This is a genomic window from Pedobacter hiemivivus (assembly GCF_005144565.1).
In the GTDB taxonomy this organism is placed as follows: domain Bacteria; phylum Bacteroidota; class Bacteroidia; order Sphingobacteriales; family Sphingobacteriaceae; genus Pedobacter; species Pedobacter hiemivivus.
In genome coordinates this window covers 115343-165517 of record NZ_SWDX01000012.1, presented here as the reverse complement: position 1 = coordinate 165517, position 50175 = coordinate 115343, and the positions used below count along the sequence as shown (strand labels likewise).

Here is a 50175-nt window from a genome sequence, read left to right as displayed (position 1 = left end):
AGCTGGAACGGTAATGGCAGCGATAAATACAAAGAGGATTACACTTATGACGGCAATGGCAATATCCTGACGCTTCAGCGGAATGGTTCTGGAGGTAGTTTGATGGACAGCCTGAGCTATACCTATAATAAGGTTAATGGAAAGTTGCAGAACAACAGATTGTCGCAGTTAAATGATCTGAGTGGCTCGGGCAATCAGAGTGGTGAATTGCCTGCAGGGTTAAGGAATTATGGCTATGATGCCATAGGTAACCTGATCGCTGAGGGTAAAGCAGGAGAGAACAGTAGTGCCATTGAGTGGAATGTATACGGCAAAATCAAGAAAGTTACGCTGCCTGATGGAAGTATTATTGATTATACTTACGATGCCGCTGGAAACAGGGTGAGTAAAAAGCTTGGTACTTTGACCACCTGGTATGTACGTGATGCACAAGGTAACTCCCTGGGTGTTTATGACAATGCAGGTAGTGTGACAAACTGGAAAGAACAGCAGCTTTATGGCAGCAGTCGTTTGGGGATGTGGAAACCAAACTTTAACTTAGCTACGGATAGTGGCAAAATCAAATGGAATGATGTCAACCTAAAGTTCTTTGAGTTAAATAACCATCTGGGCAATGTACTCGCAGTAGTTTCTGATAATGTAAGTTTTTCAGGAGGATCTCCGGTTCCTGATGTGATGAGTGCACAGGATTATTATCCTTTTGGGATGATACAACCTGGAAGATCCTTTAGTTCGGGTAATTACCGTTATGGGTTTAATGGTAAGGAGAATGACAATGAGGTAAAAGGAGATGGTAACCAGCAGGATTACGGGATGCGGATCTATGATCCGAGGGTAGGGAGGTTTTATAGTACGGATCCACTTAGTTATCGGTATCCAGATTTAAGTACGTATCAATTTGCTAGTAATAGTCCAATAGAGAATATTGATCTTGATGGATTAGAAAAGGTAAGTGCAACGATGGAAGCTGCAAAAGCAGCAACGAATAGGATTATTGTTAAAAAAGCGGAAGAAGTAGGAACCAGATTCGCTGTCGATCAGGCGGGTAGGCTTATACAGCAGGGAAGTCGCGGGGCTTTGGCCGAAGCTCTTGGAGGTGCCGGTAGGATGCTAGGTGCGACTTTGGGGACAGTTATAAATGTTTTAATACCTGTTCCCAACGATCCAAATGGAGGTACTGAAGGAGCTTGGTTAAGAAAGAAACGTGCTGCTGCGGATTTACATGCGACTATCAACCATCTTCAAATATTCACTAATGATCCCTCTACCTTATCGGATCAGTACTTAGTGCAAGTCCGTGAGCGTTTAGCAACGGGTAAGGCGTATGCTTCTGATTATAAGTATGCTCAAGAGGCAAATTCAAGATTTGGCGGACAGAATAAGTCAGACATTGAGGTAGGACAGGGAGTCGTCTATTTAAGGATTGATAAAACAGGAAGTCTGAAACCTTATATTGGTCAAGCTAAAAGTTTGAGTCGATATGAAGCTAGACAAAAAGAACACGATAGGGCAAATCCAGAATCAGATTTTACATTTACAATCATTAACTTGGGAAGTCCTGGTTTAGACTTAAACGAGAAAGAACAAGAGGCACTAAATGCTTTGGGGGGACCAACAAATAAAGGTAATCGAGATGGAGGTACCTCTAATAAAAAGAATGTTATTAAGCAGAATAAAAATGGAAGTTAAAAGAAAACCGCTAAGGTTAAAAGAAGGAGATGTATTTACCGTTCCTATAGATGAGACAACAAAAGGTTATGGGCAAATTGTTAAAATTCCAAATAAATCTAAGTTGCTCATTTGTGTTTTTGAAGGTAGATGGGATATTAATGAGGAACAGGAAATTTCTAAGATGGTGAAGCAGCCAATTCTTTTTCTTGGTTTTACTTCAGATGCATTATTGTTTCATAGGAAATGGGTGATAATCGGAAATATTACGACTAATCTACCGTCTATTACTATGCCCCTCTTTAAGTTGGCATTTCCTCCGGAAACTAAATTGGTCAACTATAAATTAGAGATATTGCGCAAGGCAACTCCATTAGAAGATAAATTGTTGCCATTTCAAAGCAGTAATTCACCAATAGGATATCAAAAAGCTTTGCAAGCCTATTATGATCTGCTGGACTATGATTTAGGGAAAGAATTCGAATATAAGCATATCGTTAGCACATTAATTAAATTGAATTTGCTTTCAGATTAATATCTGTTTTTAGTCTGTTGGGAATAGAGGAGATGTTAATTTCTATTAACCCTATTTCAGTGTTTAGTTTTAATATTTTCATTATCTTTACAGTGCGAATACAGTTGGACAAATCCAGCAATAATTTTTATTTACAATATCCCAGGCAAACCGGTGAAAGTCCGGCAACTATTCGGTTTTCCGACTGTGTTCGCGGTGACTTGGGCATTATTTTTCTATTATGCGAACACAGAAAAATCAAACCACTACTTCAATCTTCCGGCCAAAGGTCGACCAAGTTAAACAGCCCAACAAAACATGTACATGTGGTGCATGTGATCCACCAAAGCCAAAGCTTCCCGCCGGAATGCGACGCCTTAAGATTCAACAAAAATTTATCACACAAGTAAGATCATCTACGGTAGTTCCTATGATTACATTAGCAGGCGAGTGGTTACGTAAATCAGGGTTTGAATATCAGAGCCATATCATTATCATAGAAAAAGAAGGGCAGTTAATTATTAATCTTGATACAGCGTGAGCGTTTCGTCAATAAAAATCATCAGAATCATTAGGCTATTTTTATGAAGTAGCCTTTTTTCTTTTCTAATCTGCTTTGATAACCTCATTACAAATAAATAAACAGCGGTAAGGTAAACTTTGTAGCCTATCAGCCCTCAGAGGCCGGCCAAGACGATAAACATGATCAATTTTATTATGCTTACAAATATGACGATGAAAACCGGTTAACCGAAGCCTGGAGTGGGGTGGATGCGAATGTGGTGTCTTATGGTATTGGCAGCAAGCTGAACCTGGTTACCGGTAAACAGGATGCAAGTTATCGCTATTATCTTCATGGCCCATTGGCCAGGGTTGATTTAGGACGTGAGGGGCATAAAGTGCAAGGCCTGGATTATGCCTATACTTTACAGGGCTGGTTAAAAGGTGTGAATGGTAATACGCTTCAGCCTGGCAATGATCAGGGTGGAGACGGTACCAATGGCAGCCGGGAGAGCTGGAACGGTAATGGCAGCGATAAATACAAAGAGGATTACACTTATGACGGCAATGGCAATATCCTGACGCTTCAGCGGAATGGTTCTGGAGGTAGTTTGATGGACAGCCTGAGCTATACCTATAATAAGGTTAATGGAAAGTTGCAGAACAACAGATTGTCGCAGTTAAATGATCTGAGTGGCTCGGGCAATCAGAGTGGTGAATTGCCTGCAGGGTTAAGGAATTATGGCTATGATGCCATAGGTAACCTGATCGCTGAGGGTAAAGCAGGAGAGAACAGTAGTGCCATTGAGTGTGTCAGTTCCTCCATTGTTTATTTGAAAGGCATATCCTGTCGGATCAAAAATTTCACCTGTTTGTGCTTCTCTATTAAATGCTAGAGTACCAAAGTAGGGAGATCCTCCCGGACTAAAACTTATGCCTGTACCTGAACCTTTAATTGTTAAGGGGGAGCCTGGATTTGTTGTTCCTATTCCTACGTAACCATTGGGGTCGATTAAAACCCGCGCAAGGTCATTTGTGTTGAATTGTAAAGTTGTGTTTGCAGTTACCGTGCCTAGTATAGCTTGTGAGGCTGTCGCTGTAAAGAATCCCCTATCAACTCCATTATTTTGAAGGATTAATGAAGAATAGGAATTATTTGTATTAATAGTAAGATTTGTTCCTGGATCTAGAACTGAACTTGGATTTGCCGTACCAATACCAACGTTTCCACTTAGGGGGAAATTGTTCTGTGAAAAACCGACAACTGCATAAAATAACAGCCAACTAAAAAATAGAGTTCCTTTCATGTTAAGTTCAATGATGTATTGTATTTAGTATAAGGTTGATATTATTTAAGCTTAGATTTCAACTCTGCTATTTCTTTGTTTTGCTTTTCATCTCGTAATTCACTTTGTTTCTTGAGCTCAATCAAATGCAAAGTCAGCTCCTCAATCTTCTGCAACAGTTTAGCATTCATTTCGCCTAAATCAATTCCATTGGCTTTGACTTCTGCTGCAGAAGGGATTCCAGGCAAATGCCCATTTTCTTTGATATGCTTTTCTGTTTCCTGAAGAGTCGGTAACGAATAAGAATTGGTGAATACATAGTCGGGCCAAGGGGAAGCTTCCACTTTAATCTCCTGAGCCCGGATTTTGCCATTAACTGCTAAACGGTAATCCTTAGGATCATTTGTTCCAATCCCAACATTTCCACCATTGGGATTAAGTGTAATAGTCGTATATGCTCCAGAATAAGCCTGAGATTGCAATTCAGCATAATTGGATGAAGTATTATAGGCCAATGATAATCTTTTCTCAGGGTTAGTTATCCCGCTAATTATCACTTGTGAATTAGATGGTGCTCCAGATGTATTTGCATCTGACTGAATATGTAACTTTGCTTCAGGAATTGTACTTCCTATCCCTACATTGCCCCCCTGTGTTTGCAATACTAAGTTACCTGCTCCAATACCTCCTTTAACAACCTGAAATAAGCCATAGTTACCGATACTGTTGACAAGTCCCAAAAGTTGGATTTGATAAGTTGATCCGTCGGTAATTCCAAAATCATAATCAGTCGAAGAGTTACCAGTTAGGGTACCTGAAGATCTAATGGTCAGTTTTTGCAATGGGCTTGATATTCCAATCCCAACATTTCCACTTGCTGGAAACGTATTATATTGAGCGGTTGAAATTAGAGAAGAAAAAGCGAATGTGATTAAAAGGAGACAAGGTTTCATAATTATTTTAGTTTTGATTTTAATGCATTGATCTCAGCTCGAAGTACCTTATTTTGATCATCATTTTTTTTTTTTATCTCAATTAAATGCAAAGTCAATTCTTCGATCTTTTGCAATAGTTTCGCATTCATTTCTCCTAAATCAATTCCATTGGCTTTTACTTCTGCTGCGGAAGGGATTCCGGGCAAATGTCCTTTTTCCTTGATGTGCTTTTCCATTTCCTGAAGCGATGGGAGAGGATAAGATTTAGTGAAGACATAATCAGGCCAATCAGTTGCCTCTATTTTGATTTCATGTGCATGGATTTTACCATTAACTACAAGTTTTTCTGATGGACTAGTAGATCCTATTCCTATATTCCCATTTTGAAGTATCGTCATTCTGGTAGAGTATGTTGTTCCATCATAATCTCCTATTGTAAGTTTGCCCTTACTACTGGGAACTCCTGATGGAAAATAGATACTATGCTCATATTGGCCGCCCGACATGTCTGTACCTAGTCCCATCCATCCATTTGGATCAGCGTCTAGTCCATATACTTGTAATCTCGGTGAACCAGAATAGCCCCCGCTAATCATTATGGCAGGCTGGGCTGATGTTTTTTGCACCTGAAATTTAAACTGAGGTGTGGTCGTACTTATGCCGATATTTCCATTATCTGAATTGATATAGAATGATGTGCCCATCCAGGTTGCATTTGATTTACTCCAACCTCCAATAGCAAAGTCTCTCTTAGTATAAGTTAAAGCGAGAATATCAGGGTTTTGATTCCAAGCACCTGTTGTTGCAAGCCCTCGTCCGAGATAACCGATAGCGTTGGAGCCTTCTTCGATAGAGATTAATGGAAATACATTTGTTTGTGCAAATGAAATTGCATGTAATAATATTAATATAATTAAAAGAAAGCTCCGTTTCATAAGTGTTTTATATTAGATTTTAGTGCGTTGATTTCAGCTCGAAGCACTTTATTTTGATCATCATTAACTTTTTGCTGAATTGTATTTTTCTTTTCCATTTCAATTAAATGCAAAGTCAATTCTTCGATTTTCTGCAATAGCTTCGCATTCATTTCTCCTAAATCAATTCCATTGGCTTTTACTTCTTCCGCAGATGGAATACCCGGGAGGTGCCCTTTCTCTTTAATATGCTTTTCTGTTTCCTGAAGCGATGGGAGAGGATAAGATTTAGTGTAGACATAATCTGGCCAGTTATTTACTTCAATTTTTATTTCCTTTGCCCTTATGTTTCCATTTACCGCAAATTTATAACCTCTAGTATCATTAGTTCCGATAGCGACATTCCCACCGTTTATAATAAAATTTCCACCTTCAAGGGTTAATCCTAAATTATCATAACCCACGCCGTCGTTATAGCCTAGATACGCTATACGACTACTACCTGGTTTCCACCAGTTAATATATCCTTGTGTTGTTGGCCCTCCAGGATTTATGGATAAAAATCCATCTGTCGGTATACTGCTTCTTATACTTGTTATTCCGTTAATATGTAATGTTGTGGAAGGCGACATTGTCCCAATGCCAATATTTCCATTTTCAGGAAATGTATTTGTTTGTGCAGAGGATGGTTTAAAAGAAATAAATAAAAGGAGAAAAAGTAATATGTATTTCATTTTACCTTTGGTGAAAATTGAGAGCATAAAGAAGAGCGTTAATTAAACGTAATTTATATTAACTAAATATATTGGTTGTTTTTCTAATAATAAAGCATAGCTTGATAATTATCTTTGTTTTTTTTCTACTTTTAAGAGGCGTTTATTAAGCATTTCATTTTCTTTTTTCATATCAATCAAATGCAAAGTCAACTCTTCAATCTTTTGTAACAACTTTGCATTCATTTCGCCTACATCGATACCATTAGCTTTTACTTCTCCTGCAGATGGGATACCAGGTAAATGGCCTTTTTCTCTAATGTGTTTTTCTGTTTCCTGGAGAGTAGGAAGGCGATAAGATTTAGCGAAGACATAATCTGGCCAGTTGATATTTTCTACTTTGACTTCCTGAGCCCGAATTTTTCCTTTAACAGATAGTTTTTCTGTTGGCAATGTTGTTCCTATCCCTACATTACCTGAGAAAGTAGTCTGCCCACCAATAGCAATAGTTGCTCCGTTTATAGATACATTACTATCCGATCCCATGAACACTTCTCCTGCACTATTTTGCAAAAAGCCAGTATTAAAATCTTTATGGCCAAATCTAGCAAAAGTACTATTCGTCACCCACGGACTTATAACGGCGCTACCGGATGTTACTTTTCCTGCAAAATCACCTTGTAAAGCGGTTATGCTTCTTGAGAAAGTTACGTTATCATTGCTTGCTATCCTTAATGGTGCTGTTCCATTTTCAGCGTTATATATAAAGAAATCATTGGCATTGTCAGTTCCTAAACTTCTGCCTAATATATAACCACTAGCAACATCTCCTGCTAAATTTCTTAGATCAATAGAACTTTGGTTTGTACCTTGTAAGCGCATGCCTGTTGTTATCACTTTTCCTGAGAAAGTAGTCGGTCCACCAATAGCAATAGCTGCTCCGTTTATAAACACGTTATTATCGGATCCCATGAACACTTCTCCTGCACTATTTTGCAAAAAACCAGTATTAAAATCTTTATGGCCGAATCTAGCAAAAGCACTATTAGTCACCCACGGACTTATAACGGCGCTGCCGGATGTCACTTTTCCTGAAAAATCACCTTGTAAAGCGGTTATGCTGCCTGAGAAATAACCTGTACCATCAACATCTAGCTTAGCTAATGGGGTGGTTGTTCCTAGTCCTACATTGCCATTAGCTAAAACTCTTATGCTTTCGTTTCCTCCTGCAAACATTCTCAGGCTTCCATTCTCTCCTAAGATAGAGGCATTATTTCCAGAATTAGTCCAAGATATCCCGAGATTATTTCCATTAAAAGCAATACCGTTGGTAATAATATTCCCCCTATCAGTAACACTCTGTAACGTCTCTCCTCCTGCATTGATACCCATATAGCCTTGCGCTTCTGCTTGTGGTATTGGCCGCCATCCACTTCCATAATATCCCATTAATCTAGAAGGAGAATCACCCACAACATCAATGTTTGTAAATATTTGAGACGTCCATAATTGACTATTTGTAGCTGTAGTAGCGTTACCAGAAATGCTGTTGTTTATGGTTGATCCATTGTTTATGTCTAAGAAAGTTTGTGTAGTTGATTTTGTGGCAAAGCCTAGATCCATTCCCCCTTGATACGCTACCAAATAAGGCGATATAGCGCCAGAAGCACCTGTGAAATTAAGCCCCTGCCATGTTGTTGAATTAGTTGACAATGTAGACGTAGCAGCATTACCTAATATACTGTTGTTCAATAAGGCACCGTTGTTTACATCTGCAAATGTTTGAACGAAACTTTTACTAGAGTATCCCACATTTCCAGCCCCATGATAAGCTATGAGATAAGTATCTACAGCCGCATCAATGCCATCAAAATTGTTTCCAGCCCATTGAGTAGAATTACTAGACAATGAAGGAATTAACGCAAACAAACTATCAATCTTCGTTTTTGGATAGACACTTCTGTACTTGAACGGAGCTGTACCGTACCACAATAGCCCATCAGGGCTAAGGTAGGTCTCGGATCCATAAGATTTACTATTAGTCGGTAAAGACGGTGAGATTTGACTTTTACTGATTATACTACATGTAATCAGAACTAATGTTGCTATGAGCGTTTTTTTCATTTTTATTAATTTCAAAATCGGGGTTGTAAATTCTAACATCACCAGTATTACTCATCCTTGTGGGAGGGGGGATTCATGAAAATTTTTATGGTTGCTTTTTTTCTAATTTTAACAATCGTTCATTGAGCTTAATCAAATGCAAAGTCAACTCCTCAATCTTCTGTAATAACTTCGCATTCATTTCGCCTAAATCGATTCCATTGTTTTTTACCTCTTCTGCGGATGGGATACCCGGCAAATGCCCTTTTTCCTTAATATGTTTTGCTGTTTCTTCAAGTTCAGGAAGACGATAAAATTTAGTGAAGACATAATCAGGCCAGTTGATATTTTCTACTTTGACTTCCTGTGCCCGAATTTTTCCGTTAACAGATAGTTTTTCTCTTGGCGTTGGTGTTCCTATGCCTACGTTGCCTCCCCCTAATGCTATACTTATATTTCCAGATGAGTAAGCATTTAGATATAATGGATCACCTTCTAATACCAGATCAGTAGTACCGTAGATAGAACTAGTTCCAGATGCCCTAGTTATCTCTATTTGATTGGTCTTTATATTCCCTATTTTAGCTGTAGGAGCGGCTACGTTTCCATAGAAAGCAGCATTTACTGTCCCCGTGGGTACCGTTAATACATTATTACCTATTCCATTAGCTAAAAGAAAATCAGTTGATGATCCTTGTCTGGCTGCCAGAACAGTCCCTGATATTGCAGTGTTAACTATAGTTCCTGCTGTAGATGTTCCAGTACCCCACGCTAAGCTACCTGAGAAAGAAGCATTACCATTCCTATTAAGTGTAGCGGCTGCATTAAAGGAACTACCATTATAGCCATTGAAAGTTAAAATATTTCCGGAAGTGCCTATATCCCATAAATCATTATTTGATAATCGTGCTCTTAATGTAGTGCCAACAATGTAATCATTAGCTAAAACGCTATTAGCAGATACAGTGCCTGAGAACTTACCTGTACCATTAACATCCAACTTAGCTGACGGTGTTGGTGTTCCTATACCTACGTTGCCTCCCCCTAATGCAATATTTATATTTCCAGATGAGTAAGCATTTAGATATAATGGATCACCTTCTAATACCAGATCAGTAGTACCGTAGATAGAGCTAGTTCCAGATGCCCTAGTTATCTCTATTTGATTGGTCTTTATATTCCCTATCCTAGCCGTAGGAGCTGTTAAGTTTCCTACGAAATTACCTGAACCATTAATATTTAGCCCACCATTTATGAAAGCTCCCCCGTTCACAGCAAACTTATATCCTTGGTAAGTTGTGTAACCTAAACTTAGATCTCCATATAAAAAGTTTGATCCTGGTGAAGTGGATATTAACGCATTTGTAGTCGTTGTCCCTCTATCCGTAACACTCTGTAAAGTTTCTTGTGAGATTTGACTTTTACCGATTATACTACATGTAACCAGAACTAATGCTATTGTGAGCGTTTTTTTCATATTAATTTTTAAAAATCGGTATTAGAGGAACCCGAATTGATTTCTGCACCGATTTAAGTTGTTGTCTTCAATTATTTTATGAAGTTTATTTATTTTTGATTTTGTTTGTTGTTAACGACTTCTAGGTTTAGGATCCGCTCATCTTGGATAATCATCTTCTTATTATAAGTTTCTATTATTTTATTCTGCTCAATCAAGTGCAAAGTCAATTCTTCAATCTTCTGCAACAGTTTAGCATTCATTTCACCTAAATCAATTCCATTGGCTTTGACTTCTGCTGCAGAAGGGATTCCAGGCAAATGCCCTTTTTCTTTGATGTGTTTTTCTGTTTCTTGAAGGGGCGGAAGACGATAAGATTGCGTGAAGACATAATCTGGCCAGTTGGTGTTTTCCACTTTGACTTCCCGTGCCCGAATTTTTCCGTTGACAGATAGTTTTTCTTTTGGCGTTGTTGTTCCGATACCCACATCGCCACCAAAAAAAGCATTCCCATTGTTGAAAATTTCAAATTGTGATATTGAATTTTTATCAACTCTAAAAGGTACCCCAGTTGAGTTGGATCCTATATTTACATATAGACCATGTGCTCCTGTTGTTCCTAAGTTTTGAAAAGTTCCCGCCCAATTGTTGTTCGAAGTGGCGCCTATTACAATAGGCTTAGTGGTTATAGCATTCCTATCAGTAACACTCTGTAAAGTCTCTCCTCCTGATGGTGAGCCTAAAGCCGTCCGCATTTGGGAAGTGGTACTATATCCAAAACTATTATTACCATTAACTCCGGTCATGAATAAGTCAGGAGCAGCTACTGCACCTACAAAACTAAGTCCATTCCATTGAGTGGTATTTGTAGCTGTTGCAGCATTACCAGTCAAGTTGCCATTAAATGTAGGAGCTGTTACGTTTCCTGCGAAATTACCTGCACCAGTACTTGTAACTGTAAACTTTGGCGTAGTCGTTCCGCCAAAGTATCTTAATGGCCCCGCCAAACCTGTATTAAAATTAACATCAAAAGAACCCAGCCCATCGGCCGACATATAGGTATTATTAAAAGTCAAAGTGCCTGAAATATTTGCTGAACCATTAACGTCTAACTTAGCTTTTGGGGATGTTGTTCCTATACCTACGTTTCCGCCTTTTGGCTGTAAAAGTAGGTTGTACGCTGTAGGGCTCCCATCAAACCGATTTGATTGAATCCAACTGCTACCGGATGAAGAATATACTCCAGCTTCCAGACCATATATTCCACCATCTGAGTTAGTCAAACCGATCGCGCCCGTAAAACTTCCTAATGTTGGGTAGGCATCCGAAGAATTTGTTTGCCTAATTGAAACACTATTAAGAGCGTTTGCACCTCTGGCTGCGACAGTACCCAAAGTCTCTCCTCCTGATGGGATGCCTAAATATTCTTTTATTCCTGCTGCATCAAAACGGTATGCGGTGCCGCTACCTAAATCGCCATAAAATCCTTGTAGAGGGTATCCAGTACTAAGTATGGCATTACTCCTATCGAGGCCATTCCATTTTCCAGCATCTGTAGCCGTAGCCGAATTACCGGTTGTATTTGCTCCAATAGTTTGTCCTGTAGCTAAAGCGTTAGTTACAGCAGTGGTAACGAAAGATGCGGTTGCGATACGTTCATTGTTAGACCCTGCCGTTGGTGTTGGTGCTGTTGGACTGCCAGTTAAAGCAGGCGAAGCTAAAGGAGCGTAATTACTTAAACCAGTCCATGGTCTCCAATAAGTTCCATCACTAGCCATTATGCTTACGGGAGTCGTACTAAACCCGGAATTAGCAAAATCTGCGCCGTCAACCCATTTTGAAGCGTATCCTGTTACATTTCCTACTACAGGCCCATTCCATCCATTAGCATCAATGTTACCCCAATTTACAGTTGCAGCGTTATCTTGAAAATATGTTTTACCACTTGACGCTGACGGCCTGATAATGGTATTGGTAGACTGTCCTTCAAGATTAGAAGTACTGCCGCCAATCGTTGTATTTCCTATTGTTATTGTATTCGTAGTACTTGCACCCCTATCAGTAACACTCTGTAAAGTCTCTTCCTCTGGGGAGCCGAGGAATTCTTTAAGTTTAGTAGATGAAAATTTATAAGCGACACCGTTAGCGTGAAACCCAACTATACCAGTGATATCATTTTCAGTAACACCATCAGCAAATGCGTTTGTAAACCCATTCCATTGTGTGCTATTGGTAGCCGTAGCCGCGTTACCTATTATACTGGCTCCAATAGTTTGTCCTGTAGCTAAAGCGTTATTTACAGCAGTGGTAACGAAAGATGCAGTTGCGATACGTTCATTGTTAGACCCTGCCGTTGGTGTTGGTGATGTTGGACTGCCGGTTAAAGCGGGTGATTCTAAAGGGGCATAATTACCTAACCCTGTCCACGGCCTCCAATAAGTACCATCACTAGCCATTATGCTAATGGGAGTCGTACTAAACCCGGAATTAGCAAAATCTGCACCGTCAACCCATTTTGAAGCATATCCAGTTACATTACCTACTACAGACCCATTCCATCCATTAGCATCAATGTTACCCCAATTTACAGTTGCAGCGTTATCTTGAAAATATGTTTTACCACTTGAACCTGACGGCCTGATAATGGTATTAGTAGACTGTCCTTCAAGATTAGAAGTACTGCCTCCAATCGTTGTATTTCCTATTATTATTGTATTCGTAGTGCTTGCACCCCTATCAGTAACACTCTGTAAAGTCTCTTCACCTAGGGAGCCGATGAATTCTTTAAGTTTAGTAGATGAAAATTTATAAGCGACACCGTTAGCGTGAAACCCAACTATACCAGTGATATCATTTTCAGTAACACCGTCAGCAAATGCGTTTGTAAACCCATTCCATTGTGTGCTATTTGTAGCCGTAGCTGAATTCCCCGTTGTACCGGCTCCAATAGTCTGACCTGTAGCTAAAGCGTTAGTTACAGCAGTGGTAACGAAAGATGCGGTTGCGATAAGTTCATTGTTGGACCCTGCCGTTGGTGTTGGTGATGTCGGACTGCCGGTTAAAGCGGGTGATTCTAAAGGCGCTTTTAAGTCTAGTTCCGTTTTCCTTACCACATCGGTACTACCTGAAGGTGCAGTTAATACCGTTGCAGTTGTTGCGGTTAAGTTACCAAGGAATGTGGGTGCTGTAACCGTGCCGGTTACAACCAAATTACCAGTCAATTTACTGTTGCCAGTAACTTGAAACCTATTTATATAATCATCTGTGATAGACCCAATAACAGTATTACCTCTAACACTAGATTGATCGGTGACATTTAGGTATATAGTACCGTTATATAGAGGGTTATCGGTTTGTGTACCATTACCGGCTCCTGGAATTATAAACACATTCCCACCTCTAGCACTACCTGGAGTATAATTATTACCTCCTTTAACTTGAGCCGAGCCTGCATAACCATTAGAATAAGAACTACCTCCTTTCAGTATAGCAACGCCACCTGCGCCAAATAATGGCGTGGTAGGGGCTCCAATGATATTACCCCCATCCCCTGCTGTAAATTCAAGATCAGCTCCTTTTCCAGCCAAATTAAAACTTGGAGTGCTAGTGTTTAAATCTCCACCATTCCCTCCAGTTATACTTATCTTTGGAGCGTTAAGTCCAACAACCGTCCCAGTAGTAGTTGTGTTGATCCCTTGACGACCCCCAATAACAACTAGCGGGGATACTGAAGCTGTAGGAGAGGTGCCATTAGTCCCATTAGCTGAATTAAGCGTTAATCTGCCATTCTTTGTTTCATTTCCCGTGGTATGTATAAGATTTGCATCTACCGGAATTGTAGGTGTACCGGTTAATTTACCGTAGGCCAAAGACGTTATCCAAGCCGGATCAGCATATAACCCTGTAGTTACCACTCCATTGGTCACAGTAGCAGCATTACCTGATATACTGTTGTTTATTAAAGCCAGTAAGCTATCTATTTTAGTTTTAGGGTATACTCCTCTATATTGTAAAGGAGCTGTACCGTACCACAATAGCCCATCCGGGCCTAAGTAGGTCTCGGATCCGTAAGATTTACTATTGGCCGGTAAAGTCGGAGAGATTTGACTTTTACTGATTATACTGCATGTAACCAGAACTAATGCTATTATGAGCGCTTTTTTCATATTAATTTTAAATAAAATCCGTTATCTGAGTAAGGTTATTGAACCTGATTGTTTTATGATATTGTTGTGAATGTCTTTGCCATTAATTATATAATAGTAAACACCGACAGGAAGATCCTGATTGTTCCGTTTTCCATCCCAGTTGTGAAATATATCGGTACTTTCAAAAACCTTAGTGCCCCATCTGTTGATAATTGTAAACCGATAATCTTTTAAATTTGGAATGTTAATTCGAAACTCATCATTAATCCCATCACCATTTGGTGAAAAAGCACCTGGAATAAATATAATACCATCTTTTAACACAACCAGCTGTCCCTTGGATGTCGTATTGGAGCATTCATTGTCGGTCATGGCGGTAAGTGAGATGTTGAAATTGCCAGAAGTAGTATAAGTATGGGTTGGATTTGTTTCTGTGGAAGAATTGCCGTCTCCAAAATCCCAGAGGTAGGATTTGGCATTTATGGATTGATTGATAAAATTGATGGAAATGGGAATGGTATATTTAATTGAAAAATCGAGGTTTGTATTAAATATTGCAGTTGTTCTTTTAGGAATAGAGGGGATATTAAATATAGCCTGTTCGCTTAAACATTCTCCAACTTTTACGGTCAATTTATAGTCCCCAGCATTTTGAGACCCTTTAATCTTAATCTCAGGATTTTGAACCGATGAGCTGAAATTGTTGGGGCCAGTCCAATAATAAATCGCATTCTGGATGTCTGGTGTACTTAATCTCAATATATCACCAATGCATAATTCTGTTTTTGAAGCGGAGATGATAGGTTTTACAGGCGTATTTGCCACTTGTAAATTATAGTAGCTAAATACAGAGCAGCCGACAGGATTGGAAGCTTTTAAAGTAATGTTCTTTTGGCCGGTAGTATTATAGGTAATTAAATGAGGTCCAGGACCAGTTGCAGTGGCGGTATTTGCTGTTGCTCCGAAATTCCACTCCAGTGTACTGGTGTTATCATGAGCTGCAGAAAAAGAATAACTCTGATCGATTTCACATAAATTATTTTTGATGATGTCGATCTCTGTTTTTGGGCCTTCAAACGCTCCGACACCTCCAAACTCCAGTGTAAAACCATTATTCCCATTCGAAAAATTGTTAATCAACAATGCGTAAGTATGTCCTTGAATCATATCTACATATTTAAGCCATCCATCCTGACCAGGGGGACATCCGCTTTGTTCGCTCAAGTCTGTGGAGGTAAGATTTAATCCGGTAATATAATAGGATGGGGTACAGTTGATCCCATTTCCACTTGCGCAGCGAATGGCGTTTGCTGCAGTTACTTTAGAACAATCTCCGTTTGGTCCCAAATCATACAATACCCAATCAATATCATCAGTAACCGAAGTTGGGGTAATGCTAAATGTTAAAGTTCCATCATTGGAGGCGGTCCATTTATACCATGCAGTATTTGATTCTACGCCAAGGCATGTACCTTCAGATTCTCTATTGTTATTACCTGCTCCGGTAATATTCATTTCTGAAAATGTTTCTTTGCTACATAGAATGCTGGCGGTACTACAATCTTGTCCTGGCTTGGTAGGGGGCGTGTAATTATTAACACATAGTTTAAAGGTTCCTGTGTTGTCATTCTCCGCACTTATTCTGATGTAGTACTCATCTCCAACATTTAACCCACCCTTATATGCTGTTGTTAGGTTGTTTGCAGTAACCATTGAGCCGATCATTTCGGTGAGCTTGGTGCCATCGTAAGTATATATGGCTATTAATGGCGCTATTAAGGTATTAGGACTAGTACTTGTGGTTTTTCCTGTTACCGAAATACTAATGTCTGTTCTTAACGCTGTAAATTTATACCAGATGTCTTTTCCTTCTGAATTCCAGAATGAGGCTTTCGCAAATTTGCTGGCAGTAGCGTCGATATTAGTATAAGCCGCATCATCAGAACAATAACCTATAACATTATCTAGAGTCTTTGCATCTTTTATTTGATCATTATCTGGAAGTAGGTAAAAGGAGCTTAGGATAAAAAACAATAAAATAGAAAGCAGGGGGAGAGAAGAGCGCATCAAACGGTGTTAATTTTTTCCCGTTAAGGTAATCATTTTTTCATACATTTAAAAATCAGACACACGAAATGTCACTTTAATTTACATTAAGCGATAAGGTGATTGAAATTGTGGTATCGCAGTTTGCGATACCTTCTAGAATTAACCTTAAGGCAACTGCTGATGTACCATGTCCAGTGCAAAGTCAAGTTGTTCTGATTCCGTAAGGTCGGTGTTATCTAAGATAATCGCATCATCAGCTCTGGTTAGTGGACTTTCCTTGCGGGTAGTATCAGCATAATCCCTATGTGCAAGATTCTCAAAAACATCTTCCAGACTAGTCGTCGTATCACCTTTACTCTGTAATTCTTTAAAACGACGTTCTGCTCTTATTTTAGGATCAGCAGTCATGAAAAATTTAACCGGGGCATCAGGAAACACCGTTGTCCCAATGTCACGACCATCCATCACTATGTTTTTAGATTTCCCCATTCGTTGCTGCTGTTTCACCATCTCCCTGCGCACTTTCTTATTCGCCGAAACCTCACTTACCGATGTAGAAACTGGCATCTGTCTGATCTCTTCAGACACCTCTTCACCGTTAAGGGTAATGTGCGACTGATAATCTTGAGAATGAAAGTTCAATTCTATATGTCCAAGAGCATAATCTACTGCTTCTGGATCATTTACATTAACATGGTTACGGATAAAGTATAAAGTTACGGCACGGTACATGGCTCCACTATCAATATAGATAAAGCCTAGTTTTTTAGCCAATGCTTTGGCCAGAGTGCTCTTTCCACAAGATGAATAGCCATCTATAGCTACAACGAGGTTTTTTCTCATAGGCCAGCAAAGTTAATATTTTGGAGAATTGTTTAGTATGAAATTTTTATTAAATCCTAAACATATGTTTATGTTTGCAACATGTTACCCAGCAGAGAAGATATATTAAAGACAGTTACATTCAAAACTTCACGCAGTGGGGGTAAAGGCGGACAAAACGTTAACAAGGTTTCTAGTAAAGTAGAACTGATCTTCAACATAGCCGAAGCATCCTTTTTTACAGACGAAGAGCGCCTATTGCTAACAGAAAGATTGGAAGGACGTATGGATCAGGAAGGTAATATCCATGTGGTGTCGCAAGAAGATAGAAGTCAGCTTTTAAACAAAGAAAAGACGATTGCGAAATTGCTCATCTTATTTAAAGCCGGATTACACGTACAGAAAAAGAGGAAGCCAACAAAAATCCCTAAAGCTGTAATCAGGAAGAGGCTGGAAAACAAACAATCTACAGCTACTAAAAAGGAATCTAGAAAACGGCCTCAGTTAGATTAAAATTAGCATTGGCTAAACAGATTAATTAAAGCGATAAAACATGCTGATTGAGCCGTATTGATGCGCTTTAGCAGTACTCTTTACCTCTTTAGTTTTAAAGATCATCCCAAAGTCAACAGTAAACCGTTGAGAACTGTAGTTGAAGCCAACTTGTTGGGCAAATACAATAGGTTTAACACCAAAAGTAACCGGATCATTGTTGTTGAACATACTTCCCTGAATTGTGGCGTCGTAAGCAACAAAGTTTAACTGTGGCTTAGCATAAAAGAAGACCTCTCTTTTTACCAGCGCTTTGGTTTTTGGATTGTTGCCAATTACCGCATTGGTATAGGCAGAGTTGAAAAGCTGGTTAAGTCCACCTGCTCTAAACAAAATACCTGCACCAGCACCACTAAATGTAGTTCCTGCATTGGCATATCCCTCAAAAGAAAAATCTGTTGCCTTGTTTGAAGAACGATGTAGCAACCTGGTATACTGAGCAGAAAGGTTTAAGGTTACCGCATTTTTGATTTGGTATTCCCAACCGCCAAGCTCATAAAATCCAACGGTGTTATGTAGTAATTCCTGCCCGTCTTCGGCAAGAGAATTAGGACCAGTGGCACCTATTTCCGCACTAACTTTTAAAATGCGCTCATTGGTATGAAACCAGCTCAACGCTCCACCAGCATACAAGTAGCCAGCAAATGGACGGTCCTGTCTGGCCGGATCTGGCGCGGAGCCAGAGTATGGGTTGTATATTTCTTGCCCAGCAGTAATTTCGTAAGTCTTTTTTTCTAATCCTTCTTTTAAGGTTTGTTGATCCAGTGCCCTTCTGTAATGTATAAATAAACCATTGGTATAATAACGATCGGAGCCCTGAGCAAGGTAGGAATCATTGTCGCTGCGGAATCCAAATTCGTTTTTATAAGTCTGCCCATAAGAATTGATACTCAATAGGGAAATGGTGGTCAGGGCAAGGAGTAGTTTTTTCATCCGTTGTTTAGTTATTCGGTTGCTGGTTATGCTGTAAAGTTATCAGATTTGGCATTAGTTTTAAAAGAAAAAGCGTTCAGAATTTCTGAACGCTTTTTAGATATAGTTTTTCCCTGCTGATTAAGCTATTCGCTGCTCTTAGGAAGGGTAGTTTTAACCGTCAGATTTTGAGGGTTTTTTACCTTTTCTTTAGTCAAAGCAAGATCAATCACTTCTTTCATTTCAGAAACGTAATGGAAACGAAGGTCTTTGATATAGCTTTCTTTGATCTCTAAAATGTCCTTCCTGTTTGATTTACATAAAATGATGTCTTTTATGTTAGCGCGTTTAGCAGCAAGTATTTTTTCTTTGATGCCGCCCACAGGTAATACCTTGCCTCTAAGTGTAATCTCGCCAGTCATAGCCAGGTTAGATTTTACTTTACGTTGTGTAAAGGCTGATGTTAGTGCAGTAAGCATAGTTATACCTGCCGAAGGGCCGTCTTTAGGCGTAGCACCTGCAGGAACGTGAACGTGTACATCAAACTGATCAAACAAAGCGTATTCAATACCAAAAAGCTCAGCATGAGCGCGTAAGTAAGCAAGCGCAATAACGGCCGACTCCTTCATCACCTCGCCCAAGTTTCCTGTAAGGGTTAGTTTTCCTTTACCCGGACTTAAGCTAGCCTCAATAAATAGAATGTCACCACCTACCTGTGTCCAGGCTAAGCCAGTTACCACACCAGCAACTTCATTGCCTTCGTATAGGTCCTTGTCATATATTGGAGCCCCTAAAATGCGCTCTACGTTATCATTAGTCAAGTTTGGATCATAGGTTTCTTCCATAGCAATTTTAGTAGCTACACCTCTTACCAGCGATCCGATCTTTTTCTCTAATCCACGTACACCAGATTCCCTGGTATAATCCTCAATCACTTTTTCAATTAAAGCGCCTTTTAAAGCGATATCCTTGTTTTTTATGCCATGTATATCCTTTTGCTTAGGTAAAAGGTATTTTTTAGCGATCTCTATCTTTTCTTCAATCGTATATCCATTTACTTCAATAATCTCCATTCGGTCTAATAATGCCGGTTGAATAGAGCTTAGTGAGTTGGCAGTGGCAATAAACAACACGTGAGACAGGTCATAATCTGCTTCCACATAATGATCATTAAACGCACTGTTTTGCTCAGGATCCAATACCTCAAGCAAGGCAGAAGAAGGATCTCCCCTAAAGTCTGATCCTACTTTATCAATCTCATCCAGTACAAAAACTGGATTGGCAGCACCTGCTTTTTTAATAGACTGAATGATACGACCCGGCATGGCACCTATATAAGTTTTTCTATGACCACGGATTTCAGCCTCATCTCTTATGCCGCCTAAAGCCATACGTACGTATTTACGGTTTAGCGCTTTGGCAATTGATTTTCCAAGAGAGGTTTTACCAACCCCCGGAGGACCTACCAAACAAAGGATAGGGGCTTTCATATCGCGCTTAAGTTTTAGCACAGCTAAATACTCAATAATACGCTGCTTTACTTTTTCTAGTCCAAAATGATCTTTATCAAGTACACGCTGTGCGCGTTTTAAGTCGAAATTGTCTTTGGTAAAGTCATTCCAAGGCAAGTCTAGTAACAGTTCCAGATAGTTGATCTGTACCGAATAATCAGGTGCAGCAGGGTTCATACGACCCAATTTCTCTAGTTCCTTGTTAAAGTGCGTCGCAACCTGAGGTTCCCATTTTTTCTTTTTCGCACGGGCTTCTAAGGCCTCATACTCCAGATCAGATGAGTTACCACCCAGTTCTTCCTGTATGGTTTTTAGCTGCTGGTTTAAGAAATAATCTCTTTGTTGTTTGTCAAGGTCTACACGTACTTTACTCTGAATTTGATTCTTCAGTTCAAGCATTTGAAGTTCAAGTGTCAACAACTCCATGACCATCATTGCACGTTCACGCAAGTTTGTCATTTCCAGCATCTTTTGCTTGTCAGCAACATCTGCATTCATGTTTGAAGAGATGAAGTTGATCAGGAAAGAAGTACTTTCTATGTTCTTAAGCGCAATACCCGCTTCACTTGGAATATTTGGTGACAGCTGGATAATCTGACTAGACATTTCTTTAATTGAGGCTACCAAAGCTTTAAATTCCTTATCGGCTTTAAACTTGGATTCCTCAAATTTGCTGATAGTCACCTTAATATACGGTTCAGACTGCACCTCTTCCAATAAACGGAAGCGTTGCTTGCCCTGTATAATTACCGTAGTGTTACCATCAGGCATTTGCAGCATTTTAATGATATGAGCTACCGTACCTACAGGATTTAATTCCTCAAATGTAGGATCCTCGATAGAAACATCACGTTGAGAAACAACACCAATGATCCTGTCGCCCTTATAGGCCTCTTTGATTAGTTTTATAGATTTATCTCTTCCTACGGTAATAGGGATCACCACACCTGGGAAAAGCACAGTATTCCTAAGTGGAAGAATGGGTAAGATCTCTGGAGTATCTTCGTTATTCATCTCATCTTCATCTTGTTGAGACATCAAAGGAAAGAATTCAGTATCTTCATTTATGATAGGAAGTGCGTTGCTAAAATCGAATTGATCTCGTTTACTCATTAAATAAGTCTTTCTTAAATAAAAAACGACAATCTGACAGCATGTCGTTTAAAAATTATTAATTGTGTGATACTGGGATAATTTCAACTCCTGTGCCAAAATGAAATTTGCAGCAATTCCCTGTTAAAAAGTCATGCCTCAATAATAATTAATTATTAAATCATAATTTGAATTATTTAGCGTTTAAGTTAGATATTTGCAAATGGTATGATAGTTGTCTATATCTAACCTTTTAAATATATTTATTTTTAAATAAAAGTTAATGAACTACTTCAAGCAAACAGTCTTATTGTTATTTGTTTTTTCTGCAACGACCACATTTGCACAAAATAGTGGCTATGATAAATTGGGCATGCAGGCCATGATGAAGGGTGATTATAAAGGCGCTGTGAATCAGCTTGAAAAGGCAGATACAAAAAATCCTAATAACGCTAACGTGTTGAAAATGTTGGGGTATTCTTATTTTCAGTGTGGCGATTTTGAAAATTCTATAGATACTTACAGTCGTTTGATTACTGTAAAACCTTCAGATTATTCTGCCTATTATTACCGGGGTAAGGCTAGACAAAATGTTGCAAATGATCCTAAGGAATCATTAAACAATATGCGTGAGAGTTTTTATCAAGCTGCCATTAAAGATTTCACAAAAGCAATAGAAATCAATGGGGAAGAAGATGCTCAATTGCTACAAAATAGGGCATTGGCTTATAAAGATTATGCGATTTATAAATCTTATAAAATTAAAACCAAAGCAGAAAAGGCAGCTTGTGTAGCTTTATTTAATAATTCTGTGGCCGACTTTCAGAAGGTTTTGCTAGTTCAGCCACAACGAAAAGATATTCTTTCGTTGATTGATTATGTTAAAGCACAAGTTGCCAGTTTGAAATAACTCGGTCGTCATCCTGGCGACAGTATAAAAAAATGGGCTGCAATCATGTAAATGATTCAGCCCATTTTTTATTTAAACCTTCCGGTGATACCGTAATTCTTTTCAGCCATCAGTTTGATATGCTGCTTTTTGTTTATCCGATACAGACTGTCAGGATAATAAGAAAGCGTGTCCGCAGAACTATAAAGCATATTGCTGTTTTTTACCAGGATTCGGATACCAGATACACGACCATCTTTTTTGGTGATCAATACTTCCTTTACTGGTACTTTTTTATTGGCCGAAGTATAAAGCTCCTGCTCATTGGTTTTATCTGTGCTAAACAAACCTTTCCATGCATTTCTGTTGATTTCTGAGTCAGAAAAGATAGATAGTTCCTTAGCCCAGTCCGGAATGTGGATCTTTTTAGTTTCGGCAGCACCATTCACCTCAACACTTTTTGTTAGCAACGGATTACTTTTGTTAAGGCGCAAAGCCTCTTTCTCAAAATAACCTTTAATATCAAAATAATTTAAAGCACCATTTTGACTTTTTACAGCCGGGTTACAGCTGTAAAAAGTCAAAAGGATACCCAATAGCCAAAAGGTTTTTCTCATTATACCAGGCTATTGCCGGTCATGATTGCCGGTTTAGGAATGTCCATTATAGTTAATATGGTAGGAGCGATGTCGCCAAGTTTACCATCAGCTACACTGGTGTAGTCTTTATCTATTAAAATACAAGGTACCAGGTTAGTGGTATGAGCTGTGTTTACAGAACCATCATTGTTGACCATAAATTCGGAATTACCATGATCGGCAAGGATGATAAACGAATAGCCGTTTTCAATTCCTTTATTTACTACGATCTCCGCACAGCTGTCTGCAGTTTCAACCGCTTTAACAACAGCGTCAAAAACGCCTGTATGTCCAACCATGTCAGGGTTAGCAAAGTTTAAACATACAAAATCTGGCCATCCGGTTTCCAGTTCTTTACAAATGGCTTCCGTAATTCCGGCAGCACTCATTTCTGGTTGTAAGTCGTAGGTCGCAACTTTTGGAGAAGGGATCATAATCCTTTTCTCGTTTTCAAATACCTGCTCGCGGCCGCCAGAGAAGAAGAAAGTTACGTGCGGGTATTTCTCCGTTTCTGCAATACGGATTTGGTTCTTCTGGTGTTTCTCTAGCACTTCACCCAAGGTTTCCGAAAGATCGTCTTTTGTAAACATCACCTTTACATTGTCGAAATTCTCATCGTAAGTGGTCATGGTTACATAATAAAGAGGGAGCTTATGCATACCAAAATCAGGATAATCATTCTGAGTAAGTACAGCCGTAATCTCTCTACCACGATCCGTTCTATAGTTAAAGCAAATAACCACATCACCAGGTTGTATGGTGGCAACTGGTGCACCGTTGGCTTGAGTGATTACTATAGGTTTTATAAATTCGTCAGTTATTCCGTCTTTGTAAGATTGTTCAACAGCTGTAACTGGATCACTAGTTGTTTGTCCAACACCTTTAGTCAGCAAGTCGTATGCTTGTTTAACTCTTTCCCAGCGGCTATCTCTGTCCATTGCATAATAACGGCCAATTAAGCTGGCAATTTTAGCAGAAGTACTTTGTAAATGATGGTCAAGATCTTTGATGAAGTTAAGTCCCGAGTTTGGATCCGTATCTCTTCCATCCATAAAAGCATGAACAAATACATCTTTCAAGCCTTGTTCAGTCGCGGCATCGCATAAAGCTTTTAAGTGGTTGATATGAGCGTGAACTCCACCATCAGAAGTCAATCCAATAAAATGAACAGCTTTATTATTGTCCTTAGCATAATTGAACGCGTCAAGCAGTACTGGGTTTTGATGAAGGGTTCTGTCGCTGATCGCTTTGTTGATCCTTCCCAACTCCTGATATACAACTCTACCAGCTCCAAGATTCATGTGGCCCACCTCAGAGTTGCCCATTTGTCCTATCGGTAAACCTACTGCTTCACCAGATGCTTCGAGTTTTGAGTTTGGGTAGTTTTGGATTAAAGAATCAAAAAAAGGGGTGTTGGCTGCATAAGCTGCATCAGAGCTATCTTGTTTTCCATATCCCCAGCCATCAAGAATTAATAGTACTACTTTTTTATTGTTCATTAGTGGTTCGCTTTGTTTTAATGTATTATTGAACTTAACAAATATAAGTCTATTGTGCCTTTTTTTTGAACCAATTTCTTTTTTATGATCTATTAATGGCATAATTTATGCTCACTCCTACGTTTAGCTATATAGAGATGATAAAGCCCCTTCTTTTTTTATTTGTTTTTTTTACTCAATTCCCCTCCTCTTATACGCTTCAAGGCGATATTATAGATAATTTATCTGCACATTTTAAGGCTGGGAATGCAAAAGAGATCGCGGCAAATTTCGCTTCATCTGTAGAATTAATCGTCATCGATGATGAAGATGTATACTCTAAAGCTCAGGCAGAACAGATTCTAAGAAACTTTTTTTCTAAAAATCCACCTATTAAATCATCGGTTATACACCTCATTAACACCAACCCAAATTTCAGGTTTGGCATACTTTCCCTACATACTAAGAATGGGAAATTCAGGGTTTCAATCACCCTAAAAAAATCATCAAATGCTTTTTTTATTACAGAATTAAGGATAGAGCCTGATAAATAATGGTAAAAATGCTATTTTTGGGTTTAAATATTAATTTTGGATAAACAAGTCATAGACCAATTTATAAAGAATGCTATTGCCGAAGATTTAGGCGACGGCGATCATACCTCCCTTTCTACCATTCCTGCCAATGCACAAGGCAAAGCAAAACTGCTGATTAAAGAAGCAGGTATCATCGCTGGAGTGGAGCTTGCACTCGAAATTTTTAAGCAAGTAGATGCAGACCTTACTACAGAAGTATTTATTAATGATGGTGCCGAAGTGAAGGTAGGAGACATTGCTTTAACCGTTTCAGGGAATTCTCAATCCATCCTGCTTGCAGAACGCCTGGTGTTAAATTGTATGCAGCGCATGAGCGGTATTGCAACCAAGACCAATCATATTGTAAAAATGCTTTCAGGCTATCATACTCAATTGTTAGATACGCGCAAAACTACACCAGGTTTAAGGTATTTAGAAAAGTGGGCAGTACGCATTGGGGGCGGAGTAAACCATAGAATTGGTTTATACGATATGATCCTGATCAAAGACAATCATGTTGATTATGCTGGCGGAATTGCTAATGCAATTAATGCAGCCAATCAATATTTAAAGGAAAAGAGCAAACAATTGCAAATAGAAATTGAGGTAAGAGATCTTTCAGAACTTGATCAGGTACTTGAAACCGGTCATGTAAACAGGATCATGCTTGATAATTTTAGTTTCAGTAATTTGAAAGTAGCAGTTAATAAGATCAATAAACAGTATATTACAGAAGCATCTGGCGGTATTACAGAAGAAAATGTAACAGAATATGCAGCCTGCGGTGTAGATTATATATCTATGGGTGCATTAACGCATTCTGTTAAGAGTTTAGACATGAGTTTAAAAGCCTATTAGGTCATGATTTCTATCTATTCTATTTCGGCGGTTATTTTAGCCTATTTATTTGGTTCTATACCTACCGCGGTTTGGTTGGGGCAAGCATTTTATGGTGTTGATGTAAGGGAGTATGGAAGCGGGAATGCTGGTGCCACCAATACCTTCAGGGTTTTGGGTAAGAAGGCCGGTATTGCCGTGATGACCATAGATATCGCAAAAGGATACACCGCAACCAAATTGGCCTATTTTATAGGACTATCCGTTACCGGGCCACAAAACTCCGCACAATTTGTTAATTATGAACTGGCATTAGGTGTGACAGCCGTTATGGGCCATTTGTTCCCAATATTTGCCGGTTTTAGAGGTGGCAAAGGAGTGGCTACACTTTTTGGAATGATTTTGGCAGTTAACTTCCCCGCAGCAATGCTTTGTGTTCTTGTATTTATTACGATATTATTGATTACAAAATATGTATCATTAAGCTCCATATGTGCTGGTTTTACCTTCCCGTTGAGCATTGTGTTCTTATTACATTCATCAATAAAATCTGAAGTTTTATACGGTATGTGTGTTTGTGTACTCATTTTAGTAACACATCAAAAAAATCTGGAAAGACTGTTAATGGGCAAAGAATCCAAGGTATACCTGTTTAAGAAGAAAACGAATTAAACTAAAACTTATGAAAAAAATATTTATTGTAGGTGTAACCGTAATAGGGTTAGCCTTCTCAGCCTGCACTACAGTTCCTTTAACAGGGCGTAGCAGATTGAACCTGGTAAGTGATGATCAGGTTTTGCCAATGGCATTTCAAGCCTATAGCACATTCCTAACCGAAAATAAAAACGCTGTATTGCCTGCATCTAATGCACAAGCATCAAAGGTTAAAATGGTTGGCAACAAGCTTATTGCTGCAGTAAAAACCTATATGAACAACAACAACTACGGTAACCTGATTAAAGATTACCAATGGGAGGTGAACCTTGTTCAAAGTAAAGAACTGAACGCCTGGTGTATGCCGGGAGGGAAAATAGTAGTGTATAGCGGTATTCTTCCTGTTACCAAGGATGATGCGGGTTTAGCTACAGTAATGGGGCACGAGATTGCTCATGCTATCGCTGGACATAGTGCCGAACGGATGTCTCAGGAGATGGCTTCACAAGGGCTTGGGGCTTTAGGCTCGGGACTTTTGTCAAATAATCCTAAGAGCCAAGGCGTATTTAATACGTTGTATGGAGTAGGTACGCCATTGGTTATGCTTAAATATTCGCGTAATCAGGAATTGGAAGCAGATAAATTGGGCTTGATCTTTATGGCTATGGCTGGTTATAATCCTAATAATGCGACTGCTTTCTGGCAAAGAATGGCTACAGCCTCGGCTGGTGGGCAGAAGCCTGCTGAGTTTTTAAGTACTCACCCAAGTGATGCGACACGTATTGCCCAAATACAAAGGGATATACCAGAAGCAATGAAGTATTACAAACCTTAAAAGGGATTAAAATTATAAGGATAGGCTACCAATTATGGTGGCCTTTTTTTATGGCTTCAAGGTTTGAATGATGGCCGAGGCTTTCAGCATACATTCTTCGTATTCTGCATTCGCATCGGCAGCGTAGGTAATGGCACCGCCAACCTGGAAGGATAGGTATTCTTTTGCTGCATCATACAGGATGCTGCGGATGATCACATTGAAATCAAAATCAGCTTCAGGGGTAATGTAGCCAAATGCACCTGAGTAAGCTCCACGCTTGCTAAATTCATATGCCTCTATCAGCTGCATTGCTTTTACCTTAGGAGCACCAGTCATGGAGCCCATCGGGAAAGTATGTCGTATGGCATCTATAAAATGAATTTCAGGATTTATCGTACAGCTAATGGTTGATATCATCTGGTATACTTGTGGGAAACCGTAGATTCCAAAAAGTTCCTCAACTTTAACACTCCCATTTACTGCTGCTTTGGTCAGGTCATTTCTTACCAGATCCACAATCATTACATTTTCGGCTTGTTCCTTAGCATTTAACCTCAAAGCGGTTTTAATCTGTAAATCTGTTGTTGGATCTGCACTGCGTTTGGCTGTGCCTTTAATGGGCTGAGAAATCAACTTGTTTCCTCTTTTACATAAATACCTTTCCGGACTGGCCGAAAGGATATACTGGTCTTTTATTTTAAAGAAACCAGCAAATGGAGTAGGAGAGAGCTTACATAGCTGTGTATAAATCTCAATAGGATCAATAATGGCATGTTCAGCAAAGAATTCCTGGCAAAAATTAACCTCATAAATATCACCACGCGCAATATGTTGCTGCAAGGTTGCAACAGTCTTAAGGTATACTTCCTTCGAAATTCTGTTTTGTATGTTGATGCTGGTCTTAGCTATCTCAACTTCGTGATTAAATTGATCAATAGCATTTACAACCTCCATTCCTCCGATTAAAACTTCTACCTGATCGCCTTTAATGACAAGCAGGTATTGAGGAATAAAGAAAAATAATTCAGGAAAGTTGAGTGAGTCTGGGTTAGCCGATTCCAGCTGTTCTACTTCATTCTTTAGCTCATAATTAAGCAATCCGAACATCCAGGTCTTGTGCTGATCATAAAAAGCCTTCAGGTCATTAAATTTATGGACTGAGTTGGTGTTTAGTTCTTCTTTTGAACCCACAGCCAGCAGTAGATCAAATTTACTGTACTGATCTTTGTAGTCATTGGAGTCGAGGACACAACATACCTCAGCGGCAGCGGCCCATTTTAATGCTTTTTGTTTGAACGATGGTAGATCCGGAACTCTCATTTTAATTTGCGCAAATGTAACGCATTTATTTCTACAAAAAAGGGGCGGTAATCTTATTCAGAATACCACCCCTTTTTTCAATAGGATTGAAACCTTAGTTTAATTCCAATGTTTGAACTCTATCTGGTCCAACAGAAAGGAATTTAACTGGTACTTGAAGTTCTTTTTCAAGGAAAGCGATGTAATCAGCAAGCTTAGCAGGAATGTCTGCTACTTTGTTTACTTTGGTTACATCTGTTTTCCAACCATCAATTGCTTTTAATACCGGAGTCGGTTTAACAGAAATGATGTCGTATGGCATATAATCGATGGTTTTACCATTGTGCTCATAATGCGTACAGGCATAGATAGTATCAAAACCGTCTAATACGTCTGCTTTCATCATGATCAGTTCAGTAACACCGTTCAACATGATTGCATATTTTAATGCCGGAAGATCAATCCATCCGCAACGACGGGCACGGCCTGTAGTTGCACCAAATTCATGACCAACCTGACGTAGGTTTTCTCCAACCTCATCATCCAGCTCAGTAGGGAAAGGACCACCACCAACACGGGTACAATAAGCTTTAAAAATACCATAAACATGACCAATTTTATTAGGCGCAATACCTAAACCAGTACATGCACCGGCAGTAGTCGTGTTTGAAGAAGTTACAAAAGGATAAGAACCGAAATCGATGTCCAATAATGTTCCTTGCGCACCTTCAGCCAATACCTTTTTTCCTTCTTTTAGGAAACCATTTACATAATGCTCACTATCTACATGAGGTATGGTTTTGATGAATTCAATCGCTTCAAAGAAAGCAGCTTCTTTTTCAGCTAAATCGTATTCAAACTCGTAATGAGAAAGTATTTCTTTGTGTTTCTCTACCAGTTTATTGTAGCGGTCTTTGAAATCAGGTAGGGTAGTATCACCAACCCTTAGGCCATTACGACCAGTTTTGTCCATATAAGTTGGACCAATACCTTTTAACGTAGAACCAATTTTATCTTTACCCATTTTTTGCTCATTTGCTGCATCCAGCAATTGGTGAGTAGGTAAAATAAGGTGTGCTTTACGGGCAATTACCAGTTTGCCTTTAGCAACAGGATCATGACCTGCTTTTTTCAGGTTATCTAATTCCCTTTTTAAAATGATGGGATCAATTACCACACCATTTCCAATCAGGTTCATTGTTTTTTCATTGAAGATACCTGAAGGTATAGTATTTAAAACAAACTTTTTGCCATCAAACTCTAAAGTATGGCCGGCATTCGGACCGCCTTGAAAACGAGCTATCAAATCATATTGTGGACTTAGTACATCAACAATTTTTCCCTTGCCTTCATCGCCCCATTGTAGGCCCAGAAGCACGTCTACTTGCGTCATTATTTAAATTTAAAAATGGAAATATTATATTGGTTAACTTGCATGTTTTATGTCAGCATTCTGACTGTTCATTGCTGCCTTAGCTGCACAATCGAAACAAACGCCATAAAGATTTAAAGAGTGGTGTTTGATTTCAAACTTCAATAGCTCACCAACCATACTTTGTATCTGTTGGATGCGTGGGTCGCAGAATTCTACAACTTTTGCGCAATCAATACAGATAATATGGTCATGCTGATGATAGCCATAAGACTTTTCAAACTGAGCCATGTTTTTACCAAACTGATGTTTAGTAACCAGGTCACATGAAACTAATAGCTCTAATGTATTGTATACTGTTGCCCTGCTCACACGATATTTTTGATTTTTCATGTGGATATAGAGGGTCTCTACATCGAAATGGTCATCTCTTGAGTAAATTTCTTCTAGGATGGCAAAACGTTCCGGTGTTTTTCTCAGATTTTTATTTTCGAGGTAGGCTTCGAATATTTTCCTAACCAACTCGCTGTTGTGATTTGTCGACATAGTTTTTAAACTCCTTTCAAAGGTATCAATTTTTTATATAATCGGTACGATTTATTGTTATTTTTAGGCATCAAAACGGGTAACGCCCGTTACACCTTTAACTTCTAACAGATTTTTAATCAGGTTATCCAGGTGTTCTTTGTCATTTACAAAGATCATGATCGAACCATCAAAAATACCATTATCAGTATCTACAGTTATAGAACGCATATTTACCTTAAAATCGTTTGATATAACTTTAGTAATATTATTGATTAACCCAACATCATCAATACCGATAATATGTAATCCGGTTAAGAAGGTCAGTTCTTTTTGTCTGTTCCATTTCGCTTTTACTACGCGGTAACCATAATTGGCCATCAGCTGTGCTGCATTCGGACAATTGGTCCGGTGTATCTTTATGCCCTCATTAACCGTTACAAAGCCAAAAACATCATCACCTGGAATAGGGTTACAGCAAGCCGCTAAGGTATAATCTATTTTTTGCAGATCCTCACCAATTAATAAAATGTCCGATTCAGGACCTTTTACCTTGTTCAATAAGGCGTCAATTTGCTGATTATCGCTTCTTTCAGCACCGCGGTTTTCTATTTCCTTTTCGCTGGCCAGGTAATCTTTCAAATCTTTTAACTCGATCTTCCCTTTTGCCACAGAAATAAAGAGCTCCTGAGTGGAAGGCAATTTAAAGAAGTAACTTAGCTTATTTAAGTTGTCCGTATTGTAAGTAATCTTGAGCGACTTCATTTTACGCTCCAATGTTTCCTTCCCGATCTCGGCAACTTTTCTCTTTTCTTCTTTTAAGGAAGATTTAATTTTAGACTTGGCTTTGGCAGTCACCACGATGTTTAACCAATCTTCCTTAGGCGATTGCTTACTGGAAGTAATGATTTCTACCTGGTCGCCATTTTGTAGTTTGTACGATAAAGGAACCAGTTTGTGGTTCACTTTTGCACCAATACATTTTGCACCTACATCTGTATGAATTTCAAACGCAAAATCTAAGGCAGTTGCACCCAATGGCAGTTGAAGTAAAGCTCCTTTAGGTGTAAAAATGAAGATCTCATCAGAGAAAAGGTTCATCTTGAAATCATCCAGAAAATCTAAAGCATTGGCTTCTGGATTGTTCAGCATTTCCCTAACTTTCATGATCCATTGATCCAGGCCATTGTCATTGCTCGACTCTTTATATTTCCAGTGTGCCGCAAAGCCCTTTTCAGCAATTTCATTCATGCGTTGTGTACGGATTTGTACTTCAACCCATTGTCCTTTAGGCCCCATTACAGTAGTATGTAGCGACTCATAGCCATTTCCTTTTGGTGAGGATACCCAGTCACGCAAACGATCCGGGTTAGGGCGATAAAGATCCGTTACAATCGAATAGGCTTTCCAGCAGTCGGCCTTTTCATTTTCAGGCGGACTGTCTAAAATAATCCTGATGGCAAAAAGGTCATAGACTTCTTCAAATGGAATGTTTTTGCTTTTCATCTTATTCCATATCGAATGGATGGATTTCGGGCGACCATAAATATCGGCCGTTAGTCCTTGTTCGGCCAGAATTTCGTTGATTGGTTCCACAAACCTTTTGATAAATAGCGTTCTTTCCGCTTTTTTCTCGTTCAGTTGTGTGGCGATGTATTTATAAGTATCTGGCTCCAGATATTTCATCGAGAGATCTTCCAGTTCAGACTTGATGGTGTATAAACCTAAACGATGGGCCAGGGGGGCATACAGGTAAATGGTTTCCGAAGCAATCTTAAGCTGTTTTTGCCTTGGCATAAAGTCCATGGTACGCATATTATGCAAGCGGTCGGCCAGTTTAATCAGAATCACCCTGACATCATCAGCAAGGGTAAGGAGCATTTTTCTGAAGTTCTCTGCCTGCAGGGAGCTGTTGTAGTCAAAAACGCCTGATATTTTAGTCAATCCATCAATGATTTTAGCAGTTTTCTTGCCAAACTCGCGTTCAATATCCTCTAAAGTAATGTCAGTGTCCTCTACCACATCGTGTAGGAGGGCACAAACTATTGATGTGGTTCCCAGTCCAATTTCTTCCGCCGCAATTTGTGCAACAGCAATTGGATGGTAGATATATGGTTCTCCTGATTTCCGCCGCATGTTTTTATGGCTTTCCAGGGCCATGTCAAAAGCTTTTCTAATCTCCTTTTTATCACCACGTTGCATGGTTGGTTTACAGGCACGCAAAAGGGCACGGTATCTTTTCAGTATCTCTTGTTTCTCCGCTTCTAAATCTATCACTAATGCGTTCTTCATTGGTCTCGTCTTTGTCTTTTTGCTTGCAATGGAGCCATTATATACAATGGTTTCCTCATATTTTCGTTATTCCCTTAATATACAATAATTCTACCAAATAAATGGTTGTCCTAAATAGACATTTATGAATGGGTATAATTGTATTATTTACGTAAAAAATATATCAATTTATGGTTAAATGGGTATATTAGATTAGTAATGGAACAAAAATATAAAATTAGCCCTAACTTTGAAGGAGTTATAAATTTATGAATTTTTATAGGCTGTTTATTCCTTTAATTGTCATGATTACAGGCGCTTCTGTAAAAGCGCAGGTGAGCTCGTTGCCTGTAAAAATGCCGGTGATGGGAAAAAATGATACAATAAGGGTAGCATCAACTAATGTAGATGGAGAAATGATCCCTTGGATACCATTAGATGAGGTGGTCATCTATGGCGTTAGGATCTTCAAATCTCAGGCAGATCAGACGGCTTTTAATCGGTTACGTTATAATGTAATGAAAGTGATGCCGTATGCTTTATTTGCTAAAAGAAGATACGAGCAACTGGAGCGCGAGCTTGCCGTAACTGGCGATAAAAAAGAGCAAAAAAAACTCGTTAAACAATGTGATAAAGAAATCAAGGAAATGTTTAATAGAGAGATCAAAGAGCTGACCATTACTCAGGGACAAATTTTAACGAAACTAATAGACCGTGAGTTGGGGAGAACCACTTACGATATCATAAAAGAAACAAAAGGTGGTGTTACAGCGTTTGTCTACCAATCTGTAGCAAGAGTAGTAGGCCATAATCTGAAAAGTACATATAGCCCGCAAGAGGATCGAGACATTGAGTCTATTATCATTTCTTCAGGGTTTTATCAATAAAACTATGTCTGACCAATCTAAAAGTGTCCACCAATTTAAGGTGAAGCTCATTAATGGAACTGAAAAGAAGCTTTCCGACTATAAAAACAAAGTATTGCTTATCGTTAACATTGCCTCCGGCTGTGGTTTTGCCCCTCAATTAAAGGAGCTGCAGGAGCTAAGAGATGAACTAGGGACGGAACGTTTTGAGATTCTTGGCTTACCTTCAAATGATTTTGGCAGACAGGAGCCTTTAGAAGGTACAGCCATTAGTACTTTTTGTGAAGTGAATTTTGGTGTTCAGTTTCCTGTATTTGAAAAAATCATGGTGCGTGGCGAATATGCTCATCCATTATTTAAATTTCTTACACAGACCTCTACACCAAGATGGAATTTTCATAAATACCTCATTAATAAAGATGGAGAAGTAGTTGATTACTTTTTCCCATTTACAAAGCCACTTTCTTCTAAAGTAAAGAAGAAAATACAACGGCTAATTAATTTTTAAAGATTGTATGAAGTTAGATATATTGGTATTTGCCGTCCATCCGGACGATGCAGAGCTGGGATGCTCTGGAACTATTGTAAAGCATATTGCGTTAGGAAAGAAAGTTGGAATCATTGATCTTACAAGAGGGGAGTTAGGAACCCGTGGATCTGCAGAAATGCGTGATCAAGAGGCCGCTGATTCTGCAGTGATCATGGGCTTACACGCACGTGAAAACCTGAGATTTAGAGATGGTTTTTTTGAGAATAATGAAGCCCACCAGTTAGAGGTGGTTAAGATGATTCGTAAGTACCAACCAGAGCTGGTGCTGACTAATGCATTGCATGATAGACATCCTGATCATGGCCGGGCTGGAGATTTAGTCAATGATGCTTGCTTTTTGTCGGGCTTATCCAAAGTAAGTACCCAAGTTGACGGTATGGCGCAAGAGGCATGGAGGCCGAGATTGGTATTACAATATATTCAGGATCGTTACATCAAGCCTGATGTTATCATTGACATTACACCTTATTTTGAAACTAAAATAGCCGCTATTAAAGCATTTAAGACTCAGTTCTTCAATCCCGAACTAGATGAGCCAGATACTTATATTTCTTCGCCGGAGTTTTTTGAAAGCGTGATTGGCCGTGCCCGGGAATTTGGTAAAACCGTTGGGGCTACCTATGGCGAAGGATTTACTTCCCATAAATTATTGGGGGTAGATAACCTATTTAACTTGAGGTAGTTGCTTCCTGATATCGGCTGTAAGCCAACAAAAAGCGATTTAAACTGTTCTATTTTAAACAGTTTACTATGGCTAATATCTTTTCATCCTTAAAAAAGGCCTATACCCTTTTAAAAAATGTAGATTTTGAGAAGTTTTCTAACTTGGATGAGACCCAATTACAGGGACTAATGAAGTTGATTGGGTCGCCTCACAAGGAGCGCCAAATCCCCCCGGTTGAGGGTGATTTTTATCATCTTGGTGATGAAGCTTTAAAAGATGAAGATAGAGCATTACAGCTAAAAGTTCGGGCCTTTCTGGAAAAGGAAGTGAAGCCCATTGTCAATAAATATTGGCTTAAGGCAGCGTTTCCATTTGAGCTGATCCCTAAAATTGCTGAGTTAAATATCTGTGGTCTTACCTATCAGGGCTATGGTTGCATGGGCAAATCCAATTTAATGGAGGGAATGCTGGCTATGGAAATGGCGAGGATAGATACTTCTATATCTACTTTTTTTGGTGTTCAGAGTGGCTTAGCGATGGGCTCTATTTACTTGTTAGGTTCCGAAGCGCAGAAGCAAGAATGGTTACCCGATATGCAGCAGATGAAGATCATTGGCGCTTTCGGCTTAACCGAGCCAGAAGTAGGTTCTGGGGTAGCTGGAGGCTTAACAACTACAGCCAAAAGAAATGGAAGTAAGTGGATTTTAAACGGCCAGAAGAAATGGATCGGCAATGCTACTTTTTCCGATGTCACGATCATATGGGCTAGAGATGTTGACGACAATCAAGTTAAAGGTTTCTTGGTCAGAAAAGGTACTACAGGTTTTGCTGTCGAAAAGATGCAAGATAAAATGGCCCTGCGCATTGTACAGAATGGATTGATCACCTTAACCAATTGTGAAGTCGACGAAGATGATCGTCTGCAAAATGCCAATTCATTTAAAGATACGGCCAAAGTGTTAAAGATGACCAGGGCAGGAGTAGCCTGGCAAGCGGTAGGTTGTGCAAGGGGCGCTTATGAGAGTGCTTTAAGCTATACCACAACAAGAAAGCAATTCGGCAGACCTATAGCTTCCTACCAGTTGATTCAGAACCACCTGGTAGAAATGCTTTCTAATCTTACAGCAATGCAAACCCTTTGTTTCAGACTTTCGCAATTGCAGGATCAGGGCTTGTTAACTGATGCACATGCCTCTTTAGCAAAAGTATTCTGCTCTATGCGTACCCGGGATGTAGTCAGCCGGGCACGAGAAGTAATGGGTGGTAACGGTATTCTATTGGAATATGATGTGGCCCGTTTTGTAGCGGATGCCGAAGCCATCTATTCTTATGAAGGGACCAAAGAGATCAATACACTCATTGTAGGTCGAGCCATTACAGGCTTTTCCGCTTTCGTTTAATTTTTTACTTAAAAGGGTTCTTCTCTATACTGGTATTGCCCATTGCGGTTTTTTCGTAAAGGGCAATACAGTAAGGATTATACTGCGGATCAAAGTTTTCTTTCCCTGCATAAAGCTTGTTTGGTACTTCAGTTCCCTCTAAAAAGAAATATACTTTGGTATTCCCACCTTTATGATGTGGCATAAAATTGCCATAAGTCTCCAATTCGGCTACAGCTGTATCTTTTATGGTAACTGAAAACACATGCTGAATCGGACCGGTGTTGTTTTCATTGCGATAATGTGCGACTTCTTTAAATCCACCTTTCAAATCGTTAACTCCGGGTTGCATAAATGTACCTTTAACCATCCATATGATTAATGCAATAACGAGTATGGATAATAAAGCATTTAATTTTTTATTACCCATTATAAAGAGGGTAATATAAGGTTCATAACAGCTAAGCCCTCATCAATATGTTTTTTCTCAATACACAGTGCTGGTCTGAAACGAATGGTTTGACTGCCACATCCCAGGAACATCACATTATGCTGCATCCCTTTTTGTATAAAAGCATCGCGGGTAGCTTTATCGGCAAAATCAAAAGCGCAAAGTAAGCCTTTACCGCGAACGTTACTGATGATACTGTATTTGGCTGCCAGTTCTTGCAAGCCTGCCTTTAAATAATCGCCAACTACTCTGGCATTTTCACATAGGTTATCCTCTGCAACGATATCCAGGATCTGGGAAGACCTCACCATATCAACCAGGTTACCGCCCCATGTAGAATTGATACGGGAAGAAACTTTAAATACGTTGTTTTCTACCTGATCTACTTTGTTACCTACCAAAATACCGCAAACTTGCATTTTCTTACCAAATGCGACAATGTCTGGACGAGCCTGCTCACTAAAGTGTTGATGGCACCAGAACTTCCCGGTTAGGCCTACACCAGTTTGTACTTCATCATAAATAAGAAAAGCATCATGCTCATCCGCAAGGGCTTTCAATTGGATTAAAAACTCTTCACGCAAATGGTTGTCGCCGCCTTCAGATTGTATAGGTTCAACTATAATTGCACAGATATCATCTTGGTTATCCGCAAAAGCTTGTTTAATTTGGGCAATAGAAGTGGCTTCTGTCTCGATGGCTACTTTCAGATTTTCGCCCTGTAAAGGAAATTTAACTACAGGTACAGAAACTCTTGGCCAGTCGAACTTGGCAAACCACTTGGTTTTATCAGGAAGTGTATTGGTTAAGCTTAAGGTATAGCCAGTGCGACCATGAAATGCTTTTTCAAAATGGAGTACTTTAAAGCCTCTTTCTTCTTTATAGCCTTTGGCAAAGTTTTTCTGAACTTTCCAGTCCATGGCAACTTTAATGGCATTTTCGACCGCCAATCCGCCACCTGCAATAAAAAAGGCATGAGGTAAATAATCAGGCATACCATGTTTAGCAAAAGTATCAACAAATTGTGCATACTGCTGTGTATAAACATCCGAGTTAGATGGGTTGGCTAAGGCAGCTTGCAAAAGGTTCTTTTTGAAGGCCTCATCATTGATCATTTTAGGATGATTATAACCCAAAGGAACTGAAGCAAAGCAAGTGAAAAAGTCGAGTAGGGTACGCTTGTTTTTGGAATCGTAAATATAAGCACCCTGACTTTGTTCCATGTCGTAAGTTAAATCAAACCCATCGGCTAAAATGTGCTTACTTAGGGTTTCATTTACCTTGTCCGGAGCTACAGTTAGTTGATACATAGTTTTTGTTTTTGGTATATTCCAAATGTAATGAAAACCGCCAAATTAACAAATACAGGCACTATTTCAGGGTTTTATGCAAAATCTAGGTTTAAACAGTTTAAAGTATGTTTTTGTAATAGAATCGATTTTGGTCTATCAAATGTTGATGTTTTTTTTTGAAGAATTTAATATTAATTATCCTTTTGCTTTGTAAAGTTCTTCAGAAAGCAATTCAATTTGATCAAGATTTTGAGTGCTAGAGAAGAAATGAATGCAGTGTTTATTATCTGTTGCGTCAATAAGAAGTATTGGCTTATTAATGAAATCTTTATTTGATGCTTTATCAAACATTTTTTCAAATAATAAGCTCCTATATTCCTGAGGACTGAGATGTTGATGTTTTTTGCCCCTTTCAATTTCCTTATTATCACAATAACAATAAAGAATTACATCATTCTTAAAAAGATATTCTTTTATAATTTTTGAAAATTCGAATAATGTACTAGCATTATTTATTCCTTTGTTATCATCAATTGCTATAACAACATCAACAATAGGTTTAGTTAATGATTTAGGCGTTGCAAAAATGTCAAATGGAGAAAAGCCAATTCTGTATTCGTGACCTTCCTTGGTAGTTAAGGAATAACTTTCTTCGAGAGGCATTAATTAAACTACTTTTTAATGGTCGTTTTTTTAGAAAGCAACGCCTTTACCTTCGCGTCCTTATCAGCCTTAAGCTTAGTAACGAGGTCTAAAAATCCTTTAGATGAATTCTTTATATGTAATGGTTGTAGTGTCATTCTGATACAAATATAATTATAAATACTTGACGATAATAATAAAAAAAGATAAAAGAATAAATAATGTAGCTGTATTACAGTGAATTAATGGGTTACATCATCACGTTATTCAATACCAACTGCCAATCGCTATAGTCATTTGTTGTACTTACAACTATTTTAATGATGCTGTTATATTGCGGATCAAAATAAGCAGCTAAGGCCAATACTTTAAGTCCCGATTTTGGTTTCCATAAATTTCCGGCTTCATAGGCACTTTCGCCATTTTTGGCGCGAGCCTGATCAAATTTAACCGTAGAATTTACGTATTCACCATGCGTTTTTTCACTGGTAGCGTAAGGCATTAGCCATTCAACAGATTTTTGGATAGAAGACCCGCTTGCAGATACGGCGCTGTATGCGTCAACCCCAGTGGCACGTTTTAAAACAATGGCTAGCCTAAGGAATGGCTCTAAGGTATAAACATGATAATGTAGCGCATCTCTGTGCTTAAAATCAACACCCGATCCATCTGCATATAGGTTTTTCTCTATCTGGATTTTCAAATGCTCGTCCACATATTTTTTATACCCGGCATCATCAATGGCATAGGCGATCAAGCCAACTATTTTTAGCTGATGCGAGCGCCAGTTGTTATAAGATGTCATTTTTTTTGATGATTTGCTATAGAAGGTTATCCCCGCATTTGCGGCTTGGCTAAGCCATTTGACTATTAATTCATTATCCTTTGGTTGTAAATATGTTTTCACCAAGTCATAAGCTGTAATCGCATCTTCCAGATTGGTGTCATCAATAGGGTTGCCACGCGAAGTGTTAACTTTTGCCCAAGCTGTTAAATACGAAGCAAGGCTTTCTAAGTAACTCTTTTTGCCTTCTATGCGGTAGCAAATGGCAAGTGCATACATCTTACTCATATCACGCAAAGCATTAATGGTAGCTGTTTTTTTTGGGTTGCCTTTTAATAACCCCTCGGTGCGTATTGTGTCGATTGGCTGTGGATTTTCCTTTACGGCAGCATCGGCAATGACCTGATATTTGGTATACAGTTGTTTCGCATGGGCATCAATACCGATCAGTGTTTTCAATTTATGGACCTCGTTGTCGTTCAAACTAACATATTGCGCCTTAGCATGAGCAGAAAACAATAGTACTATAGCAAAAAATAGGGTTTTTCTCATCATGGGAAAAAGGTTTAAAGCGGATTAGAATAAGATTTGGCTTAAAAGTTTAATGTGGTTAATATAAAACAAATGCCTGTTTTTTTATGTTTAAATAATTGATTTCCTATTGATCAACACTCATTGAATACTTTTTAAATGCGATTTTATACCTAGGTAGAATATACATATTTAAACATAAACGGAAATGGGCACACAAGTCACAATCATCATCGCTGTAATCATTATATTATTCTTCATGGGGGTGAAAATAGTCCGACCCACACATCGGGGACTGATCGAGCGGCTTGGGAAATACATCAAGTTTGCACAACCCGGATTTCATTGGATAATTCCTTTTATCGATAAAATGTATGTCATAAATACGACTGAACAGATGGTTGATGCACAGCCACAAGAAATCATCACAAATGATAACCTTAACGCGAGTGTAGATGCTCAGGTCTATTTTAGAGTAATAGAAAACGAAGAGAGTGTGAAAAGTTCTCTATACAATGTAAATAACTATAAATTACAAATCGTAAATCTTGCACGTACCACACTACGTAATATTATAGGAACACTTACTTTAAGATCGGCAAATAGTGAAAGGGGGAAAATTAACTCCGAATTACACAATACCTTGAAAAATGAGACCGCAAGCTGGGGAATTGTCATTGTGCGTACAGAATTAAAAGAAATAGACCCACCTAGGGATGTGCAGGAAACCATGAATAAGGTGGTAAAAGCGGAAAATGAGAAGATTGCTGCCATCGATTATGCTACAGCAACGGAGACCGCTGCAGATGGTGTGAAACGGGCAAAAATAAAAGAAGCAGAAGGTTCAAGACAGGCGAAAATATTACATGCTGAAGGGGATGCTGAAGCAATTAAGCTGGTAAATGAAGCTGCCAACGAATACTTTGTAGGTAATGCACAATTGTTAAGAAAATTGGAAACTGTAGAGAACTCATTGCGTTCCAATGCTAAAATTGTCATCCCTACAGGAACCGAACTGGTTAATGTTATTGGTGAAATGGCCGGTGTGTTACCTTTAAATATGAGGAAGGACAAAACCCGGGAACGTGAAAAACTATCAAATGAAGACTGATTCTATCCAACAATTAGGCATCAATACGGTTCGTGTATTGTCCATTGATGCTGTTCAAAAAGCAAATTCTGGTCATCCGGGAACACCAATGGGGCTTGCCCCCATAGGGCATGTTTTGTGGGCTGAAAGTATGACCTATAACCCCGAAAATCCTGAATGGGCAAATCGCGACCGTTTTATATTATCTGCCGGCCATGCCTGTATGTTACAATACAGTTTTTTGTATCTAACGGGTTATGATGTTACTTTGGATGATCTTAAGCATTTCAGGCAATTACATAGCAAAACGGCAGGGCATCCAGAGTATGGTTTGTTGGCTGGAATTGAAGTCACTACAGGCCCCTTGGGACAAGGTTTTGCCAACGGAGTAGGTTTCGCCATCGCCCAAAAGAAAATGGCCAACCGTTACAATAAGCCGGATTTTGACCTGTTTGATTATAAAATTTATGCCATCTGTAGTGATGGGGATATGATGGAGGGTGTCAGTTCTGAAGCCGCCTCTATAGCAGGACATCTCCAATTGGGCAATCTCATTTATCTATACGATGATAACCACATTACCATTGAGGGGAATACAGATCTTGCCTTTGATGAAGATTTAGCGAAGCGCTTTGAAGCCTATGGCTGGCATGTACAGGTGCTGGCAGATGGAAACGATCTCGCCGCACTTTTTGCAGCCATTAAAAATGCTCAAATGGAAACCAAACGCCCTTCATTGATCAAGGTACGAACTCATATTGGTTATGGTAGCCCAAATAAAGTGGATACAGCTGCTGCTCATGGCTCCCCATTGGGCGAAGATGAAGTGAGGTTGGTTAAGGAAAGATTTGGTTTTGATCCTGATCAACATTTTGAAGTCCCCGCTGAGGTTTTGCATTATTATCGTGAGGCAGGGCAGAAAGGGATTAAAAAGGAGCAAGATTGGAATGAATTGTATAAGCGCTACAAAGGAAAATATCCGGAGTTGGCCAATGAATACGAATTAATAAGCAGTGGTAAGCTGCCTGAAGGATGGAAAGAGAAATTGCCAGTTTTCAAGGCTGGGGATGAAAAAATAGCAACTCGTAAAGCATCAGGAAAAGTACTGAATGCAATTGCCGATGATTTGCCTCATTTAATGGGTGGTTCGGCCGATCTTTCTCCCTCAACGGATACAGATCTGAAAAAATATGAATCCTTTTCTTCAGCGAATCCTGGCGGGCGTATTTTTCACTTCGGAATTAGAGAACATGCTATGGGGGCCATATTAAATGGGATGGCGCTTAGTAAGTGTATTATTCCTTATGGTGCTACATTTCTTATATTTTCGGATTACATGAGGCCGCCTATTCGACTGGCAGCAATCATGAAAATCCGCCCTATATTTATCTATACCCACGATAGTATAGGTTTAGGTGAAGATGGAACTACCCACCAACCGGTAGAACAGCTGATCGGTTTAAGGTCTGTCCCCAATTTAACAGTGATCCGTCCTGCTGATGCAAATGAAACTGCTAATGCCTGGCGTGTAGCATTAGAACATACTGATGGTCCGGTTGCCTTAATTTTAACCAGGCAGGAATTGCCCGTGATTGATCAGGAGAAATATACCAAAGCGACCGAACTTGAAAAGGGCGCTTATATACTTTCGGAATCTGAAAAGGAACCACAAATCATATTGATCGGGACTGGCTCGGAGGTTCAGTTGTTGTTAACTGCGCAGGAACAATTAAAGGATAAAGATGTTGCCGCAAGGGTAGTCAGTATGCCTTCCTGGGAATTGTTCGAAAAGCAGGATGCAGTTTATAAGGAAAAGATCTTTCCGAAAGCTTTAAGAAAACGATTGGCTGTAGAAGCAGGGTCTCCCTTGGGCTGGCATAAGTATGTAACTGATGAAGGGGAGGTAATTGGCATTAATAAATTTGGTGAATCTGCCCCAGGTGAAGAAGTACTGAAGGAATATGGCTTTACTTCCGAAAATGTGGTAAAAAGAGCAATGGAAATTATATGGAGACCATAAAAGTCGTTTTTTTTGATGTTGGCGGAGTACTGCTAAACAATGGCTGGGGACATCAGTCCCGACAAGAGGCCGCCCGGTTGTTTGACCTCGATTATTCAGAAATGGAGGTCTTGCATAGCTTTATCTTTAATGTTTACGAGATCGGTAAAATCACACTGGATGACTACCTGGATACCGTTGTATTTAATCACCCAAGGAGCTTTACAAAAGAAGATTTTAAGACTTTCATGTTTGCACAGTCCGAAGAATTACCTGGATTGCTACAATGGCTAAAAGACTGGAAGCGAAGCTGCGGCTTCAGAATTATTTCTATCAATAATGAAGGTCGGGAACTCAATGATTACCGAATAAAGAAGTTTGGTTTACATGATTGTTTTGATGCTTTTGTATCCTCCTGTGAAGTAGGTATGCGTAAACCAGATCCGGGGATTTTTAAACTGGCGATGGGAATTGCGCAGGTATCCACAGAAGAATGTGTGTATTTTGACGATCGGATTATGCTGGCCGAGGCTGCGCAAAAACTGGGGATCAGAAGTATTCATCACCAGAATTTTCTAAGTACTAAAACAATATTGGAGGAGATTAAATCTTCCGTTTAATTATACACATCGCTATGTACGCATTGGAACTTAAAAATATCGCTCAAAGGCTTATGGCCGACGATAAAGGACTGCTGGCAATGGATGAAAGTCTGGGGACCTGTAACAAAAGATTTAAAGCACTAGGGATTCCAGAAACTGAGGAGTTTAGACGAAAGTATCGTGAATTGATTGTCACTACGCCCCATTTGGAAGAGTGCATCAGCGGAGCTATTCTTTTCGAGGAAACATTGTATCAAAAAACAGAAAGCGGCATCTCATTTCTAGAGATATTGGAACATAAGGGGATTATTGCGGGAATAAAGGTAGATCAGGGCACTGTAGACTTAGCCGCATTTCCTGGCGAGAAAGTTACGGAAGGCTTAGATGGAATGCGCGAACGTTTATCAGCCTATTATAAACTAGGTTTACGCTTTGCTAAGTTTCGCGCAGTTATTACTATTGGTGAGGGGATCCCCACAAGAACTTGCATCAAAGCGAATGCTTTTACCTTAGCAAGGTATGCCGCACTTTGTCAGGAAGCCGGAATTGTGCCTGTTGTAGAGCCTGAAGTGCTCATGGATGGTGATCATACCCTTCGGCAGTGTGGGGCCGTTACACGAGATGTATTGCACACCGTTTTTAATGAGCTATATGAACAAAGGGTTGCGCTGGAAGGGATGATTCTAAAACCGAACATGGTTTTGCCGGGATTAAGCTGTCCCGATCAAAGTGATACAGAGGAAATTGCCTCAGAAACTATCTCTTCTTTTCTAAAAGTGGTTCCTGCTGCTGTAGGGGGTATTGCATTCCTGTCCGGTGGACAAGCTTATCAATTGGCTTCGGAGCGTTTAAATATGATGCAGCTTAGGTTTGGATCATTGATGCCCTGGTCTTTAACCTTTTCTTTTTCAAGAGCCATTCAACAACCCGCTTTGGAAATTTGGAAAGGTGAAGATAAAAATAAGGATGCTGCACAAAAAATGTTGTACCACCGTGCCGCTTGTAATAGCGCTGCCCGGCGGGCAGAATATAATGCAGAAATGGAAAGCCATGAAAGCTAACCCTGCTTAAAGTAGATTTTAAAAATCGTTCCTTTATCAACTTCACTTTCTACACTTACCTTTCCACCCATTGCTTCTATCTGATTTTTAGTTATAAATAAACCAATTCCTCTAGCATCTTGGTTGTTATGGAAGGTTTTGTACATGCCAAATATTTTATCCCTATTAAGCTGTAGATCTATGCCAATACCATTATCCTCTATAGTAAGCACCACTAAATTCTCTTCAACTTTGGCAGAAAGCTTAATTATAGGTCTCCGCCCATGCGCATGATATTTGATGGAATTGGTTAAGAAATTAAGTAGAATGCTATCCAGATACGCGGGGACTACCCCGACGATGATATCTTCTTCTACTTCGTTGATACAGATTACTTCTTCGGCCTTTAGTAGCGCCTCAATATTGCCAATAGCTCCGTTGATGGCCTGGCTTAGATTAATTTTTGTGAGCTTTTCGCTGATGGTGGTATTTACCGCTACCACTTCATTTAGATGTCCTATAGTTTCTTGAAGGTTAGAAGCCGCATGGCGGAACATGTTAAACAATTCTTTCCTCGAATCCTCGTCAGTCTCTGTTTCTATAAAGTTAAGTAACATGGTAAGGTTCCCGGAATGGGAACGGAGGTTATGAGAAACGATATGTGCAAAATTGAGTAGCCGTCTATTCTGATCGTTGGTTACATCCAAAACAGCCTTCATTTCATATTCAGCCTCTTTAACCTTGCTGATGTCAGTAAGCTGTGAAATGAAATGTAAAGGTTTGCCATTACTGTTCTTTATAATGGATACAGCAAGGATCACCCAAACCAAATGACCGTTTTTATGGAAATATCTCTTTTCCATTTGGTAGGATTCAATTTTTCCTTCGATCATCTCATGCAGCAAGTTCAAATCCTTGTCCAGATCATCCGGATGCGTAATGTCTTGAAAAGTCAATTTCAGTAATTCCGATGATTTATAGCCAAGTATTTTGGAAATGCTTTTGTTGATACGGAGCCATTTACCCTTCAGGCTTACGATGGCCATACCGATTGCAGCATGTTCAAAAGCCCGCGAAAATCTATCTTCGCTGAGCCTTAGTTTCTCACTGAGGTGCTGATGTGCCAGATCACCATTTTTTAGCATGCCCATAAAATATTAATATCCCTTTTGTATTCCATACTAGTGTATGCAATAATCAATATAATATACGAAATATTACTGATTAAAATTTATCTTTCATTCCCATTAATCCAAGTAATCCCCCGGTATGTAAAGCTACGACCTTTTCTGTAGGCTTAAAATATCCGCTGGCGTGTAAATGACTAATTGCGTAAAACATTTTTGCAGTGTAAATAGGGTCTATCAGTATGCCTTCAGTCGCGGTAAAGGTTTTTATAAAGTCAATTAAATCGGGTGTGGTTTTGGCATAGCCGCCAAAGTGATAATCGGTATGCAATACCAGTTGATCTGTGCTACCAGTATATTTTAAAATTTCGTCGGCAATGAAATCGCCCCCTTTTAAAACCGGTATAACGTGTAGTTTTGTTTTTAGCCCGAGTTGGTATATGCCGGTTAATAGGCCCGCAGCAGTGGTACCTGTCCCTGCTGCACAAAATAAATGATCAATATCTGTCGGTAATTCGGCTATAATCTCGGCGCAGCCTTTAACAGCCTCAGGACTGGCACCACCCTCATCAACAAAAAATGCATTTTGATCTTCAGCAAATCGCTGTTCAAATAATGATGATTTGTTTTTATAGCTCAGTCTGTCTGTAAAAATAAGTTCCATCCCAAATAACCTACACAACATCAACATTTCGTTGTGAATACAGGCCACTGCATCGCCACGCACAAAAGCTGTACTTTTTAAACCTGCCTTGGAACAAGCAGCAGCAGTTGCGACTAAATGATTAGAATAGGCGCCACCAAACGTTACCAAATGATTTTTTTGTTGCGCGTTGGCCGCCGCCAGAATGTATTTTAGCTTACGCCATTTGTTACCTGATACATAAGGATCAATTAAATCATCCCTTTTTACCAGAACCTGATGTCCTGCGAAATCCTTTAATTGTTGAAGAGGGCTGGGTATATTTATAAACATTGCTACAAATATAGCTGCCTTTTACTTAGGGCTTATGGTTTGAAATAAATCTTTTTAAGTAAGTAGGGAAAGAAATTTAAAATGATTTTAACGTTTTGAGTAAAATTTTTCATAGTGGTAGGTTTCTGTTTCTCATTAATTACGAGGTCGTTATGCTCTGCATACATGGTATATCGAGTGGTTTGTAACTGTCTCATAAATTTATAATATTGGGTATGTGCTTAACTTAACAAAAAGCAGACCAATTTCTTTTTAAATATGTAATACTTAAAGATTAGTTTTGCAGCATGGAACCTGCGAAGCTAAAAGCTGTCACAAGTTCCATTACCTCTAAATAAGAATAAAGACTAAATGGAAAACAGTAACACAGGGCCGGAATTAGAAGAGCAGGATTTATACGAACATTTTAATATTGTTGTAGATAAAGGACAGTCTTTGTTGCGCGTAGATAAGTTTTTGATGCAACGCATGGAAAATGCGTCGCGTAACCGTATTCAAAATGCAATTGATGCTGGCAACGTCCTGGTTAATCAGAAAACGGTTAAACCTAGCTATAAGGTAAAACCTTTAGACGAGATTTCAATTGTATTTCCGCATCCACCTCGCGATACTGAAGTTTATCCTGAAGATATTCCATTGGATATTGTATATGAGGATGAAGATCTATTGGTGGTGAATAAAGTGGCCGGTATGGTTGTACACCCTGGCTTTAACAATTATACAGGAACACTGGTTAATGCGCTGGCTTTCCATTTTGAACAACTTCCACAATTACCGGGGAATGAAGGTAGACCAGGTTTGGTACACCGTATAGATAAAGATACATCTGGCTTGTTGTTAATTAGCAAGAACGAGATGACGATGACTAAGTTGGCCAAACAGTTTTTTGACCATACCATTACGCGTAAATATGTAGCCCTGGCTTGGGGTGATATCGCAGAAGAAGGTACCGTTACGGGGTATATAGGCAGAAGCTTAAAAAACCGAATTGTAATGGATGTGTATGATGAAGAAGAAAAAGGTAAGTGGTCGGTAACACATTATAAGGTGTTAGAGCGTTTAGGTTATGTAACCTTAATTAGTTGCCAGCTAGAAACTGGCCGTACACATCAAATCAGAGCGCATATGCAGCACATTGGTCACCCCTTATTTAACGATGCCAATTATGGTGGAGATAAAATTTTAAAAGGAACTACCTTTACTAAATACAAGCAATTTGTACAAAACTGCTTTAATATTTTGCCGCGTCAGGCACTTCATGCACAAACTTTAGGATTTATTCATCCGAGGACTAAAATATATATGGAATTTGAAGCACCTTTGCCTTCCGATTTCGACTCGGCACTGAATAAGTGGAGAAATTACATTGTACAACCTTCCTAATGCGCTGGCACAGATAAATGCAAGAATATATTTTACATAATGATGAGTTTGTAGCCATCAATCACCCAATATTTACGGCTGGTAACCGTGGATTTAAGTACGGCGATGGGCTCTTTGAGACGATGCGCATGTGCAATGGCAAGCTTAAATTTGCCGAGCTGCATGCGGATAGATTACGTGCGGGGATGACGGCCCTGAAAATGGATGGCAGTGCCTTGCTTGATGAATACTTTTTGAAGCAGAAAACGAGTGAGCTTTGCAAAAAAAATAAATTAAAAGATAATGTTCGTTTCAGGCTTTCGGTTTACCGTGCCGGTGATGGACTTTATACACCTAATATTAATAAATCGGGTTATGTTTTAGAGGCTTCGGCACTTGAAGAAGGTAACTACGAGTTGAATAAAAAAGGACTGATCATTGATGTCTTTGATGAATTGACTAAGCCCGTAAATAGCCTTTCTAATTATAAAACAAGCAATTCTTTGCTATATGTAATGGCCGGACTGTATAAAAAACAGCACCGCCTTGATGATGCCTTCATTTTAAACCAGCACGGTTTTTTATGCGAAAGCATTAGCTCTAATATTTTTGTGGTTTACGATAAAAAGATCTATACCCCTGCATTATCTGAGGGCTGTGTGGCTGGCGTAATGCGTAATGTAGTGATGAGCATGGCCAAAGCACATGAGATTCCTGTGATTGAGGCACAGATTAATCCAGAAATATTAAAAGCTGCCGAAGAGGTATTTATCACCAATGCCATTAGTGGTATCCGTTGGGTAATGGGCTATGGCCGCAAACGTTATTTTAATGAGATGACTAAGCTGCTCAGCGCAAAGCTGAACAGTTTTTAAAATATACGGCTTTTGCAGGAGTTGTTGGAATACTTAAATAATCATGCGGGCTCCTGGTGACTATTTAATGTAAACCCTGAGGCTTTTATTAGCCCTCAGGGCTATGATTACAACCGCATTCCTCTTAAAAATTCATCAACCTGCATACGTTTTTTACCTTCATATTGTAGGTCTGTAAACTTGATGTAACCATCTTTCGCTGCAAATTTTAAATAAGTTTTACCATCGGATAAAAAGGCACCGATCTTAATGTCAGGCTGTAGTTCTTCCAATTCAGCTTTAAAAACTTTGAGGGTTTTGTCTCCTAGTTTGGTAAATGCAGTAGGGTATGGGCTCAAGCCTCTGATCTGGTTGTAAATTGCATGGGCTGGTTGATTCCAGTCAATCAGGCAATGCTCTTTAAATATTTTAGGTGCATGTTTAAGCTCATCGCTCTGTGGTTGAGGTTGTTCTTTGTAATCACCTGCTTCTATGGCTTGTACTGTTTTTACCAGCAATCCTGCGCCCACATTCATAAGCTTATCGTGCAGATCTCCCGCTGTATCATCGTCGGCAATAGTTACTTTTTCAGAAAATATAACATCACCCGTATCTATTTCATGTTTTAATAAGAAGGTGGTTACACCGCTTTCTTTTTCGCCATTAATGATGGCATGGTTGATGGGGGCTGCGCCACGATATTGAGGAAGCAATGAGGCATGTAGGTTAATGGTTCCCTTAGTAGGCATGTTCCATACCATTTCAGGCAACATCCTGAAAGCCACCACCACTTGTAAGTCGGCATTTAAAGACTTCAATTCCTCAATAAACTCAGGGTCTTTTAGTTTTAAAGGCTGCAATACCTTTAGTCCGTTTGCAACAGCATATTGTTTAACCGCACTTTCATGGAGTTTTTGGCCACGACCAGCAGGCTTATCAGCTGCGGTAACCACACCAACTACATCAAACCCCGCTTGTACCAAAGCATTTAAAGAAGCAACTGCAAAATCGGGCGTACCCATAAAAACTAGTTTCATATATTTTCGATTGTTTTAACTCAACAAAATAACTAAAAATTTTACGGGTTTTTTTATTACTGTGGCGATTAAAGTATACAGATATCAATGAGCAAGCAAATGATAAAATATAAATCAGAGCAAAATTCAAAATTAATTCAATAACCTGTATAGCTATATACGGATAAGACAGAGATCGGTCTGCCTAGTGTAATACTCAAACTATACTCCAAGTATAGTCCAACTATATTCCAAGTTTTTCGATAAAAACATGGATTATAGTTACTGTTTTATTTTTTTTAACTTGAAATTTTGTAGTACGCTAACCAAACCTTATCTTAGATCAGTTGTTTAGTTATAAAAAACATATAGATCATGGCAAAATTTGACGGAAAATTCCTGACAGGTGTAATAGGACC

Annotated in this window: 44 protein-coding genes (1 of these 44 running past the window's edge); 20 read left to right on the top strand and 24 right to left on the bottom strand. The window is 39.2% G+C overall.

The annotated features are described in order from the left end of the window. From FBD94_RS23115 to FBD94_RS23100, 3 genes are all read left to right on the top strand, one after another. Window positions 1-1689, top strand: a 1689-nt coding sequence (locus FBD94_RS23115; protein WP_136881978.1) for an RHS repeat domain-containing protein, incomplete at its 5' end; no start/stop codon positions are given. Beyond that, window positions 1679-2203 carry an Imm26 family immunity protein gene (locus FBD94_RS23110; protein WP_169472389.1) on the top strand — a complete coding sequence of 175 codons (525 nt, stop codon included), beginning with the start codon at window positions 1679-1681 and terminating at the stop codon, window positions 2201-2203. The genes FBD94_RS23115 and FBD94_RS23110, both read left to right, overlap by 11 nt. Before the next feature lie 746 nt (window positions 2204-2949). Then, a complete protein-coding gene (locus tag FBD94_RS23100) occupies window positions 2950-3579 on the top strand; it encodes a hypothetical protein (RefSeq protein WP_136881975.1) in 630 nt (209 codons plus the stop codon). A 452-nt stretch (window positions 3580-4031) separates the two neighbouring features. Here FBD94_RS23100 and FBD94_RS23095 read toward each other — a convergent pair whose 3' ends face one another. From FBD94_RS23095 to cmk, 8 genes are all read right to left on the bottom strand, one after another. Beyond that, window positions 4032-4922, bottom strand: a complete 891-nt coding sequence (locus FBD94_RS23095) for a tail fiber protein (RefSeq protein ID WP_136881974.1) — start codon at window positions 4920-4922, stop codon at window positions 4032-4034. 2 nt (window positions 4923-4924) lie between these two features. Then, window positions 4925-5839: a hypothetical protein gene (locus tag FBD94_RS23090; protein ID WP_136881973.1), complete on the bottom strand. Its 915-nt coding sequence runs from the start codon at window positions 5837-5839 to the stop codon at window positions 4925-4927. Next, entirely contained in the window at window positions 5836-6552 is a 717-nt protein-coding gene (locus FBD94_RS23085) for a hypothetical protein (protein WP_136881972.1), read from the bottom strand. The genes FBD94_RS23090 and FBD94_RS23085 overlap by 4 nt, the downstream gene beginning before the upstream one ends. Window positions 6553-6660: 108 nt before the next feature. Then, a complete protein-coding gene (locus FBD94_RS23080; RefSeq protein WP_136881971.1) occupies window positions 6661-8694 on the bottom strand; it encodes an autotransporter outer membrane beta-barrel domain-containing protein in 2034 nt (677 codons plus the stop codon). A 46-nt stretch (window positions 8695-8740) separates the two neighbouring features. Further along, the gene (locus tag FBD94_RS23075; protein WP_136881970.1) at window positions 8741-10111 is read right to left on the bottom strand and encodes a hypothetical protein; all 1371 of its coding nucleotides are present in this window, start codon (window positions 10109-10111) and stop codon (window positions 8741-8743) included. Window positions 10112-10200: 89 nt separating this feature from the next. Continuing rightward, window positions 10201-14256: a beta strand repeat-containing protein gene (locus tag FBD94_RS23070; protein WP_136881969.1), complete on the bottom strand. Its 4056-nt coding sequence runs from the start codon at window positions 14254-14256 to the stop codon at window positions 10201-10203. A 21-nt stretch (window positions 14257-14277) separates the two neighbouring features. Beyond that, window positions 14278-16305 (bottom strand): T9SS type B sorting domain-containing protein, encoded by a 2028-nt coding sequence (locus tag FBD94_RS23065; RefSeq protein ID WP_136881968.1) that lies wholly within the window; start codon window positions 16303-16305, stop codon window positions 14278-14280. Between the two features lie 147 nt (window positions 16306-16452). Continuing rightward, window positions 16453-17130, bottom strand: coding sequence for a (d)CMP kinase (cmk, locus tag FBD94_RS23060; protein WP_136881967.1), 678 nt, complete (start codon window positions 17128-17130; stop codon window positions 16453-16455). 81 nt (window positions 17131-17211) lie between these two features. Between cmk and arfB the strand changes: the two genes are divergently transcribed. Continuing rightward, window positions 17212-17622 carry an alternative ribosome rescue aminoacyl-tRNA hydrolase ArfB gene (gene arfB, locus FBD94_RS23055; protein WP_136881966.1) on the top strand — a complete coding sequence of 137 codons (411 nt, stop codon included), beginning with the start codon at window positions 17212-17214 and terminating at the stop codon, window positions 17620-17622. A gap of 21 nt (window positions 17623-17643) precedes the next feature. Here the strand turns inward: arfB and FBD94_RS23050 are convergent, their stop codons facing one another. Beyond that, window positions 17644-18594, bottom strand: a complete 951-nt coding sequence (locus FBD94_RS23050; protein WP_136881965.1) for a lipid A deacylase LpxR family protein — start codon at window positions 18592-18594, stop codon at window positions 17644-17646. 125 nt (window positions 18595-18719) lie between these two features. Next, entirely contained in the window at window positions 18720-21197 is a 2478-nt protein-coding gene (gene lon, locus FBD94_RS23045; protein WP_136881964.1) for an endopeptidase La, read from the bottom strand. A gap of 262 nt (window positions 21198-21459) precedes the next feature. Between lon and FBD94_RS23040 the strand changes: the two genes are divergently transcribed. After that, a complete protein-coding gene (locus tag FBD94_RS23040; protein ID WP_136881963.1) occupies window positions 21460-22086 on the top strand; it encodes a tetratricopeptide repeat protein in 627 nt (208 codons plus the stop codon). 68 nt (window positions 22087-22154) lie between these two features. Here the strand turns inward: FBD94_RS23040 and FBD94_RS23035 are convergent, their stop codons facing one another. Further along, window positions 22155-22682: a hypothetical protein gene (locus FBD94_RS23035; protein ID WP_136881962.1), complete on the bottom strand. Its 528-nt coding sequence runs from the start codon at window positions 22680-22682 to the stop codon at window positions 22155-22157. After that, the gene (gene gpmI / locus FBD94_RS23030; RefSeq protein ID WP_136881961.1) at window positions 22682-24202 is read right to left on the bottom strand and encodes a 2,3-bisphosphoglycerate-independent phosphoglycerate mutase; all 1521 of its coding nucleotides are present in this window, start codon (window positions 24200-24202) and stop codon (window positions 22682-22684) included. The genes FBD94_RS23035 and gpmI overlap by 1 nt, the downstream gene beginning before the upstream one ends. Before the next feature lie 137 nt (window positions 24203-24339). On the opposite strand from gpmI, the gene FBD94_RS23025 reads away from it, so the two are divergent. The 4 genes from FBD94_RS23025 to FBD94_RS23010 are packed head-to-tail and all read left to right on the top strand — an operon-like array spanning window position 24340 to window position 27082. After that, window positions 24340-24735 (top strand): DUF4783 domain-containing protein, encoded by a 396-nt coding sequence (locus FBD94_RS23025; protein ID WP_235884618.1) that lies wholly within the window; start codon window positions 24340-24342, stop codon window positions 24733-24735. Window positions 24736-24771: 36 nt separating this feature from the next. Then, window positions 24772-25614, top strand: a complete 843-nt coding sequence (gene nadC, locus FBD94_RS23020) for a carboxylating nicotinate-nucleotide diphosphorylase (RefSeq protein ID WP_136881959.1) — start codon at window positions 24772-24774, stop codon at window positions 25612-25614. A gap of 3 nt (window positions 25615-25617) precedes the next feature. Then, the gene (gene plsY, locus FBD94_RS23015; protein ID WP_131609050.1) at window positions 25618-26265 is read left to right on the top strand and encodes a glycerol-3-phosphate 1-O-acyltransferase PlsY; all 648 of its coding nucleotides are present in this window, start codon (window positions 25618-25620) and stop codon (window positions 26263-26265) included. Between the two features lie 10 nt (window positions 26266-26275). Beyond that, entirely contained in the window at window positions 26276-27082 is an 807-nt protein-coding gene (locus FBD94_RS23010; RefSeq protein WP_136881958.1) for a M48 family metallopeptidase, read from the top strand. A 48-nt stretch (window positions 27083-27130) separates the two neighbouring features. Here FBD94_RS23010 and FBD94_RS23005 read toward each other — a convergent pair whose 3' ends face one another. The 4 genes from FBD94_RS23005 to FBD94_RS22990 form a co-directional block, all read right to left on the bottom strand. Further along, window positions 27131-28384 (bottom strand): anthranilate synthase component I family protein, encoded by a 1254-nt coding sequence (locus FBD94_RS23005; RefSeq protein ID WP_136881957.1) that lies wholly within the window; start codon window positions 28382-28384, stop codon window positions 27131-27133. 94 nt (window positions 28385-28478) lie between these two features. Then, window positions 28479-29756 carry an adenylosuccinate synthase gene (locus FBD94_RS23000; protein WP_136881956.1) on the bottom strand — a complete coding sequence of 426 codons (1278 nt, stop codon included), beginning with the start codon at window positions 29754-29756 and terminating at the stop codon, window positions 28479-28481. A 33-nt stretch (window positions 29757-29789) separates the two neighbouring features. Continuing rightward, a complete protein-coding gene (locus FBD94_RS22995) occupies window positions 29790-30281 on the bottom strand; it encodes a Fur family transcriptional regulator (RefSeq protein WP_131609042.1) in 492 nt (163 codons plus the stop codon). A gap of 63 nt (window positions 30282-30344) precedes the next feature. Then, a complete protein-coding gene (locus tag FBD94_RS22990; protein ID WP_136881955.1) occupies window positions 30345-32552 on the bottom strand; it encodes a RelA/SpoT family protein in 2208 nt (735 codons plus the stop codon). A 248-nt stretch (window positions 32553-32800) separates the two neighbouring features. Between FBD94_RS22990 and FBD94_RS22985 the strand changes: the two genes are divergently transcribed. The 4 genes from FBD94_RS22985 to FBD94_RS22970 all read left to right on the top strand — a co-directional run bounded on the left by FBD94_RS22985 (window position 32801) and on the right by FBD94_RS22970 (window position 36011). Continuing rightward, window positions 32801-33418, top strand: a complete 618-nt coding sequence (locus tag FBD94_RS22985) for a DUF4294 domain-containing protein (RefSeq protein WP_131609040.1) — start codon at window positions 32801-32803, stop codon at window positions 33416-33418. A 4-nt stretch (window positions 33419-33422) separates the two neighbouring features. Continuing rightward, complete coding sequence (locus FBD94_RS22980; RefSeq protein ID WP_136881954.1) at window positions 33423-33905, top strand: glutathione peroxidase; 483 nt, start codon at window positions 33423-33425, stop codon at window positions 33903-33905. A 7-nt stretch (window positions 33906-33912) separates the two neighbouring features. After that, a complete protein-coding gene (gene bshB1, locus FBD94_RS22975; protein ID WP_136881953.1) occupies window positions 33913-34629 on the top strand; it encodes a bacillithiol biosynthesis deacetylase BshB1 in 717 nt (238 codons plus the stop codon). A gap of 68 nt (window positions 34630-34697) precedes the next feature. Further along, window positions 34698-36011 carry an acyl-CoA dehydrogenase family protein gene (locus FBD94_RS22970; RefSeq protein ID WP_136881952.1) on the top strand — a complete coding sequence of 438 codons (1314 nt, stop codon included), beginning with the start codon at window positions 34698-34700 and terminating at the stop codon, window positions 36009-36011. Between the two features lie 4 nt (window positions 36012-36015). On the opposite strand, the gene FBD94_RS22965 is transcribed toward FBD94_RS22970, so the two are convergent. The 5 genes from FBD94_RS22965 to FBD94_RS22950 form a co-directional block, all read right to left on the bottom strand. Then, window positions 36016-36420 (bottom strand): hypothetical protein, encoded by a 405-nt coding sequence (locus FBD94_RS22965; protein WP_136881951.1) that lies wholly within the window; start codon window positions 36418-36420, stop codon window positions 36016-36018. Then, window positions 36420-37751, bottom strand: coding sequence for an L-lysine 6-transaminase (gene lat, locus FBD94_RS22960; protein WP_136881950.1), 1332 nt, complete (start codon window positions 37749-37751; stop codon window positions 36420-36422). The genes FBD94_RS22965 and lat overlap by 1 nt, the downstream gene beginning before the upstream one ends. 177 nt (window positions 37752-37928) lie before the next feature. Continuing rightward, window positions 37929-38396: a hypothetical protein gene (locus tag FBD94_RS22955; RefSeq protein ID WP_131609028.1), complete on the bottom strand. Its 468-nt coding sequence runs from the start codon at window positions 38394-38396 to the stop codon at window positions 37929-37931. Between the two features lie 8 nt (window positions 38397-38404). After that, window positions 38405-38533 carry a hypothetical protein gene (locus tag FBD94_RS26495; protein WP_262710999.1) on the bottom strand — a complete coding sequence of 43 codons (129 nt, stop codon included), beginning with the start codon at window positions 38531-38533 and terminating at the stop codon, window positions 38405-38407. A gap of 92 nt (window positions 38534-38625) precedes the next feature. Next, on the bottom strand, window positions 38626-39714 hold the full coding sequence (locus FBD94_RS22950; protein ID WP_136881949.1) for an alginate lyase family protein: 1089 nt from the start codon (window positions 39712-39714) through the stop codon (window positions 38626-38628). 184 nt (window positions 39715-39898) lie between these two features. Here FBD94_RS22950 and FBD94_RS22945 point away from each other — a divergent pair, with 184 nt between their 5' ends. From FBD94_RS22945 to FBD94_RS22930, 4 genes are read left to right on the top strand one after another with little or no spacing between them, the layout of a single operon-like run. Further along, window positions 39899-40801: an SPFH domain-containing protein gene (locus FBD94_RS22945; RefSeq protein WP_205945930.1), complete on the top strand. Its 903-nt coding sequence runs from the start codon at window positions 39899-39901 to the stop codon at window positions 40799-40801. After that, window positions 40776-42800, top strand: coding sequence for a transketolase (gene tkt / locus FBD94_RS22940; RefSeq protein WP_235884617.1), 2025 nt, complete (start codon window positions 40776-40778; stop codon window positions 42798-42800). Before FBD94_RS22945 ends, tkt begins: the two co-directional genes overlap by 26 nt. After that, entirely contained in the window at window positions 42788-43399 is a 612-nt protein-coding gene (locus FBD94_RS22935; protein ID WP_136881948.1) for an HAD family hydrolase, read from the top strand. The genes tkt and FBD94_RS22935 overlap by 13 nt, the downstream gene beginning before the upstream one ends. A 14-nt stretch (window positions 43400-43413) precedes the next feature. Beyond that, window positions 43414-44442: a class I fructose-bisphosphate aldolase gene (locus FBD94_RS22930; RefSeq protein ID WP_136881947.1), complete on the top strand. Its 1029-nt coding sequence runs from the start codon at window positions 43414-43416 to the stop codon at window positions 44440-44442. On the opposite strand, the gene FBD94_RS22925 is transcribed toward FBD94_RS22930, so the two are convergent. Together FBD94_RS22925 and FBD94_RS22920 are read right to left on the bottom strand one after the other, a co-directional pair. Further along, window positions 44439-45572 (bottom strand): sensor histidine kinase, encoded by a 1134-nt coding sequence (locus FBD94_RS22925; RefSeq protein ID WP_131609020.1) that lies wholly within the window; start codon window positions 45570-45572, stop codon window positions 44439-44441. The genes FBD94_RS22930 and FBD94_RS22925 overlap by 4 nt on opposite strands. A 73-nt stretch (window positions 45573-45645) precedes the next feature. Next, complete coding sequence (locus tag FBD94_RS22920; RefSeq protein WP_136881946.1) at window positions 45646-46524, bottom strand: 1-aminocyclopropane-1-carboxylate deaminase/D-cysteine desulfhydrase; 879 nt, start codon at window positions 46522-46524, stop codon at window positions 45646-45648. 351 nt (window positions 46525-46875) lie between these two features. Between FBD94_RS22920 and FBD94_RS22915 the strand changes: the two genes are divergently transcribed. Together FBD94_RS22915 and FBD94_RS22910 are read left to right on the top strand one after the other, a co-directional pair. Further along, the gene (locus tag FBD94_RS22915) at window positions 46876-47907 is read left to right on the top strand and encodes an RluA family pseudouridine synthase (RefSeq protein ID WP_136881945.1); all 1032 of its coding nucleotides are present in this window, start codon (window positions 46876-46878) and stop codon (window positions 47905-47907) included. A gap of 17 nt (window positions 47908-47924) precedes the next feature. Continuing rightward, on the top strand, window positions 47925-48761 hold the full coding sequence (locus FBD94_RS22910; protein WP_136881944.1) for an aminotransferase class IV: 837 nt from the start codon (window positions 47925-47927) through the stop codon (window positions 48759-48761). A 107-nt stretch (window positions 48762-48868) separates the two neighbouring features. Here FBD94_RS22910 and fmt read toward each other — a convergent pair whose 3' ends face one another. Next, complete coding sequence (fmt, locus tag FBD94_RS22905) at window positions 48869-49777, bottom strand: methionyl-tRNA formyltransferase (RefSeq protein ID WP_136881943.1); 909 nt, start codon at window positions 49775-49777, stop codon at window positions 48869-48871. 354 nt (window positions 49778-50131) lie between these two features. Between fmt and FBD94_RS26380 the strand changes: the two genes are divergently transcribed. Continuing rightward, window positions 50132-50175: the beginning of a DUF1398 domain-containing protein gene (locus tag FBD94_RS26380; RefSeq protein WP_235884616.1), read on the top strand. The gene runs 1204 nt beyond the window's last position; only the first 44 of its 1248 coding nucleotides appear in the window; it begins with the start codon at window positions 50132-50134; the stop codon falls past the right edge of the window.

What these genes read in the sequence shown, in the direction of transcription:
- plsY (WP_131609050.1), top strand. Translation starts at nt 25,618, where the DNA reads ATGATTTCTATCTATTCTATTTCGGCGGTTATTTTAGCCTATTTATTT.
- arfB (WP_136881966.1), top strand. Translation starts at nt 17,212, where the DNA reads ATGTTACCCAGCAGAGAAGATATATTAAAGACAGTTACATTCAAAACT.
- FBD94_RS23040 (WP_136881963.1), top strand. Translation starts at nt 21,460, where the DNA reads ATGAACTACTTCAAGCAAACAGTCTTATTGTTATTTGTTTTTTCTGCA.
- FBD94_RS22935 (WP_136881948.1), top strand. Translation starts at nt 42,788, where the DNA reads ATGGAGACCATAAAAGTCGTTTTTTTTGATGTTGGCGGAGTACTGCTA.
- gpmI (WP_136881961.1), bottom strand. Translation starts at nt 24,202, where the DNA reads ATGAACAATAAAAAAGTAGTACTATTAATTCTTGATGGCTGGGGATAT.
- FBD94_RS23075 (WP_136881970.1), bottom strand. Translation starts at nt 10,111, where the DNA reads ATGAAAAAAACGCTCACAATAGCATTAGTTCTGGTTACATGTAGTATA.
- FBD94_RS23110 (WP_169472389.1), top strand. Translation starts at nt 1,679, where the DNA reads ATGGAAGTTAAAAGAAAACCGCTAAGGTTAAAAGAAGGAGATGTATTT.
- FBD94_RS23080 (WP_136881971.1), bottom strand. Translation starts at nt 8,694, where the DNA reads ATGTTAGAATTTACAACCCCGATTTTGAAATTAATAAAAATGAAAAAA.
- FBD94_RS22925 (WP_131609020.1), bottom strand. Translation starts at nt 45,572, where the DNA reads ATGGGCATGCTAAAAAATGGTGATCTGGCACATCAGCACCTCAGTGAG.
- FBD94_RS22920 (WP_136881946.1), bottom strand. Translation starts at nt 46,524, where the DNA reads ATGTTTATAAATATACCCAGCCCTCTTCAACAATTAAAGGATTTCGCA.
- FBD94_RS23010 (WP_136881958.1), top strand. Translation starts at nt 26,276, where the DNA reads ATGAAAAAAATATTTATTGTAGGTGTAACCGTAATAGGGTTAGCCTTC.
- FBD94_RS23000 (WP_136881956.1), bottom strand. Translation starts at nt 29,756, where the DNA reads ATGACGCAAGTAGACGTGCTTCTGGGCCTACAATGGGGCGATGAAGGC.
- FBD94_RS22985 (WP_131609040.1), top strand. Translation starts at nt 32,801, where the DNA reads ATGAATTTTTATAGGCTGTTTATTCCTTTAATTGTCATGATTACAGGC.
- fmt (WP_136881943.1), bottom strand. Translation starts at nt 49,777, where the DNA reads ATGAAACTAGTTTTTATGGGTACGCCCGATTTTGCAGTTGCTTCTTTA.
- cmk (WP_136881967.1), bottom strand. Translation starts at nt 17,130, where the DNA reads ATGAGAAAAAACCTCGTTGTAGCTATAGATGGCTATTCATCTTGTGGA.
- bshB1 (WP_136881953.1), top strand. Translation starts at nt 33,913, where the DNA reads ATGAAGTTAGATATATTGGTATTTGCCGTCCATCCGGACGATGCAGAG.
- FBD94_RS22910 (WP_136881944.1), top strand. Translation starts at nt 47,925, where the DNA reads ATGCAAGAATATATTTTACATAATGATGAGTTTGTAGCCATCAATCAC.
- FBD94_RS23085 (WP_136881972.1), bottom strand. Translation starts at nt 6,552, where the DNA reads ATGAAATACATATTACTTTTTCTCCTTTTATTTATTTCTTTTAAACCA.
- FBD94_RS22965 (WP_136881951.1), bottom strand. Translation starts at nt 36,420, where the DNA reads ATGGGTAATAAAAAATTAAATGCTTTATTATCCATACTCGTTATTGCA.
- lon (WP_136881964.1), bottom strand. Translation starts at nt 21,197, where the DNA reads ATGAGTAAACGAGATCAATTCGATTTTAGCAACGCACTTCCTATCATA.
- FBD94_RS22950 (WP_136881949.1), bottom strand. Translation starts at nt 39,714, where the DNA reads ATGATGAGAAAAACCCTATTTTTTGCTATAGTACTATTGTTTTCTGCT.
- FBD94_RS23005 (WP_136881957.1), bottom strand. Translation starts at nt 28,384, where the DNA reads ATGAGAGTTCCGGATCTACCATCGTTCAAACAAAAAGCATTAAAATGG.
- lat (WP_136881950.1), bottom strand. Translation starts at nt 37,751, where the DNA reads ATGTATCAACTAACTGTAGCTCCGGACAAGGTAAATGAAACCCTAAGT.
- FBD94_RS22915 (WP_136881945.1), top strand. Translation starts at nt 46,876, where the DNA reads ATGGAAAACAGTAACACAGGGCCGGAATTAGAAGAGCAGGATTTATAC.
- FBD94_RS23050 (WP_136881965.1), bottom strand. Translation starts at nt 18,594, where the DNA reads ATGAAAAAACTACTCCTTGCCCTGACCACCATTTCCCTATTGAGTATC.
- FBD94_RS22955 (WP_131609028.1), bottom strand. Translation starts at nt 38,396, where the DNA reads ATGCCTCTCGAAGAAAGTTATTCCTTAACTACCAAGGAAGGTCACGAA.
- FBD94_RS23070 (WP_136881969.1), bottom strand. Translation starts at nt 14,256, where the DNA reads ATGAAAAAAGCGCTCATAATAGCATTAGTTCTGGTTACATGCAGTATA.
- FBD94_RS22930 (WP_136881947.1), top strand. Translation starts at nt 43,414, where the DNA reads ATGTACGCATTGGAACTTAAAAATATCGCTCAAAGGCTTATGGCCGAC.
- FBD94_RS23065 (WP_136881968.1), bottom strand. Translation starts at nt 16,305, where the DNA reads ATGCGCTCTTCTCTCCCCCTGCTTTCTATTTTATTGTTTTTTATCCTA.
- FBD94_RS23035 (WP_136881962.1), bottom strand. Translation starts at nt 22,682, where the DNA reads ATGAGAAAAACCTTTTGGCTATTGGGTATCCTTTTGACTTTTTACAGC.
- FBD94_RS26495 (WP_262710999.1), bottom strand. Translation starts at nt 38,533, where the DNA reads ATGACACTACAACCATTACATATAAAGAATTCATCTAAAGGATTTTTA.
- FBD94_RS22990 (WP_136881955.1), bottom strand. Translation starts at nt 32,552, where the DNA reads ATGAAGAACGCATTAGTGATAGATTTAGAAGCGGAGAAACAAGAGATA.
- FBD94_RS23090 (WP_136881973.1), bottom strand. Translation starts at nt 5,839, where the DNA reads ATGAAACGGAGCTTTCTTTTAATTATATTAATATTATTACATGCAATT.
- FBD94_RS23025 (WP_235884618.1), top strand. Translation starts at nt 24,340, where the DNA reads ATGATAAAGCCCCTTCTTTTTTTATTTGTTTTTTTTACTCAATTCCCC.
- FBD94_RS22945 (WP_205945930.1), top strand. Translation starts at nt 39,899, where the DNA reads ATGGGCACACAAGTCACAATCATCATCGCTGTAATCATTATATTATTC.
- FBD94_RS22995 (WP_131609042.1), bottom strand. Translation starts at nt 30,281, where the DNA reads ATGTCGACAAATCACAACAGCGAGTTGGTTAGGAAAATATTCGAAGCC.
- FBD94_RS23095 (WP_136881974.1), bottom strand. Translation starts at nt 4,922, where the DNA reads ATGAAACCTTGTCTCCTTTTAATCACATTCGCTTTTTCTTCTCTAATT.
- FBD94_RS22970 (WP_136881952.1), top strand. Translation starts at nt 34,698, where the DNA reads ATGGCTAATATCTTTTCATCCTTAAAAAAGGCCTATACCCTTTTAAAA.
- FBD94_RS22980 (WP_136881954.1), top strand. Translation starts at nt 33,423, where the DNA reads ATGTCTGACCAATCTAAAAGTGTCCACCAATTTAAGGTGAAGCTCATT.